General features: G+C 72.4%; 43 protein-coding genes (1 of these 43 running past the window's edge). 22 read left to right on the forward strand and 21 right to left on the reverse strand.

All coding sequences use genetic code 11. From position 1 onward, the window contains the following. On the reverse strand, positions 1–683 hold the 5' portion of the coding sequence (locus ACFU5F_RS15720; RefSeq protein WP_383887151.1) for a TetR/AcrR family transcriptional regulator. The gene continues 31 nt to the left of window position 1, outside the view; 683 of the gene's 714 nt are visible here — the first part of the coding sequence; it begins with the start codon at positions 681–683; its stop codon lies beyond the left edge, outside the window. Between the two features lie 241 nt (positions 684–924). Between ACFU5F_RS15720 and ACFU5F_RS15725 the strand changes: the two genes are divergently transcribed. Then, positions 925–1,377 (forward strand): nitroreductase family deazaflavin-dependent oxidoreductase, encoded by a 453-nt coding sequence (locus tag ACFU5F_RS15725; RefSeq protein WP_383887153.1) that lies wholly within the window; start codon positions 925–927, stop codon positions 1,375–1,377. A 51-nt stretch (positions 1,378–1,428) separates the two neighbouring features. Here ACFU5F_RS15725 and ACFU5F_RS15730 read toward each other — a convergent pair whose 3' ends face one another. After that, the gene (locus ACFU5F_RS15730) at positions 1,429–2,634 is read right to left on the reverse strand and encodes a geranylgeranyl reductase family protein (RefSeq protein ID WP_318810288.1); all 1,206 of its coding nucleotides are present in this window, start codon (positions 2,632–2,634) and stop codon (positions 1,429–1,431) included. A 182-nt stretch (positions 2,635–2,816) separates the two neighbouring features. Here ACFU5F_RS15730 and ACFU5F_RS15735 point away from each other — a divergent pair, with 182 nt between their 5' ends. Continuing rightward, on the forward strand, positions 2,817–4,172 hold the full coding sequence (locus ACFU5F_RS15735) for a dipeptidase (protein ID WP_383887155.1): 1,356 nt from the start codon (positions 2,817–2,819) through the stop codon (positions 4,170–4,172). Positions 4,173–4,308: 136 nt separating this feature from the next. Here the strand turns inward: ACFU5F_RS15735 and ACFU5F_RS15740 are convergent, their stop codons facing one another. The 3 genes from ACFU5F_RS15740 to ACFU5F_RS15750 form a co-directional block, all read right to left on the reverse strand. Continuing rightward, entirely contained in the window at positions 4,309–5,346 is a 1,038-nt protein-coding gene (locus ACFU5F_RS15740; RefSeq protein WP_383887157.1) for an NUDIX domain-containing protein, read from the reverse strand. 189 nt (positions 5,347–5,535) lie between these two features. Next, a complete protein-coding gene (locus ACFU5F_RS15745; RefSeq protein WP_383887159.1) occupies positions 5,536–5,781 on the reverse strand; it encodes a hypothetical protein in 246 nt (81 codons plus the stop codon). Positions 5,782–5,862: 81 nt separating this feature from the next. Then, positions 5,863–6,819, reverse strand: a complete 957-nt coding sequence (locus ACFU5F_RS15750) for an ROK family protein (RefSeq protein ID WP_383887227.1) — start codon at positions 6,817–6,819, stop codon at positions 5,863–5,865. Between the two features lie 252 nt (positions 6,820–7,071). On the opposite strand from ACFU5F_RS15750, the gene ACFU5F_RS15755 reads away from it, so the two are divergent. Further along, the gene (locus ACFU5F_RS15755; RefSeq protein ID WP_383887161.1) at positions 7,072–8,121 is read left to right on the forward strand and encodes a LacI family DNA-binding transcriptional regulator; all 1,050 of its coding nucleotides are present in this window, start codon (positions 7,072–7,074) and stop codon (positions 8,119–8,121) included. 3 nt (positions 8,122–8,124) lie between these two features. Continuing rightward, a complete protein-coding gene (locus tag ACFU5F_RS15760) occupies positions 8,125–8,892 on the forward strand; it encodes a hypothetical protein (RefSeq protein WP_383887163.1) in 768 nt (255 codons plus the stop codon). A 24-nt stretch (positions 8,893–8,916) separates the two neighbouring features. Here ACFU5F_RS15760 and ACFU5F_RS15765 read toward each other — a convergent pair whose 3' ends face one another. Next, positions 8,917–10,776, reverse strand: a complete 1,860-nt coding sequence (locus ACFU5F_RS15765; RefSeq protein ID WP_383887165.1) for a protein kinase — start codon at positions 10,774–10,776, stop codon at positions 8,917–8,919. 143 nt (positions 10,777–10,919) lie between these two features. Beyond that, positions 10,920–12,227, reverse strand: coding sequence for a DUF6986 family protein (locus tag ACFU5F_RS15770; protein ID WP_383887166.1), 1,308 nt, complete (start codon positions 12,225–12,227; stop codon positions 10,920–10,922). 191 nt (positions 12,228–12,418) lie between these two features. Between ACFU5F_RS15770 and ACFU5F_RS15775 the strand changes: the two genes are divergently transcribed. Continuing rightward, positions 12,419–13,324 carry an endonuclease/exonuclease/phosphatase family protein gene (locus ACFU5F_RS15775; protein WP_383887168.1) on the forward strand — a complete coding sequence of 302 codons (906 nt, stop codon included), beginning with the start codon at positions 12,419–12,421 and terminating at the stop codon, positions 13,322–13,324. A 52-nt stretch (positions 13,325–13,376) separates the two neighbouring features. Here ACFU5F_RS15775 and ACFU5F_RS15780 read toward each other — a convergent pair whose 3' ends face one another. The 4 genes from ACFU5F_RS15780 to ACFU5F_RS15795 form a co-directional block, all read right to left on the reverse strand. Next, positions 13,377–14,339, reverse strand: coding sequence for an electron transfer flavoprotein subunit alpha/FixB family protein (locus ACFU5F_RS15780; RefSeq protein WP_383887170.1), 963 nt, complete (start codon positions 14,337–14,339; stop codon positions 13,377–13,379). A 94-nt stretch (positions 14,340–14,433) separates the two neighbouring features. Further along, on the reverse strand, positions 14,434–15,219 hold the full coding sequence (locus tag ACFU5F_RS15785; protein ID WP_383887172.1) for an electron transfer flavoprotein subunit beta/FixA family protein: 786 nt from the start codon (positions 15,217–15,219) through the stop codon (positions 14,434–14,436). A gap of 204 nt (positions 15,220–15,423) precedes the next feature. Beyond that, positions 15,424–15,933: a flavin reductase family protein gene (locus tag ACFU5F_RS15790; RefSeq protein ID WP_383887174.1), complete on the reverse strand. Its 510-nt coding sequence runs from the start codon at positions 15,931–15,933 to the stop codon at positions 15,424–15,426. 181 nt (positions 15,934–16,114) lie between these two features. Then, positions 16,115–16,528 carry a thioredoxin family protein gene (locus ACFU5F_RS15795; RefSeq protein ID WP_383887175.1) on the reverse strand — a complete coding sequence of 138 codons (414 nt, stop codon included), beginning with the start codon at positions 16,526–16,528 and terminating at the stop codon, positions 16,115–16,117. A gap of 75 nt (positions 16,529–16,603) precedes the next feature. Here ACFU5F_RS15795 and ACFU5F_RS15800 point away from each other — a divergent pair, with 75 nt between their 5' ends. After that, positions 16,604–17,020: a DUF4395 domain-containing protein gene (locus ACFU5F_RS15800; RefSeq protein WP_383887177.1), complete on the forward strand. Its 417-nt coding sequence runs from the start codon at positions 16,604–16,606 to the stop codon at positions 17,018–17,020. A 185-nt stretch (positions 17,021–17,205) separates the two neighbouring features. Next, a complete protein-coding gene (locus tag ACFU5F_RS15805; protein ID WP_045561734.1) occupies positions 17,206–17,934 on the forward strand; it encodes a 1-acyl-sn-glycerol-3-phosphate acyltransferase in 729 nt (242 codons plus the stop codon). A 4-nt stretch (positions 17,935–17,938) separates the two neighbouring features. Here ACFU5F_RS15805 and ACFU5F_RS15810 read toward each other — a convergent pair whose 3' ends face one another. The 4 genes from ACFU5F_RS15810 to ACFU5F_RS15825 all read right to left on the reverse strand — a co-directional run bounded on the left by ACFU5F_RS15810 (position 17,939) and on the right by ACFU5F_RS15825 (position 21,889). Continuing rightward, positions 17,939–18,532: a transglutaminase domain-containing protein gene (locus ACFU5F_RS15810; protein ID WP_383887179.1), complete on the reverse strand. Its 594-nt coding sequence runs from the start codon at positions 18,530–18,532 to the stop codon at positions 17,939–17,941. A gap of 92 nt (positions 18,533–18,624) precedes the next feature. Next, positions 18,625–19,695, reverse strand: coding sequence for a threonine aldolase family protein (locus ACFU5F_RS15815; RefSeq protein ID WP_383887181.1), 1,071 nt, complete (start codon positions 19,693–19,695; stop codon positions 18,625–18,627). After that, positions 19,692–20,444 (reverse strand): SDR family NAD(P)-dependent oxidoreductase, encoded by a 753-nt coding sequence (locus tag ACFU5F_RS15820; protein ID WP_383887229.1) that lies wholly within the window; start codon positions 20,442–20,444, stop codon positions 19,692–19,694. The genes ACFU5F_RS15815 and ACFU5F_RS15820 overlap by 4 nt, the downstream gene beginning before the upstream one ends. Before the next feature lie 47 nt (positions 20,445–20,491). Further along, positions 20,492–21,889, reverse strand: a complete 1,398-nt coding sequence (locus ACFU5F_RS15825) for a DUF6421 family protein (protein ID WP_383887183.1) — start codon at positions 21,887–21,889, stop codon at positions 20,492–20,494. Positions 21,890–22,299: 410 nt separating this feature from the next. Between ACFU5F_RS15825 and ACFU5F_RS15830 the strand changes: the two genes are divergently transcribed. Next, positions 22,300–22,983, forward strand: coding sequence for a glycerophosphodiester phosphodiesterase family protein (locus ACFU5F_RS15830; protein ID WP_086750551.1), 684 nt, complete (start codon positions 22,300–22,302; stop codon positions 22,981–22,983). Between the two features lie 3 nt (positions 22,984–22,986). Here ACFU5F_RS15830 and ACFU5F_RS15835 read toward each other — a convergent pair whose 3' ends face one another. Continuing rightward, on the reverse strand, positions 22,987–23,526 hold the full coding sequence (locus ACFU5F_RS15835; protein WP_383887186.1) for a GNAT family N-acetyltransferase: 540 nt from the start codon (positions 23,524–23,526) through the stop codon (positions 22,987–22,989). 124 nt (positions 23,527–23,650) lie between these two features. On the opposite strand from ACFU5F_RS15835, the gene ACFU5F_RS15840 reads away from it, so the two are divergent. From ACFU5F_RS15840 to ACFU5F_RS15865, 6 genes are all read left to right on the forward strand, one after another. Then, positions 23,651–24,043, forward strand: coding sequence for a VOC family protein (locus ACFU5F_RS15840; protein ID WP_383887188.1), 393 nt, complete (start codon positions 23,651–23,653; stop codon positions 24,041–24,043). A gap of 113 nt (positions 24,044–24,156) precedes the next feature. Further along, positions 24,157–24,921, forward strand: a complete 765-nt coding sequence (locus ACFU5F_RS15845) for a VOC family protein (protein WP_383887190.1) — start codon at positions 24,157–24,159, stop codon at positions 24,919–24,921. Positions 24,922–25,134: 213 nt separating this feature from the next. Next, the gene (locus tag ACFU5F_RS15850) at positions 25,135–25,689 is read left to right on the forward strand and encodes a DUF5134 domain-containing protein (protein WP_383887231.1); all 555 of its coding nucleotides are present in this window, start codon (positions 25,135–25,137) and stop codon (positions 25,687–25,689) included. Positions 25,690–25,827: 138 nt separating this feature from the next. After that, positions 25,828–26,769, forward strand: a complete 942-nt coding sequence (locus ACFU5F_RS15855; protein WP_383887192.1) for a M56 family metallopeptidase — start codon at positions 25,828–25,830, stop codon at positions 26,767–26,769. 134 nt (positions 26,770–26,903) lie between these two features. Then, the gene (locus ACFU5F_RS15860; protein ID WP_383887194.1) at positions 26,904–27,587 is read left to right on the forward strand and encodes a phosphatase PAP2 family protein; all 684 of its coding nucleotides are present in this window, start codon (positions 26,904–26,906) and stop codon (positions 27,585–27,587) included. Positions 27,588–27,619: 32 nt separating this feature from the next. Continuing rightward, positions 27,620–28,318 (forward strand): HAD family hydrolase, encoded by a 699-nt coding sequence (locus ACFU5F_RS15865; protein ID WP_383887196.1) that lies wholly within the window; start codon positions 27,620–27,622, stop codon positions 28,316–28,318. A gap of 306 nt (positions 28,319–28,624) precedes the next feature. Here ACFU5F_RS15865 and ACFU5F_RS15870 read toward each other — a convergent pair whose 3' ends face one another. Continuing rightward, the gene (locus ACFU5F_RS15870; RefSeq protein ID WP_383887198.1) at positions 28,625–30,133 is read right to left on the reverse strand and encodes an LVIVD repeat-containing protein; all 1,509 of its coding nucleotides are present in this window, start codon (positions 30,131–30,133) and stop codon (positions 28,625–28,627) included. Between the two features lie 195 nt (positions 30,134–30,328). Between ACFU5F_RS15870 and ACFU5F_RS15875 the strand changes: the two genes are divergently transcribed. Then, positions 30,329–30,994 (forward strand): DUF305 domain-containing protein, encoded by a 666-nt coding sequence (locus ACFU5F_RS15875; RefSeq protein WP_383887199.1) that lies wholly within the window; start codon positions 30,329–30,331, stop codon positions 30,992–30,994. Positions 30,995–31,024: 30 nt separating this feature from the next. Here ACFU5F_RS15875 and ACFU5F_RS15880 read toward each other — a convergent pair whose 3' ends face one another. Further along, positions 31,025–31,555 carry a DUF6214 family protein gene (locus tag ACFU5F_RS15880; protein ID WP_383887201.1) on the reverse strand — a complete coding sequence of 177 codons (531 nt, stop codon included), beginning with the start codon at positions 31,553–31,555 and terminating at the stop codon, positions 31,025–31,027. 170 nt (positions 31,556–31,725) lie between these two features. On the opposite strand from ACFU5F_RS15880, the gene ACFU5F_RS15885 reads away from it, so the two are divergent. Further along, the gene (locus tag ACFU5F_RS15885; protein ID WP_383887203.1) at positions 31,726–33,078 is read left to right on the forward strand and encodes an FAD-dependent oxidoreductase; all 1,353 of its coding nucleotides are present in this window, start codon (positions 31,726–31,728) and stop codon (positions 33,076–33,078) included. 84 nt (positions 33,079–33,162) lie between these two features. Here ACFU5F_RS15885 and ACFU5F_RS15890 read toward each other — a convergent pair whose 3' ends face one another. Together ACFU5F_RS15890 and ACFU5F_RS15895 are read right to left on the reverse strand one after the other, a co-directional pair. After that, positions 33,163–34,527 (reverse strand): SGNH/GDSL hydrolase family protein, encoded by a 1,365-nt coding sequence (locus tag ACFU5F_RS15890; RefSeq protein WP_383887205.1) that lies wholly within the window; start codon positions 34,525–34,527, stop codon positions 33,163–33,165. A 122-nt stretch (positions 34,528–34,649) separates the two neighbouring features. Continuing rightward, a complete protein-coding gene (locus tag ACFU5F_RS15895; RefSeq protein WP_383887207.1) occupies positions 34,650–35,975 on the reverse strand; it encodes a PHB depolymerase family esterase in 1,326 nt (441 codons plus the stop codon). Between the two features lie 453 nt (positions 35,976–36,428). Between ACFU5F_RS15895 and ACFU5F_RS15900 the strand changes: the two genes are divergently transcribed. Then, positions 36,429–37,409, forward strand: coding sequence for a polysaccharide lyase family 1 protein (locus tag ACFU5F_RS15900; RefSeq protein WP_383887208.1), 981 nt, complete (start codon positions 36,429–36,431; stop codon positions 37,407–37,409). A 44-nt stretch (positions 37,410–37,453) separates the two neighbouring features. Then, positions 37,454–38,236 (forward strand): pectate lyase, encoded by a 783-nt coding sequence (locus ACFU5F_RS15905; protein WP_383887210.1) that lies wholly within the window; start codon positions 37,454–37,456, stop codon positions 38,234–38,236. A 122-nt stretch (positions 38,237–38,358) separates the two neighbouring features. On the opposite strand, the gene ACFU5F_RS15910 is transcribed toward ACFU5F_RS15905, so the two are convergent. Next, positions 38,359–38,940 carry a hypothetical protein gene (locus tag ACFU5F_RS15910; RefSeq protein ID WP_383887212.1) on the reverse strand — a complete coding sequence of 194 codons (582 nt, stop codon included), beginning with the start codon at positions 38,938–38,940 and terminating at the stop codon, positions 38,359–38,361. Positions 38,941–39,176: 236 nt separating this feature from the next. On the opposite strand from ACFU5F_RS15910, the gene ACFU5F_RS15915 reads away from it, so the two are divergent. The 4 genes from ACFU5F_RS15915 to ACFU5F_RS15930 all read left to right on the forward strand — a co-directional run bounded on the left by ACFU5F_RS15915 (position 39,177) and on the right by ACFU5F_RS15930 (position 43,202). Next, entirely contained in the window at positions 39,177–40,262 is a 1,086-nt protein-coding gene (locus tag ACFU5F_RS15915; protein WP_383887214.1) for a WD40/YVTN/BNR-like repeat-containing protein, read from the forward strand. Positions 40,263–40,433: 171 nt separating this feature from the next. Then, the gene (locus ACFU5F_RS15920; RefSeq protein WP_383887216.1) at positions 40,434–41,111 is read left to right on the forward strand and encodes a uracil-DNA glycosylase; all 678 of its coding nucleotides are present in this window, start codon (positions 40,434–40,436) and stop codon (positions 41,109–41,111) included. Further along, a complete protein-coding gene (locus tag ACFU5F_RS15925; RefSeq protein WP_383887218.1) occupies positions 41,108–42,157 on the forward strand; it encodes an N-acetylglucosamine kinase in 1,050 nt (349 codons plus the stop codon). The genes ACFU5F_RS15920 and ACFU5F_RS15925 overlap by 4 nt, the downstream gene beginning before the upstream one ends. A gap of 121 nt (positions 42,158–42,278) precedes the next feature. Then, positions 42,279–43,202, forward strand: a complete 924-nt coding sequence (locus ACFU5F_RS15930) for a sirohydrochlorin chelatase (RefSeq protein ID WP_383887220.1) — start codon at positions 42,279–42,281, stop codon at positions 43,200–43,202. The last annotated feature ends 64 nt before the right edge of the window (positions 43,203–43,266 follow it).

Consider the following 43,266-nt stretch of genomic DNA (forward strand, 5'->3'; position numbering starts at 1 on the left):
ACCAGACCCACGTGATGGGCGAGTTGGCCGGCCGCGTGCCGGAAGAACACGCCCCGGTCCTCGACCACCCGGTTGAACTGCCCGAACACCTCGAAGCTGATCAGGCCGAACAGCTGCGCCCAGGCCCCGACCAGCACCATGATCACCTCTGGCGGCAGGTCGGGCGCGAACTCCTCGGCGATCCGCCGTGCCTCGGGCCGCAGCTCGGCGGGCAGCTTCCACTGGGCCACGCCCTTGGCCCGAAAGGCGTCCCGCACGATACGGATCAGCAGCTGCCCGACCCGGGAGGCGGCCGGCAGGGTCGCGTCGGGTGCCTTGTAGCCGGGCACGGGCGAACCGAAGATCAACGCGTACTCGTGCGGCCGTGCCAGCGCCCACTCCCGCACCCCCTCGCACACGGCGACCCACTGCCCCGCCGGGCTCTCGGCCGCGGCCCGCGCGTGTGCGGCCTCGGCGGCCTCGCCCACGGAGTCGAACGCGTCGATGATCAGCGCGGTGAGCAGCTCGTCGCGGCTCGGGAAGTAGCGGTACAGCGCGGAGGAGACCATGCCGAGTTCGCGCGCGACCGCGCGCAGGGACAGCTTGGCGGCACCCTCGGCGGCGAGCTGTCTGCGGGCCTCGTCCTTGATGGCGGCGGTGACCTCGATCCGGGCGCGGGCGCGGGCTCCTCGTGCTGTGCTCATGTGAGGCAGTGTGCCACAGGGTAGAGCACTGCACACGTTTCAGAGCAGCGCTCTCGTAACGGATCAGCGCACATGAATGAGAGCGAGCACCACAAACGAGAGCACTGCTCTTGCATTGGAGCACCGATCTCGTGCACACTGCTCTCAAGCGAGAGCAGTGCTCTCCGAAACGCCCGTCCAGCCCACCTCAGCCCCACCAGCCCCCGACCACGCAGCCCGCCCCACCACCCAGGAGGACCCCGTGTCGTCGTCGACCCACTACATCAAGACCAACCCCTTCGACCGCGCACTGAACGGCTTCATCGGCTGGCTCGCCCGCCGCGGCGTCAGCCTCGTCGGGACGGCCGAACTCTCCGTGCGCGGTCGCAAGAGCGGCGAGTGGCGTCGGCTGCCGGTCAACCCGCTGCCGTACGAGGGCGGCCCGTACCTGGTCTCGGCACGCGGCCACTCCGAGTGGGTGCGCAACATGCGGGCGGCCGGCGGCGGGCGGCTCCAGGTGGGCCGCCGGGTGCAGGAGTTCACGGCGGTCGAGCTGACCGACGAGGAGAAGCCCGTCGTCCTGCGCACCTACCTCAGGAAGTGGGGCTGGGAGGTGGGCCGGTTCTTCGGCGACGTCAACGCCGACTCCACCGACGAGGAACTGCTCGCCGCCGCGCCGAAGCACCCCGTCTTCCGGATCACCGTCCAGCGGTGACCGGGCGGGGTGCCGGCGGGCCGGCGCGGCGTGCGTGCCCGAACGACGGCCCTACTTGTCGAACGCCGTCAGCGCACGCTGGGCGATCGGGCGGTTGCGGACGATCTCGCCCAGGGAGGTCGACCCGCGGGTGATGTCGACGAAGGCCCGCCAGGCGGGCCGGAACCCGGTCAGCGCCGCGTGGAAGAGACCCGGCCGCCGCTCGAAGGCGACCAGCAGCCGCTTGCCGACGCTCATCTCGACGCCGAGCCCCGCCTTCACGGCGAACGCGTAGTTGAGGGCCTGGCGGCGGGTGTCGACCGCGTCGTGCGCCTCGGCGATCCGTACCGCCCACTCACCGGCCAGCCGACCCGAGCGCAGCGCGAAGGAGATGCCCTCGCGCGTCCACGGCTCCAGCAGCCCGGCCGCGTCCCCGCAGACCAGCACCCGCCCCCGCGAGAGCGGCGAGTCGTCGGCACGGCACCGCGTCAAGTGGCCCGAGGAGACGCTCGGTTCGAAGCCGGCGAGGCCGAGCCGCCCGATGAAGTCCTCCAGGTACCGCTTCGTGGCGGCGCCTTCACCGCGGGCGGAGATCACGCCGACGGTCAGGGTGTCGCCCTTGGGGAAGACCCATCCGTAACTGCCGGGCATCGGGCCCCAGTCGATGAGGACGCGCCCCTTCCAGTCCTCGGCGACCGTCTCCGGCACGGGGATCTCCGCCTCCAGGCCGAGGTCGACCTGTTCGAGCTTGACCCCGACATGCGCCCCTATGCGGCTGGCGCTGCCGTCCGCCCCGACGACGGCCCGCGCGAACAGCGTCTCCCCGCCCTGCAGCACCACCGCGACCGTCCGCCGGTCCGGCACCGCCGAGCCGTGCTGCTCTACCCGGGTGACCGTGACACCCGTCCGTAGTTCGGCGCCCGCCTTCTGGGCGTGCTCGACGAGTTGCTGGTCGAACTCGGGCCGGTTGATCAGGCCGAACAGCATCTGCTTGGACTTGCGCGTCCGGGCGTAGCGCCCGTCGAGGGAGAAGGTGACCGCGTGCACCCGGTCCTTGAGGGGCAGTTCGAAGCCGGGCGGCAACGCGTCGCGCGAGGGGCCGATGATGCCGCCGCCGCACGTCTTGTACCGCGGCAGCTCCGCCTTCTCCAGCAACAGGACGCTGCGTCCCGCGACCGCCGCCGCGTAGGCGGCCGAAGCCCCTGCGGGGCCCGCGCCCACCACGACGACGTCCCACACCCGCTGCACGTCGTCCGCCGAAGAGTTCTCGCTGCTCACGATGGTCTACTGCTCCCGATCCAGCCGCCTGCCGCACCTGTCCCACGCATCCTACGGCGGGTGACACCGAGGACCGTTGTGGGAGGATCGGCAGCGCGTGCGCCCTACACCGACACCGCGGGCAAGCGCGTACGCAGCCACATGCCCACCAGGACAACGTCGCACCCACGAGGAGCGTGCCCATGCCGTCGAATCCGGTCGCCGAGACCGTCGCCTCGCTGATTCCCCGAGCGAAGGAGGAGCTCAGCGAACTGGTGGCCTTCACGTCGGTGGCGGACTTCGACCAGTACCCCCGCAGCGAGAGCGAGGGAGCCGCGCACTGGGTCGCCGACGCGCTGCGCGCCGAGGGTTTCCAGGACGTCGCCCTGCTGGACACCCCCGACGGCACCCAGTCCGTGTACGGCTTCCTGCCGGGGCCCGAGGGCGCGAAGACCGTGCTGCTCTACGCGCACTACGACGTGCAGCCGCCGCTGGACGAGGCCGCCTGGACGTCGCCGCCGTTCGAGCTGACCGAGCGCGACGGCCGCTGGTACGGGCGGGGTGCCGCCGACTGCAAGGGCGGTGTGATCATGCACCTGCTGGCGCTGCGGGCCCTGAAGGCGAACGGCGGGGTACCGGTCCACGTCAAGGTGATCGCCGAGGGCTCGGAGGAGATGGGCACGGGCGGACTCCAGCGGTACGCCGAGGCCCATCCCGAACTGCTCGCCGCCGACACCGTCGTCATCGGCGACGCGGGCAACTTCCGTGTCGGACTGCCGACCGTGACCACCTCCCTGCGCGGCATGGTCGCGATGCGCGTCCGGATCGACGCCCTCGAAGGCAACCTGCACTCGGGCCAGTTCGGCGGCGCGGCCCCCGACGCTCTCGCCGCGCTGATCCGCGTGCTCGACTCACTGCGCGCCGAGGACGGCACGACGACCGTCGACGGCCTGGCGAGCGAGGGGGTGTGGGACGGGCTGCAGTACCCCGACGCGCGGTTCCGCGAGGACGCCCGGGTGCTCGACGGCGTGCGGCTCGTCGGCGACGGCACGGTCGCCGACCGCATCTGGGCGCGCCCCTCCGCCACCGTGCTCGGCATCGACGCGCCGCCCGTGGTCGGCGCGACCCCGTCGATCCAGGCGAGCGCCCGCGCCCTGATCGGTCTGCGCGTCCCGCCGGGCGTGGACGTCCGGCACGCGATCAAGCTGCTCGAAGCGCACCTGGTGGCGCACACCCCGTGGGGTGCCCGCGTGGCATGCGAACCGATCGGCCACGGTGAGGCGTTCCGCGCGGACACCGCCAGCCCGGCGTACGAGGCGATGGCCTTGGCCATGGCGGTCGCCTATCCGGGCCAGGAGATGCAGTACGCGGGCCACGGCGGCTCGATCCCCCTGTGCAACACCCTCGCCGCCCTCTACCCCGACGCCGAGATCCTCCTCATCGGCCTCAGCGAACCCGAGGCCCGGATCCACGCGGTCGACGAGAGCGTGTCCCCGCAGGAGCTGGAGCGCATGGCCGTGACGGAGGCACTGTTCCTGCGCAACTACGCCGCGAGCTGAGCGCCCGGGACCCGGCACCGGTGCGGATCCGCGCCCTCCGGGGGCGTGGTGACCGCCGGCTCCTCGCAGACGCGCCACCGCGGCGAGCGAGTGGGCGAGGGTCCGCGGCCGCCCCTGGACGGGCGGCGGCGGGCCCTCACACCGGCACACCGGCCTCCAGGTACAGCGCGGCACCCCGCTCCCGTGCCCGCAGGGCCCACCGCAGCCGCTCGTAGCGCACCGGCGGCAGCAGTTCCGCGGCCTCCTCCTCGGTCACGAACCGCCAGCCCCGCAGCTCGGGACCGGGCAGCACCGGCCGCTGCGCCCCGCTGACGTCGAGGCGGCCCCCGTCGAACAGCAGGCGCAGTCCGCCGTAGCCGGGCGGGCGAGGTGCCTCCCAGTCCACCACCAGCAGCCGGGGCACCTCGTCCAGCCGTATCCCGGTCTCCTCCAGGACCTCACGCACACCGGCCCGCGCCGGCGCCTCCCCGGACTCCACGACGCCGCCGGGAAACTCCCAGCCGGCCTTGTAGGTCGGGTCGACCAGCAGGACCCGGTCGTCCTCGTCGAACAGCAGGACCCCCGCGGCGACCGTCTCGGCGGTCGGCTCGGGGGTCTGCACGATGTCGCAGGCGGGTACGTCGTCGCCGGCCACGGCGTCGGCGATGCGCCGCGCGGTCTCGTACGGGGTGAGGGCGCCGGTGTCGACGAGATGGGCGTCCGCGGTGAGCCAGCCGCCCAGTGCCGCGCGGTAGGGCGCGATGTGGTCGTACGCCCATTGACGCAGCCGCATCTCGCCGTCGGGGAGGTCGGGCGGTATCTCCCGCCTCGCTATTCGCTCGCGCAGTATCGTTTCGGCCGGGGCCAGGAGCAGATGCCGTACGACGATGCGGCGGGACGCGAGGCCGCCGAAGATCTCGTCGCGGTACTCCTGGCGGAGCAGCGTCATGGGGACCACGAGGGTGCCGCCCAGCTCGGCGAGGAGGGCGGCGGCGGTGTCGACCACAAGCCGTCGCCAGCTGGGCAGATCCTGGAAGTCGCCGACCTCGGCGAGGCGCTTGGCCGGCAGCAGGTGCGTCAGTGCGCCGCCGATGACCTCGGGGTCGAAGAGCGTGCTGTTCGGGATCAGTTCGATCAGTTCCCGTGCGGTGGTGGTCTTCCCCGCACCGAACGCACCGTTGATCCAGACGATCACGGTTCCCCCTCTTCTGTTGACCCCCTGAGGCTTGCCCTCCACCCCGCCACGGAAACCAGCCGCTGCCGAGGAGCCGAAAGTCGCGGAGCCGGAGACGACGACGGCGGGCCCCACCGAGTGGGGCCCGCCGACCGCGATGCGAGGGGAGAGACGGAGAACCGGCGGCTTCCGCCGCCCTCCGTACGGGCGTCAGCCCTGCTTGCCGCCCTTGCCCCCCTGGTCCGCCAGGCCTCCCAGGGCACCCTTGTCGACCGCCAGGCTCTCACCGGAGACCGTCTTGTTGACCTTGCCGAGCGTGCCCTCGACGTCCAGTTTGCTCAGACCGTCCGTCTTCCCGAGGGCGTCGGCGGCTTCGAGACCGTGCGACGGCGTGATGGCCGCGACGACGAAACCGGTGGCGAGGGAGGCGATGGCGAGCATGCTGCGCTTCTTCATGCCCTGCCCAACTGCGGAACGCCCCGCGGGGTCACGGGCGACTTTCAAAACCCGGCCCCGTCCGGACGACGACGGCGGCGGCTATCCCACCGGGGCCGCGCCCGCGCCGGGGCGCGCCGCCAGCGCCGCCGCGGCGGCTCCGACGAGGCCCGCGTCCGTGCCCATCACGGCGGGGACGACGGTGAGGTGCTGGACGAAGGAGAGCGTGGCGTAGTCCTTCACGGCGGCGCGCAGAGGCGCGAAGAGGACGTCGCCCGCGTTCGCGACGCCGCCGCCGATGACCGCGATGTCGATCTCGACGAGAGTGGCGGTGGCGGCGATGCCCGCGGCGAGGGCCCGCGCGGCGCGCTCGAAGGAGGCCACCGCGACCGGGTCGCCCGCCCGCGCGGCGGCGGCGACCGCCGCGGCCGAGGTGTCCCCGTCGGGGCCGGGCCGCCAGCCGTGGTCCAGGGCGCGGCGGGCGATGTTGGGGCCGCTCGCGATGCGCTCGACGCAGCCGTGGGAGCCGCACGGGCAGGCGTCGCCGTCGAGCTCGACGCTGATGTGTCCGATGTGGCCGGCGTTGCCGGTGGGGCCGGCGTGCAGCCTTCCGCCGAGGACCAGGCCGCCACCGACGCCGGTCGACACGACCATGCACAGCGCGTTGTCGTGGCCGCGCGCCGCGCCCTGCCAGTGCTCGGCCGCCGTGATGGCCACCCCGTCGCCGATCAGCTCGACGGGCAGACCGCCGGTCGCCGCCCGGACCCGCTCGACGAGGGGGAAGCCGCGCCAGCCGTGGATGTTCACGGGGCTCACCGTGCCGGCCGAGGCGTCCACCGGCCCCGCGCTGCCGATCCCGAGGGTCGTCACGCCGCCCCACTGCGGCGCGCCCCTCAGCTCGCCGAGCACGCCCTCGACGGCCCGCATGACGGTGTCGCCGTCCTCCCGTGCGGGCGTCGGGCGCTGGGCGCGGACCACTATCGAGCCCTGGCCGTCCACCAGCGCCCCGGCGATCTTGGTGCCGCCGATGTCGAGCGCGGCCACGAGGTCGGTCTGCATCAGTGTCGGTTCTCCCACTGCGAGTCTCCTGCCGGGCGCCCGGCAGAGCGGCGCCCGGATCTCCGGCCGGAAATCCGGCAGCACGACGCTCGCCTGGTGGGGGGCGCAGGCCGGAGAATGCGACAGACAGTCTCCCCCGGCCGTGACAACGTTGTCCAGGCTCTATGCTCGACGGCACATCCTCAACAGCCGCACCATTGCGACACGGCACCACCGACCACACCCGTGGACGACAGGACAGGACCGCGTACTGTGCCCGAGAGCGCCAACGGCATCGCCCGCCGCCCCGAGAACCGCTACGGCAACCGTCCCACGATGAAGGACGTCGCGGCCCGGGCCGGAGTGGGTCTGAAGACGGTCTCCCGGGTGGTGAACGGCGAACCGGGCGTCACCCCCGACACCGAGCGCCGTGTCCAGGAGGCGATCGAGGCACTCGGCTTCCGGCGCAACGACAGCGCCCGCGTGCTGCGCAAGGGCCGTACGGCCAGCATCGGCCTGGTCCTGGAGGATCTCGCCGACCCGTTCTACGGCCCCCTCAGCCGGGCGGTGGAGGAGGTGTCCCGCGCCCACGGCTCGCTGCTGATCAACGGGTCCAGCGCCGAGGACCCGGACCGCGAGCAGGAGCTGGCGCTGGCGCTGTGCGCCCGCCGCGTGGACGGGCTAGTGATCATTCCGGCCGGTGACGACCACCGGTATCTGGAACCCGAGATCAGGGCGGGTGTCGCCACGGTGTTCGTGGACCGTCCGGCCGGGCGCATCGACGCCGACGTCGTGCTGTCGGACAGCTTCGGCGGGGCCCGCGACGGCGTCGCCCACCTCCTCGCCCACGGCCACCGCCGTGTCGGTTTCATCGGCGACATGCCCCGGATCCACACCGCCGCCGAACGGCTGCGCGGGTACCGGGCGGCCATGGAGGACGCGGGCATACCGGTCGAGGACGCCTGGATGTCGCTGGGTGTCACCGATCCCGAGCGGGTCCGCAGGGCGGCCGAGGAGATGCTGTCCGGCCCGTCGCCCGTCACGGCCGTCTTCGCGGGCAACAACCGGGTGACGGTGACGGTCGTACGGGTCCTCGCCGAGCACCCCCGTCCGGTCGCCCTCGTCGGCTTCGACGACTTCGAGCTGGCCGATCTGCTCCGGCCGGGCATCACGGTCGTCGCCCAGGACCCCGCCCGGCTGGGCCGGACCGCGGCCGAGCGCCTGTTCCGGCAGCTCGACGGCTCCCTCGTGGTCCCGGAGCGCATCGAGCTGCCGACCAGGCTCATCGCCCGCGGTTCCGGCGAACTCCCGCCCGCGGACTGACCCTTGACCGCCTCCGACCCCCGCACGCTGGAAGCGCTCGGCCTCGCCGTGGCGCCGCGCGAGGACCCGCTGAGCTACCCGGGCGTGTGGCCCGCCGAGTCCGGACTGCTCGACGGCAACCGGATGCTGCCCCTGGACACCCTCGTCTTCGGGGACCGCGCGCCCGTCCTCTCGGTCGGCTCCAACGCCAGCCCCGCGCAGCTCGTCCACAAGATGGCGGAGCACGGCGTGCCGTGCCGTGTCCCGATGGTCAGAGCCCGGGTCACCGGCATCGGGATCGGTGTCTCCGCCCACGTCAGCCTGCTCGGCTACGTGTCCGCGTCACCGTTCCGCTCCCCCGACTCCACCACCGAGCTGTTCCTCACCTGGCTCGACGAGGCGCAGCTCGCCGTGGTCGACGCGAGCGAGGGGGCCGACTCGCCGACCGGCAACTTCCAGCGGGCCCTCCTGCCCGCCGCCGACTTCCGCGTCGAGCTGGAGTCGGGCGTGGTCCTCGACCACGCCTGGATCTACGTCAACCGGTGGGGCGTCCTGCGCGACGGCGGCCCCGGCCCGCGTCGCCACCCGGGCCGGCAGCGTCCGCTCATCGGCGAACTCCTCTCCGCGTCCGCCGAGTTGCGCGAGGTGTTCGGCACCACTCCGGACGAGTTCTGTGCCCGCGCGCGGGGCGACCGGGGCCGGTGCGCCCGGGGCAGGGAACTGTTCGCCGAACAGCGGTGGACGACGGTGTCGGGCCTGGAGCAGTACGTACGGCCGCACCCGGGAGCGTAGGGACGGCCGACCCCGACCCGGCTCTCAGCAGAGCGGGAGGCCCGGCACCGGGGCGTCGTTGTCGCCGCCCTGGATGTAGACGTCGCTGACGAAGACGTTCCTGTTGCCGCTGTCGTCGTCGGTCTTGGCCCACCACACGTTGGTCCACCTGCCGGAGGTCTCGCGACGGCCCAGGTTCTGCTGGCAGTAGAAGTAGTTGGTGCCCTGCTTCAGGATGCCGACCTCGGTGCCGGCGGCGTCGTAGGACTTGGCGGTGGTCCAGACGGTGCAGTTGTACTTGCCGCCGCCGATCGCGTGGCAGACCGGTGCCTCCTCGGTCGCCCCGCCGGTGGTCCCCCCGGTCGTGCTCCCGCCGGTGGAGCCGCCCGAGGTCTCCGCGCCGCCGGTGGTGCCGCCGCTCCCGTTCTTGGGCGGGGAGGCGGACGCCTCGGGGTCCTCGGCGTCCGTCTGCTCGTCCTTCCCGCCCGGGCTCGCGGTCGCCTCGCCGTCCTTGCCGCTCTTGTCCTTGTCCTTGTCCGTGTCCTTGGCGGTGTCGTCGTCGGAGAGGTCGACCGTGCCGCGGCTGCGGCCCGGGGAGGGGGTGTCGTCGCCCGGGGCGTCGGCCGAGGTGCGGGTGCCCTTCTTCTCGTCCTCGTCCCCGTCGAGCAGGGAGAGGGTGACGCCGGACGCGGCGAGTACGACGGTGACGGCCACGGCGGCGAGGAGGGCGCGTCCCTTGCCCTTGCGGGCGCTCCGGCCGCCGGCCGGGGACACGGTGGTGACGGGGCCCGAGGGCGGTGCGGGCGACTGCGGGGCGACCGCACCGGGTGTAGCGGCCTCCGCCGGTGATCCGGTGGCCGCTCCCTGCGCGACGGGCTGCGGGGGGCCGAAGCCCGGGGTCGGGCCCGTCGCACCGACCCCGGCACCCGCGCCGGCCGTCGGCGGACCGAAGCCCGGGGGCACCGAGGGCATGCTCCGCTGGGTCTCGGCCCTCGGCTGGGGTGCCGGGTCGCCGCCCGCCCCCGTGGCGACCGGGGCGTCGGGCGCGCCCCCGGCGGCCACGGCCTCCAGCAGGACGCGGGCGGCGTCGGCGTCCGGGCGCTCCTCCGGGCGCTTGTCCATCAGCCGGCGCAGGACGGACCCGAGCGGTCCGGACCGCCGGGGTTCGGGCAGTTCGTCGCTGACGATCGCGGTGAGCGTCGACCAGGTGGACGTACGCCGGAACGGGGAGGCACCCTCGACGGCCGCGTACAGGGTGGCGCCGAGTGCCCAGACGTCGGAGGCGGGGCCGGGGTCGTTGCCCTGGGCGCGCTCGGGGGCGAGGTAGTCGAGGGAGCCGACGAGTTCGCCGCTGCGGGTGAGGTGGGTGGCGGAGCCGTCGCCAGGGTCCTCCATGGTGGCGATGCCGAAGTCGGTGAGGACGACGCGGCCCGAGCGGTCCAGGAGGATGTTGCCGGGCTTGACGTCACGGTGCAGTACGCCGACCCGGTGGGCGGCGGCGAGGGCGTCCATGACCTTGGCGCCGATGGCGGCCGCCTCGCGCGGGTCGAGGAGCCCTCGGTCGCGCAGGACGTCGTCCAGGGACGGTCCGTCGACCAGCTCCATGACGATCAGCGGGCGTCCGTCGACCTCGGCCACGTCGTGCACGGCGACGACCCCGGGGTGCCGGACGCGGGCCGCTGCCCGGGCCTCGCGCTGCATCCGCAGCCCGAGGTCGGCCAGTTCGGGCGCGCCCGCGTCCGTGAAGGTGCGCAGTTCCTTGACGGCGACCTCGCGATGGAGGACCTCGTCCACGGCCCGCCAGACGACGCCCATGCCGCCGCGTCCGAGTTGCCCCACGATCCGGTACCGCCCGGCGAGAACCCGCCCGGCACCGTCCGTCTGTTCGTTCGCCCCCGAAGACACCCGCGCCTCGCTCCTGTGACACACCGATGAATGGCGTACAGCCTAAGCGGTGGACGGGGGCACTTCGGACCAGCGCCAACGGCTGTCACAGGACCGCTACTTGTCCGCCTCCCGGCCCGCCCCCGGGACGTACCGGAAAGGCCCTACCGGCCGGACGAGATCGTCAGGTCGGCCCGCCGGGGCGCGGCGAATCCTTCCAGGTCGGCGCGGGCCAGACCGGTCGCCCCGGACACCTCGTCGAGGTCGAGGGCACCGCAGTCCAGGCCGCGCAGCAGATAGCCGCTGAGAGCCTTGGCGGTCGCGGGCTCGTCCATCACGTCGCCGCCGGCCCGGCCGGCGTACCGGGCCAGGCGGGCGGCGGCCTGCTCGTAGCCCTCGCGGTAGAAGGCGAAGACGGCGGCGTAGCGGGTGGGGAGGTGGCCGGGGTGCATGTCCCAGCCCTGGTAGTAGGCGCGGGCCAGGGCGCGGCGGGTGAGTCCGTAGTGCAGGCGCCAGGCGTCGTGGACCTGCTCGGTGGGGCCGACGGGCAGGACGTTGGTGGAGCCGTCACAGACGCGTACGCCGGTGCCGGCGGCCGCGACCTGCATGATCGCCTTGGCGTGGTCGGCGGCGGGGTGGTCGCTGGCCTGGTGGGCGGCGGAGACGCCGAGGCAGGCGCTGTAGTCGAAGGTGCCGTAGTGCAGGCCGGTGGCGCGGCCCTCGGCGGCGTCGATCATGCGGGCGACGGTCGCGGTGCCGTCGGCGGCGAGGACGGCCTGGCTGGTTTCGATCTGGATCTCGAAGCCGATCCGGCCGGGGTCCAGGCCGCGCGCCTTCTCGAAGGCTTCGAGCAGGCGGACCATGGCCGTGACCTGCTCGGCGTAGGTCACCTTGGGCAAGGTGAGGACCAGCCCGTCGGGCAGGCCCCCGGCCGCGAGCAGACCGGTGAGGAAGATGTCGAGGGTGCGGATGCCCCGGTCGCGCACCGGCGCCTCCATGCACTTCATGCGGATGCCCGTGTACGGGGCGGCGGTGCCGGTGGCGTACGCCTCGGCGATCAGCCGGGCGGCGCGGGCGGCGGCCTCGTCCTCCTCGGCGTCCGGGCGGGGTCCGTAGCCGTCCTCGAAGTCCACGCGCAGGTCCTCGACCGGTTCGCGCTCCAGCTTGGCGCGGACGCGGTCGTACACGGGTCCGGCGAGGTCGCCACCGAGGCCGAGGACGGCGGCGAAGGAGGCGGCGTCGGGGGCATGCTCGTCGAGGGCGGTCAGGGCCCGGTCGCCCCAGGTGCGCAGGGTGTCGGCGGCGAAGACGTCACCGGGTACGTAGACGGTGTGCACGGGCTGGCGGGTGCCCGGGTCGCCCGGGTAGCGGCGCTCCAGCTCCGCGTCGACGGGGGCGAGGGAGGCGCTGATCTCCTCGCTGACGGCGCCCGCGAGACTCGTCGCCACGTTCTCCTGCCGGCCCTGCCCCATTCCAAACCCTCCATTTTCCGGACTGCGGAATCGGAAATCCGTATACCGAAGCTAACGGTCGATCTTCGCCCGGGTCAACAGCGTCTCGACGTGTGATTCCCCATGTCGTCCCCCTGGTCACTGCCGACCCGGCCGCTTCTTACGTATTCATCGGGCAAGGTTCATCCTGACCCCAAGGGGAGGAGATCGCGTTGCCGAAAGAGGTCGGAGTGACGCGCCGCCAAGGACTCAGGTCCGCGGCGGCCGCCGCCATCGCCGTGCCGCTGCTGACCACAGCGGGCTCGTCACTGCCGGCGTCCGCCGGCGAGTACGCGGGCGCCCTGAACGTCATGACGTTCAACGTGCGCTTCGCGACCGTCGTCGACAAGACGCCGCGCTGGACCGTGCGCCGCCCGGTGATGCGGGAGCTGCTGCGCCGCGAGCGACCGCACGTCATCGGCACCCAGGAGGGGCTGTACCAGCAGCTCCGCATGATCGAGAAGGATCTCGGCGGGCACTACGACTGGATCGGCACCGGCCGAGGGGGCGGCAGCAAGGACGAGTTCATGGCGATCTTCTACGACACCCGCAGACTCGACCCGATCGAGTTCGACCACTACTGGCTGTCCGACACCCCGTACACGATCGCCTCCAACACCTGGGGCGCGGACTGGCTGCGCATGGTGACCTGGGTGAAGTTCGCCGATCTCGCGGACGGGGGGCGGGAGTTCTACGTCCTCAACACCCATCTGGACAGCGTCAGCCAGTACGCCCGGGAGCGTTCCGCGAAGCTGGTCGGCGAGACGATCGCCGGATGGGACCGCTCGGCCCCGGTCGTCGTCACCGGCGACTTCAACGCGGCCGCCCACGGCAACCGGGTGTACGACCTGATGCTGGGCAACGGACTCGTGGACGCCTGGGACGCGGCGGCCGCGCGAAGCCCGGCCTACGGGACCTACCACGGCTACCGGGCGCTCAAGCCCGACGGCCGCCGCATCGACTGGATCCTGACCTCGCCCGGGGTGACCACGCACTGGGCCGCGATGAACACCTTCTCCGTCGACGGGCTGTACCCGAGCGACCATCTGCCGGTGCAGGCCTCCCTGACCCTGGGATGAGCCGAGGCCCCCGTGACCGTGTCTGCGGTCGCGGGGGCCTCGGCCGACGAGATCAGCCCTTGCGGGTGTTGATCTCCTCGGTGAGCTGGGGGACGACGTCGAAGAGGTCGCCGACGACGCCGTAGTCGACGAGGTCGAAGATGGGGGCTTCGGCGTCCTTGTTGACGGCGACGATGGTCTTGGAGGTCTGCATGCCGGCGCGGTGCTGGATGGCGCCGGAGATGCCGCTGGCGATGTACAGCTGCGGGGAGACACTCTTGCCGGTCTGGCCGACCTGGTTGGTGTGGGGGTACCAGCCGGCGTCGACGGCGGCGCGGGAGGCGCCCACGGCCGCGCCGAGGGAGTCGGCGAGGGCCTCGATGAGGGCGAAGTTCTCGGTGCCGTTGACGCCGCGGCCGCCGGAGACCACGATCGCGGCCTCGGTCAGCTCCGGACGCCCGGTCGACTCGCGCGGGGTACGGCCGGTGACCTTGGTCCCCGTGGCCAGCGCACCGAAGGTCACCTCCAGCGCCTCGACCGCACCGGCGGCCGGGGCGGCCTCGACGGCGGCCGAGTTCGGCTTGACCGTGATGACCGGAACACCCTTGGAGACACGGGACTTGGTGGTGAACGAGGCGGCGAACACCGACTGGGTGGCCACCGGTCCTTCGTCGGAGGCCTCCAGGTCGACGGCGTCGGTGATGATGCCGGAGCCGATGCGCAGCGCCAGGCGGGCGGCGATCTCCTTGCCCTCGGCGGAGGAGGGGACGAGCACGGCGGCCGGGGAGACGGCGGCGACGGCGGCCTGCAGCGCGTCGACCTTCGGCACGACCAGGTAGTCGGCGTACTCGGCGGCCTCGTGGGTGAGGACCTTCACCGCGCCGTGCTCGGCGAGGGCGGCGGCGGTGTCGGCGGCACCGGCACCGAGGGCGACGGCGACGGGCTCGCCGATGCGGCGGGCCAGCGTCAGCAGTTCGAGAGTGGGCTTGCGGACGGCACCGTCCACGTGGTCGACGTAGACGAGAACTTCAGCCATGACGATGCTCCTGCGGATTGCGAAGTCTTGAGGGCGGAGGGAAGAGTCGGGCCTCGGCCGTGACCGGCGACGGTCGCGGCGGGCCGCGGGGGCCTTAGATGAACTTCTGGCCCGCGAGGAACTCGGCGAGCTGCTTGCCGCCCTCGCCCTCGTCCTTGACGATCGTGCCGGCGGTGCGTGCCGGGCGGGCGGCCGCGGAGTCGACAGCGGTCCAGGCGCCCTCCAGACCGACTTCCTCGGCCTCGATGTCGAGGTCGGACAGGTCCCAGGACGCGACCGGCTTCTTCTTCGCGGCCATGATGCCCTTGAAGGAGGGGTAACGCGCCTCGCCCGACTGGTCGGTCACGGAGACGACGGCCGGCAGGGACGCCTGCAGCTGCTCGGAGGCGGCGTCGCCGTCCCGGCGGCCCGTGACGACCCCGTCCTCGACGGAGATCTCGGAGAGCAGCGTGACCTGCGGGACACCCAGCCGCTCGGCCAACAGCGCCGGAACGACACCCATCGTGCCGTCGGTGGATGCCATACCGGAGATCACCAGGTCGTAGCCGGCCTTCTCGATCGCCTTCGCCAGCACCAGCGAGGTACCGAGGGCATCGGTGCCGTGCAGGTCGTCGTCCTCGACGTGGATCGCCTTGTCCGCACCCATCGACAGCGCCTTGCGCAGCGCGTCCTTGGCGTCCTCGGGACCCACGGTCAGCACGGTGATCTCGGCGTCGTCGGCCTCGTCGGCGATCTGCAGCGCCTGCTCGACCGCGTACTCGTCCAGCTCGGAGAGCAGACCGTCCACGTCGTCACGGTCGACGGTCAGGTCATCGGCGAAGTGCCGGTCGCCAGTGGCGTCGGGCACGTACTTCACAGTGACAACGATCCTCAAGCTCACGCCGGCTCTCCTACTGCATCGTCATTTCTGGGCTGCCTTCTGCAAGGCAGCATAGGCGCCTGAAGCGGCCGATCCCGATCGGGGCGACCTGCGCTCCGAACAGAATATTACTCACCAGTACGACGCCTACGCTCCCGCATGTCGTGCCCGCTAAGCAAGCGCTTTGAACTGTGAGTTAGGCAACCCTGCGTAATCGCGCGGGGATCAGTCTCGCAGACCGCCGAAGCGGCCCTGGTGGTACAACAGCGGCCGGCCGGCGCCCGACGGGTCGCCCACGACCACCTCGGCGAGGACGATCCGGTGATCGCCCGCCGGGACCCGCGCCACCACCCGGCAGACCAGCCAGGCGAGCACGTCGTCGAGGACGGGAACTCCCTCCGGGCCGCTACGCCATCCGGTGGGCGCCCCGAAGCGGTCGGCGCCGCTGCGGGCGAAGGTGGCGGCCAGCTCCCGCTGGTGCTCCCCGAGTATGTGCACGCCGACGTGGGCGGCCTCGGAGATCACCGGCCAGCTGGACGCTCCCGTGCCGATGCCGAACGAGAGCAGCGGGGGCTCGGCGGAGACCGAGGTGAGAGAGGTGGCGGTGAAGCCGACCGGACCGCCGTCGCCCTGCGCGGTGATCACGGCGACGCCCGCGGCGTGCCGCCGGAAGACGGAGCGCAGGAGGTCGGGGGAGGCCAGACGGGGCGAACGGAGGCCGGAGGTGGCCGTCATGGAGGTGTCCTTCTGCCGGGTTCGACGGGATCGCGTGGGGCTGCTCACGGTCCCGGACAGCTCGAACTCGCCGTGCGGACCAGGTCCACGTGCACGCGCGCGAAGAGAAGGAGTTCTCGGGGCATTCCGCCAGGCTGACGACGGGGGAGGCCAACCGTCAAGTACGTCCCGGTGTGCGGCTTCACACGGCCTCACCGAGCGCGGCGATCACGTCAGCCCTGCGCGGCTGGCCCGTCGCCCTGCGCACGATCCGGCCGTCGGCGTCGAGGACGAGCACGGTCGGCGTCTTGAGGATGTCCAGCCGGCGTACGAGATCGAGGTGTTCCTCCGCGTCGATCTCCACATGGGCGACGCCGGGGACCATGGTGGCCACCTCGGCGAGCACCCGGCGGGTCGCCCGGCAGGGGGCGCAGAAGGCGCTGGAGAACTGGACGAGTGTGGCCCGTTCACCGAGCCCCTCCCCCAACTCCGCCGCGTCGAGCCGCTTGTCGCCGTCCCGCCCGCGCACTCTCACCCTCCCGCTCCGCCGCCGATGCAGCACTCCGTAGGCGCTCGCCAGCGCGAGCACCAGCCCACACACCACAAGTCCGGTCACAGCGTGCTTCAGCGTTCACGAGACTGCAAAGATTCCCTGCTCCCGGCCGAGAATGGCTTGAGGAATGCTTGACGCATGGACATCGATGCGAGGGGACCGCGCTTCGGGGCGGCCGTGACGACCGTGGTACTGGCGGTCGTGCTGATCACCGGGAACGCCTGGCTGCTGGCGTGGCAGACGCTCGCCTTCGCGCTGGGCGCGGCGGGCGGGGTGGGGCGTTCGCCGTACGGCTATGTGTTCCGCACGCTCGTACGGCCGCGGATCGGGCCGCCGACGGAGTTCGAGGCGCCGCAGCCGCCGCGGTTCGCCCAGGCGGTCGGGCTGGTCTTCGCCGCGGCGGGTCTGATCGGTCTCACGGCGGGGCCCGCCTGGCTGGGAGTGGCGGCGACCGGCGCGGCGCTCGCCGCCGCCTTCCTCAACTCGGCGTTCGGATACTGCCTCGGGTGCGAGATGTACCTGCTCGTCCGACGGGTGACGGTACGCGCGGGGTGAGGGCCGGGTGCGCATCCGGTGGTCGGTCATGTGTCCGACGTGACGAGAATCTCGCCGCGGCCGAGCGCCAAGACTGGCTACTCGTGCGTTCTTGGGGCACGATCTGCGGGATGCCGTAAACCTACGGCTGCGTAACTTCCCGCCGGGAGACCCCGTCCAGGCAGAGAGAAGGGTCCACTCCGCCCATGGCAGAGCTTGTCTACCGCCCCGCGATCGGTCTCGCCCAAACCCTGTTCAAGGTCTGGGACCTGAAGATCGACCTCAAGGGGACGGAGAACATTCCGCGCTCGGGCGGCGCGGTGCTGGTGAGCAATCACATCGGCTACCTGGACTTCATCTTCGACGGCCTGGCCGCGCTGCCGCAGAAGCGTCTGGTGCGTTTCATGGCCAAGGAGTCGGTGTTCCGGCACAAGGTCTCCGGTCCGCTGATGCGCAACATGCGGCACATCCCGGTGGACCGCAAGCAGGGCGAGGCGGCCTACGCGCACGCCCTGGACTCGCTGCGTTCCGGTGAGATCATCGGCGTCTTCCCCGAGGCCACCATCTCGCAGTCCTTCACGCTCAAGAGCTTCAAGTCGGGCGCCGCCCGGCTGGCCCAGGAGGCGGGTGTCCCGCTGATCCCGATGGCCGTGTGGGGCACCCAACGGCTGTGGACCAAGGGCCACCCGCGCAACTTCAAGCGCAGCCACATCCCGATCACCATCCGGGTGGGCGAGGCGATAGAGGCCTCCAAGGACAAGTACGCAGGCGCCATCACCCGCCAACTCCGCGAGCGCGTGCAGGAGTTGCTGGAGGCCGCCCAGCGCGCTTACCCCGTGCGCCCCAAGGGCCCGGACGACACCTGGTGGATGCCGGCCCACCTCGGCGGCACGGCCCCCACACCGGAGCAGGTCCGCGAGGCCGAGGCCCGCTGACCCGTCACAGCGCCTCGGGGAGCGTCCTCCACAGCCGGGCCCGGTCGGGGGCGGCCCGGAGGGCGCTGAGCACGGCGGGATGCGGGGCGGCGTACAGCGTCGGGTGGTCCGACTCGCCCGCCCCGGCGTCCGGGACGAAGGCCAGGTGCTCCCCGTCCAGCGAGAACCGGGCGTTCACGCCCGGCTTGTTGCCCCGGGGGTCCTGGCGGTGCCAGGCGCCGCGGAAGCGCACGGCGACCAGGCCGTGGATCACGTGCCCGGCGCCGTCGTCGTGCGCGAGTCGCTGATAGCAGAGGGCGGTGGGGATGTCCTCGGCGCGCAGCAGCGCGGCCAGGGCATGGGCCTTGGCATAGCAGATCCCGGTGCGCTGCTCGAGGACGTCGGACGCGCGCCAGGTGACGCGTGGATCGCCGGCGTCCTGGGAGTGCGTGATGGCGTCGCGGACGAACTCGAACGCCGCTCTCGCATAGCCATACGAGTCCTCCACGCCCCGGGCGAGCTGCGCGGCCATCCGCCGTACGGCGGGACGGTGGTGGTCGATGGCCTCGTCGGCGGCCAGATAGGCGGACAGGTCCGGGTTCTGCTGGATCAGTTCCATGCCCGTGGAGCATAGGAAAACGATCACCCGAGAGTCAATGACTTTTCGGGTGACCGTATATCTATGCAGTGTCCGATGGGTCTCGACGGACCTCAGCGGGCCATTTCCTCCTTGAGCGCCGCCACGAACCGGTCCACGTCCTCCTCGGTGGTGTCGTAGGAGCACATCCAGCGGACGTCACCCGCGGCCTCGTCCCAGAAGTAGAAGCGGAAGCGCTTCTGCAGGCGCTCGCTCACGTCGTGCGGGAGCCGGGCGAAGACGGCGTTGGCCTGCACCGGGTACAGGATCTCGACCCCGTGGACGGCGCGGACGCCCTCGGCCAGCCGCTGGGCCATCTCGTTGGAGTGGCGGGCGTTGCGCAGCCAGAGGTCCTTCGCCAGCAGGGCCTCCAGTTGCGCCGACACGAAACGCATCTTCGAGGCCAGCTGCATGGACAGCTTGCGCAGGTGCTTCATGTGACGGACGGCGTCCTGGTTGATCACGACGACCGCCTCGCCGAACATGGCGCCGTTCTTGGTGCCGCCCAGCGAGAGCAGGTCGACGCCGACCGCGTTGGTGAAGGTCCGCATCGGCACGTCCAGGGCGGCCGCGGCGTTGGCTATCCGGGAGCCGTCCAGGTGCACCTTCATCCCGCGGGCGTGGGCGTGCTCGCAGATCGCGCGGATCTCCTCGGGCGTGTAGAGGGTGCCGAGTTCGGTGCTCTGCGTGATCGAGACGACCTGCGGCATCGCCCGGTGCTCGTCGTCCCAGCCGTACGCCTGCCGGTCGATCAGCTCGGGGGTGAGCTTGCCGTCGGGTGTGGGCACGGTGAGGAGCTTCAGGCCCCCGACCCGCTCCGGCGCGCCGCACTCGTCGACGTTGATGTGCGCACTCTCGGCGCAGATCACCGCGCCCCAGCGGTCGGTGACCGCCTGGAGCGCGACGACGTTGGCGCCGGTGCCGTTGAAGACCGGGAACGCCTCGGCGGTGGCGCCGAAGTGGCTGCGGGCGATCCGCTGGAGGTTCTCGGTGTACTCGTCATCGCCGTACGCGACCTGGTGCCCGCCGTTGGCCAGGGCCAGGGCGGCGAGCACCTCGGGGTGGACCCCCGCGTAGTTGTCACTGGCGAAGCCGCGGATCTCCGGGTCGTGATGGCGCCGGGCGTCGGTCTTCGGAGGGTTCACGGCTTGTCGGTCAGCCACAGACGGTTTCCGTTCACTTCGGCGGCGGACTTGTCCCAGACGCCGGCGATGGCCTCGGCCAGTTCCTTGACGTCGGTGAAGCCCGCGAACTTCGCGTTGGGGCGGTCGGCGCGCATCGCGTCGTGCACCAGTGCCTTCACCACCAGGATCGCAGCCGCCGAGGTCGGCCCGTCCGGCCCGCCCGCCTTGCGGAAGTAGTCGGCGGTGGCGAGCGTCCACGCCTCGGCGGCGGCCTTGGCGGCGGCGTAGGCGGCGTTGCCCGCGGTGGGCCTGCTGGCGCCGGCGGCGCTGATCAGGACGTACCGGCCGCGCTCGCTGCGCTGCAGGGCCTCGTGGAAGGCGAGGGAGGTGTGCTGCACGGTTCGGATCAGCAGCATCTCCAGGAAGTCCCAGTCGTCGAGGCTGGTCCGGGTGAAGGTCTCGCTGCCGCGCCAGCCGCCGACGAGGTGGACGAGGCCGTCGACCCGACCGAAGTCCCTCTCGATGCGGGTGGCCCAGTCACGGGTCGACTGGAGGTCCAGCAGGTCGACCGTGTCGCCGACGACGGTGGCGCCGCCGTGGGCGTAGCGGGCCGCGTCGACGGCCTCGGAGAGCCGCTCGGGGTCGTTGTCGGAGCCGACGACGATCGCTCCCGCGTCGGCCAGCCGCAGCAGGGCCGCCCGGCCGGCGGGTCCGCCCGCGCCGGCCACCGCGATCACCGCGCCACTCAGTGCACCGTTGCCGTTCTGCATGGTCCTCGCCTCCTGAGCGGCGTCCGAGACGCCCGCGGATCCGGCGCTCACGCGGCGATCCGCTCGGCGTTCGCCGCGGTGATGCCCTTGGTGGAGGCGATCACGGACTTCAGCTTCTTGGCGAGCGCCTCATAGAACATGCTGAGCGGAAACTCGTCCGGAAGCACGTCGTCGACGAGTTTCCGCGGCGGCTGCGTCAGATCCAGGGCGTCGGGGCCCTTGGCCCAGCGGGAGCCCGGGTGGGGGGCGAGGTACTCGGCGACCAGCTCGTACCCGGCGAACCAGTGGACGAGCTTCGGACGGTCGATGCCGTCGCGGTAGAGCTGCTCGATGTCGGCGCAGAGCTGGTTGGTGACCTGCGGGGCGCGCTGCCAGTCGATGTGCAGCTTGTTGTCGGTCCAGCGGACCACGTCGTGCTTGTGCAGGTAGGCGAAGAGGAGCTGTCCGCCGAGCCCGTCGTAGTTGCGGACCCGCTCGCCGGTGACCGGGAAGCGGAACATGCGGTCGAAGAGCACGGCGTACTGCACGTCACGGGCCTGCGGGACGCCGTCGGCCTCCAGCTTCACGGCCTCCTTGAAGGCGGTGAGGTCGCAGCGCAGCTCCTCCAGGCCGTACATCCAGAACGGCTGGCGCTGCTTGATCATGAAGGGATCGAAGGGCAGGTCGCCATGGCTGTGGGTGCGGTCGTGGACCATGTCCCACAGGACGAAGGCCTCCTCGCAGCGCTTCTGGTCGTGGACCATCGCGGCGACGTCCTCGGGCAGCTCCAGGCCGAGGATGTCGACGGCGGCGTCGGTGACCCGGCGGAAGCGGGCGGCCTCGCGGTCGCAGAAGATGCCGCCCCAGGAGAAGCGGGCCGGGGCCTCGCGCACGGCGATGGTCTCCGGGAAGAGGACGGCCGAGTTGGTGTCGTAGCCGGCGGTGAAGTCCTCGAAGGTGATGCCGCAGAACAGCGGGTTGTCGTAGCGGGTGCGCTCCAGCTCGGCCAGCCAGTCGGGCCAGACCATGCGCAGCACGACCGCTTCGAGGTTGCGGTCGGGGTTGCCGTTCTGCGTGTACATCGGGAACACCACGAGGTGCTGGAGGCCGTCCGCGCGGTTGGCGGCGGGCTGGAAGGCCAGCAGCGAGTCCAGGAAGTCGGGGACCCGGAAGCCGTTCTCGGCCCAGCGGCGCAGGTCCTTGACGAGCGCCTCGTGGTAGGCGGCGTCGTGCGGCAGCAGCGGGGACAGCGCCTCCACGGCTCCGACGACCTCCTGGACCGTCTTCTCGACGTCGTCGGCGGCGGGGGCGTGCCCGGCGTCGAAGTCGATCGAGCCGTCCTTGGACTGCCAGGGCCGGATGCGCTCCACGGCATCCTTGAGCACGGGCCAGGCCGGGTGCTCCACCACCCTACCGACCGAAGGAACAACGCCCTCCGCAGCCGTCTGCGCAAGAATTTCCGTCATGACCCATCCTTCACGGGAGAACCTTTCGTAGTGACACCGTACGTAGCGAGGGTTCCTCACCGCAAGACCGATCTTGAGCGGCCAGCCGGAAATCTTCCCGCCACTCCCGGCTCCTAACCGCTGAATCTCCTGTCACACGAGGCATGGATCACAGTTCGTGCGTCACGCTCTCCGGACGGAGGCACTCGGGGTCAACGCGCGCCGGACTCGCCCACTCAGGGATGACCCGATCGGTGCGCAGCAGCTGCGGAAACGGTCCTGTTCCCGGGCGTGACACGGGGTGACACGGCCCGAAAGGGCTCGTGCACATGCGGATGCATCGCACGGCCGGAGGACTACGCTGCGCCCAGCCGCGTGCCGCCCCTCCCGGTCACGCGGGCCGAGCCGCCGTCGACGGAAGCGAGTCCACCTTGAACTTCCTCACCATCGGTCACCGCGGTGTCATGGGTGTCGAACCCGAGAACACCCTCCGTTCCTTCGTGGCCGCCGATCGCGCGGGCCTCGACGTCATCGAACTCGATCTGCATCTGAGCAAGGACGGCGCGCTCGTCGTCATGCACGACGCGGACGTGGACCGGACGACGGACGGCACGGGCCCGATCGCCGACAAGACCCTCGCCGAACTGCGCGCCCTCGACGCCGGCCGCGGCGAGCGCGTCCCCACCTTCGAGGAGGTCCTGGACGCGGTGCGGGCACCGCTGCAGGCCGAGATCAAGGACACGGCGGCGGCCCGCGCCCTCGCCGAGGTCATGCACCGGCGCGACCTGGTGGGGCGGGTCGAGGTGCTGTCCTTCCACGACGAGGCGGTCGCCGAGATCGCCCGCCTCGTGCCCGGGGTGCGCACGGCGCTGGTCGCCAGCCGCTACGGCCCCGACGTGGTGGACCGGGCGGTGGCCGTGGGCGCCGCCACCCTCGTGCTGAACATCCGGCGGCTGACCCTGGAGGTCGTCGAGAAGGCCCGCAAGGCGAACCTGCGGATCATCGGCTGGGTGGTGAACACCCAGGACCATCTGCGCCTGGTCCGCGCGCTCCAGCTGGACGGGGCGACGACCGACTACCCGGACATCAAACGCACGGGCCGCTTCACGGCCTGACGCTCACCCGAGCCGCTTGACCAGCAGCTCGAACTGCAGGTCCGTGCGCAGCGGCACACCGAACCGCTCGTCGCCGTACGGGAACGGGGTCATCCGTCCCGTACGGCGGTAGCCGCGCCGCTCGTACCAGGCGATGAGGTCGTCCCGTACGGAGATCACGGTCATGTGCATCTCCCGGGCACCCCAGGTCTCGCGGGCGATGCGCTCGGCCTCGGCGATGATCACCTTGCCGAGGCCGCCGCCCTGCAGGGCCGGGCTCACCGCGAACATCCCGAAGTAGGCGTGGGGGCCGCGGTGTTCGAGCTGGCAGCAGGCGACGACGGTGCCGTCCCGCTCCACGGTGAGCAGCCGACTGTCGGGCGACTTGATGACCTGCAGCACGCCCTCGGGGTCGGTCCGCTGCCCGTCGAGGATGTCCGCCTCCGTGGTCCACCCGGTCCGGCTGGAGTCTCCCCGGTACGCCGACTCGATCAGCGCGACGAGGGCGTCCACGTCGCCGTCGGTGGCGTCGCGGAAGGTCAGACCGGTGGCGGCGGTGTCCATGGGCTGCTCCAGGCGGATGTCTGCGGGCGAACACGCACGAGGGTATCGGCAGCCGCCTCCCGCCCGAGGCGCGGGGAAGCGCCACGAGACCCGTGCGCAGCGCCCGGCACCTACCCTCGATCGCATGATCCACGTACTCAGCAGCCGCACCCTCCTGCGCCCCACCGACCCCGAGCGGTCCCGCGCCTTCTACGGTGAACAGCTCGGGCTCCCCGTGTACCGCGAGTTCGGCACGGGCGACCGCCGGGGCGTCGTGTACTTCCTCGGCGGCGGTTTCCTGGAGGTCGCGGGCCGCTCCGAGACCCCGCCCTCGCCCGCGCTGAAGCTGTGGCTGCAGGTGGCGGACGTGACCGCGGCGCACGACGAGCTGCGGGCGGCCGGGGTGGAGGTGCGGCGGCCGCCGCTGAAGGAGCCGTGGGGCCTGATCGAGATGTGGATCGCCGACCCGGACGGTACGGAGATCGTGCTGGTGGAGATCCCGGCGGATCACCCGCTGCGGTACCGGCCGGGCATCTGACGCCTCGCCCACCGGTGGCCGGGGCCGGGACTGCGCGCCGCCCGCCGGTGGCCGGGGCCGGGGCTCGGGCATAGCGTGCCGGCAGGGGACGGATCCCTCGCGGGAGGAACGCCATGAAGCTCGACGTGCCCGTCATCGGTGGACCTTGCTGGACCGAGCTGGGGACCGGCGACCTGGACGCGGCGAAGCGGTTCTACTCCGAGCTGTTCGGCTGGCGTCCGCGGACCGATCCGCACCGGGAGGCCGGCGGCTACAGCGTCGCGCACCTCGGTGACGCGGCGGTGGCCGCCCTCGCCCCGCTGTACCAGGAGGCGCAGCCGGTGGCATGGAACGTGTCGTTCGCGGTGAGCGACGCGGACGCGGCGGTCCGGGCCGTGCGGGCGGCGGGCGGGACCGTGGTGCTGGAGCCCATGGACGTCCTCGACCTCGGGCGGTTCGCGGTGGTGTTCGACCCGGGCGGCGCGGCCTTCCAGCTGTGGCAGGCGCGTTCCTTCCCCGGTGCCGGGCTGTTCAACGCGCCCGGCACGCTCGGCTGGGTCGAACTGCTGACCCGTGCGCCGGAGCGGGCCGGGTCCTTCTGCACGACGGTGTTCGGCTGGAGCGTGCGCGCCGGCGAGCACTGCACGCAATGGGGCCTCGACGGCGCCGACTTCGGCGGCATGGTCACGATGGACGACAAGTTCCCGCCCGAGGTGCCCGCGCACTGGCTGCCGTACTTCGCCGTGGAGGACATCGACGACATGGCCCGTACCGCCGTCGAGGCGGGCGGCACCCTCCTCATGGAGCCCAGGACCGTGCCGGACGGGCCCAGCATCGCGGTCCTGCGGGACCCGCAGGGGGCCGCCTTCGGCGTGTATCCGGCCGGTCTGGAGGGCTGACCGGAGAGTCCCCCGGCGCACGGCGGGCCGTGCTCGGTGCTCGCGCGCCGGATCATCGCCCGACGGGCCGTGGCCCCGGGCGGCGCACCCCCACGCGCTCCCCCGCGTACACCCTTGCGCTCGTATGCGCGCCATCGCGTCCGGGCATGCCCTGACCGACTGTCCGACCTCGCTCTCAGCGCTGACCGACGTCGTCGAACGGGGAGGTGCGTGGTGCACGGACCGGTGTGGTCCGGCTGGCTGCTGGTCGCGCTGTGCGCGGTGACCGGCGGGTACTGCCTGCTGCGGATGCGCAGTGCCGTCGAGGAGCAGCGTCGGGCCGCGGGCGGCGAGGCGCTGATGGGGTTCGGCATGGCCGCGATGGCCGTGCCCGCCGCGGCTGTGGCACCACCGCGCTGGGCCTGGCTGGCCTATGCGGTCGTGTTCGGCACGGCGGCGGTGCGCGCGCTGTGGTCGGCCCGTACGAGCGCGCACCATCTGCACCATCTGGTGGGCGCGTTGGCGATGGTCCACATGGCCGCGGCGATGGCCGCCGCACCGGGCGGGGGCCACGGCGGCGCGGGCCCGCCCCTGGTGACCGGGGTGCTGCTGGCGTACTTCGCCGGCTACGTCCTGTGGGCGGGGCTCCGGCTCATGCCCGTCCCGGTGGCGGCGGGCGCGCGGGGCGGAGGTGCGGGGGTGATGGGCTGGGGCGACCGGCCGGAACTGGCGCGGGCCTGCCGGCTCTCCATGGGCATCGGGATGTTCGCGATGCTGTTGCCGGTCTGAGCGGAGTCGAGGCCCGCGCCGCCGGCCGTGGCGGGGAAGCGGTTCGTCCGGTCGTGGGCCGTATCCGGCCGTGGGCTGCGTCACTTCGGCGGCGCCGCCCGTGTCGCCGCGCACCGGCCCGCTCATAGGCTGCGCCCCATGATGGTCCCCGCGGCGTTGTTGCTGCTCGGCGCCCTGACCGCCGTCGTCGCCCCGCGGCTGCTGGCCCGCGCCGACTGGCCGGACCGTGAACCGGTGGTCGCCCTGTGGGTGTGGCAGTGCGTGGTGGCGGCCGTGCTGCTGTGCTGCGTGCTGTCGATGGCCCTGAGCGCGGCGGCCGCCTGGACCGTGGTGCGCGGACCGGTGTTCGCGCCCGCGCCGGACGGGGTCGTGGAGGCGTACGCGCTGGGCGGCGGGGGTTCCTGGGCCGTGGCCACGGCCGTGGCGCTCGCCTGCGGCGGGCTGTGGACCGGGGCGATGCTGGCCCGCGAGATCGTCCGGGCCCGGCGGCTGCGGCAGCGGCGCCATGCCGAACTGCGCCTGCGCGCACCGTTGTTGCCCGGCGAGGAGCCGGACGGCGACCGGCTCGTGGTGGTGGAGGGCGAGCGGCCGGACGCCTGGTGGCTGCCCGGTCCCGCGCCCCGACTGGTCATCACCACGGCCGCGTTGCGCCGGCTGGAGGCACGGCAGGTGGACGCGGTGGTGGCCCATGAGCAGGGGCACGCGCGGGCGCGGCACCACTGGTTGCTGCACTGTTCGGCCGCGCTCGCGGGCGGCTTCCCTCGGGTGCCGGTGTTCGCGGCGTTCCGGGACGAGATGCACCGGCTGGTCGAACTCGCCGCCGACGACACCGCCTCCCGCCGCCACGGCCGCCTCACGATCGCCCTCGCGCTCGTCGGCCTCAACGAGGACCGGGGCGTGTTCGGCCCCTGCCCGACCCCGGAGGACCATGTGCCCCAGCGGGTCGACCGGCTGCTCGCTCCCCCGGAACGTCTCAGTCCGGCGCGTCGGCTGCGGCTGACGGCGTACGCCGCCCTGGTGCCGGTCGTCCCGGTCCTGGTGGCTTTCGTTCCCGCTTTGCGGGCACTCGGCAGGTCGTGACATGGCAAAGAGGGGACAAAGGGCAGCCCAAGAACAACGAGCGGCGCGGCGGCTTCGCTCCGGTCGCGCCGCGTGACAGTGATCTCACGCCCCGGCGTTGGCATGAGACCCCACGAGTCGGTCAGGATCGCTGTATGCACACCCCCACCGTCGACGCGCCGCCCCACCGGCCGCCGGCCACCCGCACCGTCCGCGCCGCCGTGGCCTTCGCGGCCCCCTCCGTCCTGCTGCTGGTCCTGGTCGCGCTCTCCTGGGCACCGCTCATGTCGCTGGACCGGAGCATCGCGGACACCACCCATCGCTGGGCCGTCGCCGACCCCGGACTCACCCACGCCTTCCGCATCCTCACGGACTGGGTCTGGGACCCGGTGACGATGCGTCTGCTGGCCGCGGCCGCCGCGGTCTGGCTGGTGTGGCGCCACCGGGACTGGTGGGCCGCCCTCTGGCTGGGCGTCACCTGCGCGGTGGGGACGGCGGTGCAGCAGGGGCTCAAGGCGGCCGTCGGACGGGAGCGGCCCGCGTGGCCCGACCCCGTGGACTCCGCCCACTACGCGTCGTACCCCTCGGGCCACGCCATGACGGCCACGGTCGTCCTCGGGCTGCTGGTGTGGCTCCTGCACCGGTACGGCGCCGGCCGCGGCGTCGTGCGGGCCGCTCTGGCGGTGTCCGTCGTCTCCGTCCTCGGCGTGGGACTGACCCGGATCTGGCTGGGCGTGCACTGGGCGTCGGACGTGCTGGGCGGCTGGCTGCTCGGCGGACTGACGATCGCGCTGGCGGTGCTGACGTACGAGAAGTGGCGTTCCCCGGGGCGTACTTGACCGGCCGGAATCGGGCACGAAAGATCGACGGCATGACGGTCGAAGGAGTGTTGTTCGACTTCTCCGGAACTCTCTTCCGCGTGGAGTCCACCGAGTCCTGGCTCCGTGCGGTCCTGAGGGACGCCGGTCTCGTCCTGCCCGAGCCGGAGTCGCTCCGGGCGGCCGAGGCCCTGGAGCGGGCCGGCGCGCTGCCCGGCGGGGCGTATCCGGCCGAGCCGCCGACGGGCGCGCCGGGTGAGCTGTGGGCGACGCGGGACCGCAGCGCCGACTCACACCGGGCCGCCTTCACGGCCCTGTCCCGCCGGGTGAGCCTGCCCGACCCCGCGCTCCACGACGCGCTGTACGACCGTCATATGACGCCGGGGGCATGGAGCCCCTACCCGGACGCCGTCGAGGTGCTCGCCGCGCTGCGGGAACGCGGGGTGGCCGTCGGGGTGGTGAGCAACATCGGCTGGGACCTTCGGCCGGTCTTCCGGGCGCACGGCCTCGACGCGTACGTCGGCGCGTACGTGCTGTCGTACGAGCACGGCATCCAGAAGCCGGACCCGCGGCTGTTCGCCCTCGCCTGCGAGGCGCTGGGTGTCGAGGCGCGCAGGACGCTGATGGTGGGCGACGACCGGCGGGCCGACGGCGGAGCGGCGGCGCTGGGGTGCGCGGTGCACTTCGTCGACCATCTGCCCGCCGCCGAGCGGCCGGACGGGCTGCGGCCGGTGCTGGATCTGGTGGGCTGAGACGCCGTCGGACCCTCACCATGGGCCGGGCGGCCGGGTTCGCGTACACCGTCACGCCGTTCAGCACCGCCTGACGTCCGTCCCGGACCGTCCCCCGTGCGGCCCGGGACGCACGACGGCCGGGCGGCGGCACGCCGGGCCTCCACCCGGAGGCGCCGAGTATAGTTCGCCGCCGCCGAGCCGAGGCGGGAGTCGCGGGATGTCCCCGCACCGCGCCCCGGTCGACCGGAACCCTGGCGCGACGCACGGTCCCGCCGGACCCCGAAGGGCCCGGCGGGACGAGTGACGCGGATCTGCTCGATGCCTCTAATCGAGGTCGAAGTAGTCCGGCTGCGTCTGCACGTTGAGCTCGGACATGCCGACCTGCTGGGCGGGGTTCGTCCGCGGGTCGTCGAGTTTCAGGACGTCGAAGCCCTTCACCATGTCGTTCGAGTAGATGTAACCGTTGTAGTAGTACGCCGACCAGGAGCCGCCGCCCACCAGCGTGCTGGTGGAGATCGGGCCGCGCTCGAAGTAGGCGATCTCCTCGGGCTTGGTGGAGTCGGTGAAGTCCCAGACGGAGACACCGCCTTGGTACCACGCCTGGACCATGATGTCCTTGCCCTTGACCGGGATCAGCGAGCCGTTGTGGGCGACGCAGTTCTCGGTGTCGGCCTGGTGGCGGGGGATCTTGAAGTAGCTCTTGAAGACGAGCTTGCGCTCGTCGCCCTTGCCGGTGATCTCGTAGATGCCGTCGGCGCCGCGGTTCGGTCCGATCGCGGCGTTGCAGGTGGCCGCGCCGCCGCCGCCCAGCTCGTCGGTGAAGACGACCTTGTCGGCGTCCTGGTTGAAGGTGGCGGAGTGCCAGAACGCGAAGTTCACGTTGTCCTGGACACGGTCGATGACCTTCGGCTTCTTCGGGTTCTTGATGGAGAACAGGATGCCGTCACCCATGCACGCTCCGGCCGCCAGGTCCTTCGACGGCAGCACCGTGATGTCGTGGCAGCCGGTGGTCTTGGAGACACCCGGGTTCGTGGGCGAGCCGGGGTTGCCGCCGCCGTCCGCGCCCTCACCGGGGAACAGGACCGGGAAGCCCACGACCTTCGCCCGCTCCGGGTGCTTGCGGGACACCTTGATGACCGAGATGCCGTCGTGCGGCGGCTTGCAGTCGGGGAACGAGGCGCTCGGCGAGTACGAGGAGACGTAGACGTAGACGTTCTTGCCGTCCGGCACCAGCGTGTGGGTGTGCGAGCCGCAGGCGGTCTCGACGGCGGCGACGTACTTCGGGTGCGCCTTGTCGCTGATGTCGAAGATCTTCATGCCCTCCCACGACGACTTCTCGGTCGCGGGCTGCGTGGTGCTGTTGCAGGAGTTGTCGCTGCGCGAGGAGTCGGTGGACAGGAACAGCAGGTCGCCGGAGACGGAGATGTCGTTCTGCGAGCCCGGGCAGAGCACCTGGGCGACGGTCTTCGGCGCCTTCGGGTCGCTGATGTCGAAGATCCGGAAGCCGTCGTAGTTGCCGGCGAAGGCGTACTTGCCCTGGAAGGCGAGGTCCGAGTTGGTGCCCGGCAGCGCCTCCTTGGGGATGTTGGTCAGGTGCTGCATGTTGGCGGAGTGGACGATCTCGTCCTGGCCGGGTATCTCGCCGGCGGCTATCGCCGCCCGCGCCTCGGCGGCGTCGCTCTTGGAGACCTTCTCCCGCACGGCGGGCGCGTCCCCGGGGTCAGGAGTCGCGGCCGCCGGTCCGGCGGTCAGCAAGGCGGCCAGGAGACCGGCCGCCGTCGCGGCGACCCCCAGACGTCTGCGCCGCGTCCGAAGGTTGTTCAACAGGGTCACTGTGTCCTCCCGTGTAGCCGTTCGCGGTCGAACGGTTCAGGCTCCTCCGAAGTATCGTCTTCATCATGCACAGATCAACAGACGGCAATGTACTTGTAACGAACAAATTTGATCACCGATCAGTGAATGCGTGTTAGGAAAGTTCGTCAACACCCACAAGGTGTCCGCCCGTTGCCGTGTCCCCAGGAGGTCACTGTGCTCGTTCGCCGCACCACCCGCGCGCCGCTGGTCACGGCCTCACTGACGGCCGTCCTCCTGGCGCTCGCGGGCTGCGACTCGGGGTCCGGAGCGGACCCCGACGGCGGTTCCGCCAAGTCGGGCGGACCGGCGGTGATCGCCCCCGGAAAACCGGGTGAGGCGGCTCAAACCCTTTCGCCGGAAGAAGTCGAGAAACAGCGCGCGGAGGACGACGCTCCGAACTCCGCGGACTACGACTACGCCCGCATGATGATCGTGCACCACACCCAGGCGCTGGAGATGACCGAACTCGCCCCCGCCCACGCGAAGTCGACCCAGGTCAAGCGGATCGCCGAGCGCATCTCGGCCGCCCAGAAGCCCGAGATCGAGGCCATGGAGGGCTGGCTGAAGGTCAACGACGGTGACGAGCACGGCACTTCGCACGACCACGAGGCGATGCCGGGCATGGCGACCGAGGCCCAGATGAAGGAACTGGGGTCGCTCGACGGCGCGAAGTTCGACCGGCTCTTCCTGAAGCTGATGATCACCCACCACGAGGGGGCGATCACCATGGCCACGGACGTGAAGGCACAGGGCAACAACATCCTGGTCGAGGAGATGGCCGACGACGTGATCGCCCAGCAGGCGACCGAGATCAGCCGGATGCGCGACCTGACGACCTGACGGACGCCCCTCCCCCGGCCCTCCGGGGACTCAGCGCCGGGCGTGCCGGGGGCCGAGCAGGCCCTCGTCGCGCGCCCCGGCGATGAGCCGGAGCGACTTGCGGCGGCTGTGCCCGGTCGCGCACATCACGGCGAGGACCGGGTCGTGGCCGGACCGCTGCGCCGCGAGGTACTCCTCGGCCACCAGCCGCCGCCCCTCCACCCCGCGCGGCCACGCGGGCCTGGCGCGGCGCCCCGGTCCGTACGGGGCCTGCGGCCGCTCCTCGTCGAGGTACGCGGGCGCGGTCCCGCACGCCTCGAACAGCGGGCCCTCGATCCAGTCGGCCAGCTCCGTCAGGTCCTCCAGGGACAGGGGCGGCTGGGCGCGCACGTCCTCCAGGGACAGCCGGCCCTCGCAGACCACGGCGAGCACCTCGACCGCGGCGCCGTCCGGGAAGGCCAGCCGCGCGGTGAACCAGGCCGTCGCGCCGTCGTGCTCCTGCACCTCCCAGGCGGGGCGCACGCTCACCACACCGTCCCGCCAGTGGCGATCGGACAGGTTCAGAAAGGAGGCTTCCAGCACCTACGCAACGTAAACGCATGATCACATTCACTGCGGAGAGCCACGCGAACCGGGGACGCACGGCACCCCGACGGCGCAGCCCCCCGCCTCGCCTCCGCGCCCCTCCCCCGACGGGCCCGGCGGTGCCATCCTGGAGACATCAGCGATCTCCTCGCGTAAGGAGTTCCGCCGTGCTGCGAGTCGCCGTCGTCGGTTCGGGGCCGAGCGGGTGCTACACCGCCCAGAGCCTCGTCCAGCAGGACCCGGACGTGCTCGTCGACGTACTGGACCGGCTGCCCTGCCCCTACGGTCTGGTGCGCTACGGGGTCGCGCCCGACCACGAGAAGATCAAGTCGCTGCAGAACAGCCTGCGTGCCGTGCTGGAGCACGAGCGGGTGCGCTTCCTCGGCGGTGTCCGGGTGGGCCCGGACGGGGTCCCTGCCGCCCGGCTGCGGGAGCTGTACCACGCGGTCGTGTACTGCGTGGGCGCCGCCGCCGACCGCCGGCTCGGCATCCCCGGCGAGGACCTGCGCGGCAGCTGGTCGGCGACCGAGTTCGTGTCCTGGTACAGCGCCCACCCGGACGCGACGGGCCGTGCCTTCGGCGGGCCCGCTCCCGGCGCGCGGACGGCGGTGGTCGTCGGCGTCGGGAACGTCGCGGTGGACGTCACCCGCATGCTCGCGCGCGGCGCGAGCGAGCTGAGCCCCACCGACATGCCCCAGGCCGCGCTCGCCTCCCTCGCCGCGAGCGAGGTCACCCATATCCACATGGTGGGCCGCAGGGGCCCCTCGCAGGCCCGCTTCACCACCAAGGAGCTGCGCGAGCTGGGGACCCTCCCGGACACCCGGGTCGGCGTCAACCCGGCCGAGCTGGAGCTGGACCCGGACTACGTCGACCCCTCGTCCCTGCCCGCCGCACGGCGCCGCAACGTGGAGGTCCTGCGCGGCTGGGCCGGCGCGCCGGCGCGGTCCGGTCGGCGCCGCATCCGGCTGCGCTTCTTCCTGCGCCCCGTCGAGATCCTCGCCGACGGCGACCGGGTCTGCGGCGTGCGCCTGGAACGGACCGCACCCGACACGCACGGCGGGGTGACCGGCACCGGCCGCTACGAGGAGATCGAGGCCCAGCTCGTCCTGCGCTCCGTCGGCTACCGGGGCGTCCCCCTGGACGGCCTCCCGTTCGACCTGGTGCACGGCACGGTCCCGCACGACGCCGGGCGCGTGCTGCGCGACGGCGCGCCCTCGCTCGGCGAGTACGTGGCGGGCTGGATCAAGCGCGGCCCGACGGGAGTGATCGGCACCAACCGCCCCTGTGCCAAGGAGACGGCGGCCTCGCTGTTGGAGGACGCGCCGGTCCTGGCGGCCCGGGAGGTGTCGGCGGAGCCGGTGGCGGCCCTGCGGGCCGAGGGGTGCGAGCCGGTCGAGTGGCGGGGCTGGCAGGCGATAGAGCGGGCCGAGGCGGCCCTGGGGGCCTCGCTGGGCAGAGGCGTGGTCAAGCTCCCCGACTGGGAGTCGCTCATGGCCGCGGCCCGCACCGGCGCGCGCTGAGACGGGGGCGGCCTCCGGGAGCCCCCGGACGAGACCGCCGGGGCCGCCGTGCCCCTCGGGAGCCCGGCGGCCCGGTCGTGCCGTTCACCCCCGCTGGAGCAGGCGGGCCGGAACCGCCCCGGCGAGGATCCGGTAACCCTCCGGGTTGAGGTGCAGCCAGTCGCCGTCGTGGAGGCCCGGCTGGAGGCGGCCGGGGTTCTCCGGGTCACGGACCGCGCGGTCGAAGTCGAGGACGGCGTCGAAGCGGCCGCTCGTGCGGATCCAGGTGTTGACCGCCTGCCGCGCCGCCTCACGGTGTCCGGCGGCGTCGTCGTACGGGGTGTTGCCGCCGAAGGGCAGGAGGGTGGCGCCGTAGACACGGATGCCCTGGGCGTGGGCGCGGACGATGATCTGCTCGTAGGCCGCGACGAGGTCGGCGGTGACACGCTGCTGGGCGGCGGGGGTGGGCTCGGCGGTGCCGAGGTCGTTGACGCCCTCGAAGACGATCAACTGCTCGACGGCACTGTGCGCCAGGATGTCGCGGTCCAGGCGGGCGAGGGCGTTGGGGCCGAGGCCGTCGTTGAGGACGCGGTTGCCGCCGGCGGCCAGGTTCACCACGGCGAGGTGCCGGGTGCCGGGACGCTGCTGGAGGCGGTCGAAGAGCTGGTCGGGCCAGCGGTTGTTGCCGTTGGTGGTGGAGCCCCGGCCGTCGGTGAGCGAGTCGCCGAGGACCGCGACCGAGGTCGTGGCGCGCCGGGACAGGACTTCGATGTCGCTGAGCAGGTACCAGTGGTTGGTCGGTGTCGCGCCGGGGAGGTCCGTGTCCTCCGTGCGGTCGCCGTGCCGGAGGTAGGAGGTGGTGCGCGAACCCGGGTGCGAGGTGAGGGCGAGCGAGGCCTGGCCCTCGGCCAGGTACGCGGTCACGGCCAGGACGGCGGCCGGCGGCAGCGTGAAGTCCAGGGGGTCCGAGACCACCTGGGCACCGACCGGTACGGTCGTGGACCTCCGGCCGCTGAACGTCACGGTTCGGGAGGAGCCGGGTTCGATGGCCGCGACGCCGGCCCGCCCGTCCAGCGGGAGGGCGACCGTCACGGCGGTCAGCGGCAGCGCGCTGCCGCCGAATGCGTTGGAGAAGCGCAGGCGGATGCGGTCACCGCCGGTGGTGACACGTACGGTCTGCCGCAGGGTGGTGTCGACCAGCACGGCCCGCTCCCCGGTGAACGGCGCCGGGGGCATGTTGCCCGGTTCGGTCAGCTGCGGCATGGCGGACCAGGTGTTCACCCAGTGCCGGGCGGACGAGGCCGTGGCGCCCGTACCGGCCCCGTTCGTCGGCCGCGGGCTCCCGACCAGGGCGACCACCGCGGACGACGCCACCACCAGGGCCAACGCGAGGACGCAGGTGGTGACGACGGTCGCGAGCGTCGACCGGTCCGACGGCCTGACGGGCTGTGGGCTGCTGAGCGGTCGCAAGGGCGATGCCTTTCTGGGAGTCGGGCAGGACGGACCGTCGCCGGACCGGGTCCGGGCGCTCACCGTGTCGGCGCGCGCACGGACAGGGCCGGTCGGAGCAGAAGCGGGGGGTTCAGAGCACGTCAACCACGCGTGCAGGACGTCCCGTTGAGCGTGTACGCCGAGGGCGCGGCGCTGTTGCCGGTGTGGTTGGCCTGGTAGCCGATGCTGACGCTCGCGCCGGGGGCGATGGCGGCGTTGTACGCGGCGTTGGTCGCGGTCACGGCGCCGCTCGCCGGGGTGTACGTGGCGCCCCAGCCGCCGGTGACGGTCTGTCCGGCGGGCAGGGTGAAGCCGAGCTTCCAGCCGTCGACGGCCGTCGTGCCGGTGTTGGTGAGGGTCACGGACGCGGTCAGACCGGTGCTCCAGGCCTGGGTGGTGACGGTCACCTTGCAGGGCCCGGCCGGGGGCTGGGGCGCGGGGCCGGAGCCGTCGAGGCCGAAGAAGGTGAGGACACGCGCCCCCATGCCCCAGGCGTAGACGTTGTGGCCGGTGCCCTGGAGGCTGATGGCCTCGACGGGGGCACGGTCACCGGTGCCGCCGTAGCGCGTGCGGGTCCAGCCGGACTGGGGCGAGTCGGTGGCCGCCGGTGTCTGGGCGACACCGTGCACATTGGTCCACTGCTTGATCTCCTCGCCGAAGTTCGGATAGCGCAGCACGTCGTCGGTGGTGCCGTGCCACAGCTGCATGCGCGGGCGGGGTCCGGTGTAGCCGGGGTGGGCGCCGCGGACGAGGTCGCCCCAGGCCTTCGGGGTGCGGATGACGGTGCCGTTGGCGCAGTCGCTGTTCCACTCGGAGCCGTTGGTGGTGGCGAAGCAGGCGAAGGGCACGCCCGCGAAGGCGGCGCCGGCGGCGAACACGTCGGGGTAGTCGCCGAGGAGGACGTTGGTCATCATCGCGCCGGAGGAGATGCCGGTGGCGAAGATCCTGCCGGTGTCGGCGCCGTAGGTGCGGACGGTCCAGTCGACCATGGACTTGATGCCCACCGGGTCGCTGCCGCCGCCGCGGGTCAGCGCCTGCGGGGAGGCGACGTCGAAGCACTTGCTGCTGCGGGTGACGGACGGGTACACGACGATGAACCCGTAGCGGTCGGCCAGCGAGGCGTACTCGGTGCCGTTGTACATCGCCGGTCCCGAGCCGGTGCAGTAGTGCACGGCCACCACGATCGCCGGCTTCGCGGTCACGTTCTGCGGCACGTACAGGTACATCTGCAGGTTGCTGGGGTTGGTGCCGAAGCCGGTGATCTCGGTGAGCGCCGCCCGGGGAGCGGCCTCGGCCGCGGTGTCCGACGCGGCCGCCGGGGGCGCGGCGAGAAGCGTGGCCGCGAGCAGCGACACCAGGGCCGCCAGCAGCGTGAGGAACGCCGAGCGCAGCGGTCCGCGCGCCCGGTCGTGGGGGGTGGGGGTCACGTCGTCGTGCCTTCCTGTGACGGGATCGGCGGGTGCGACAGTGCGGGGGACGTCGTTCGGGGTCGGCGACGGGAGCAGCATCGTGACATGGGCATGGCGGCCATGGAAGCGCTCCCACACATCGAAAGAATTCGCTCGCGCCACTCCGGCCGGGGCGCCGGGTCACCCTCGCCGGACACCGCCGACGCCGCCACCAGGGCCGGACCGATGTCTTTTGCGCAAAGCGTTGACCAGAAAGCGCTTGCCCCTTACGTTCCGTTCAGCAGTGTGAACCGGCGGCCGCCACCCCACCCCAGGCCCAGGCCTGCCGGGACCAGACCTTCCCCGGGAAATCGCTCCACCTGCACCATCGAGGCCCCTGCCGCAGCCGTACCGCCTCCGCACATCGATCAGAAGAGTGACCTCAATTCATCTACATAGACCGTCAGCTTCTTCCTGAAGGGACGCACCCGCATGCGTACCGTCCCCCCACGTACACGGCCGCAAAGATCGGCCGCCCTGGTGGCCGCGGCGGCGGCCCTGGCGACGACCGCCGTCCTCGTCCTGCCGCACACGGCGACAGCGGCGGAGACCTCCCCGGTGGGCTTCGGCGCCGGGACCACCGGCGGCGGCAGCGCCGCCCCCGTCACCGTCTCGACGCTCGCCGCCTTCAGGGCCGCCGTCGCCGGCAACACCGCCAAGGTCGTGCGGGTGAGCGGCCTGATCACGCTGAGCGGCCAGGTGGACATCGGCTCCCACACGACGGTGCTCGGCGTGGGTTCGGCGTCCGGGTTCACCGGCGGCGGCCTGCGGATCAAGGAAAGGACCGACGTCGTCGTCCGCAACCTGAACATCAGCAAACCGGTCGCGCCCGCCGACGGGATCACGGTCCAGGAGTCCACGAAGGTGTGGATCGACCACAATTCCTTCTCCGCGGACCGTACGCACGACAAGGACCATTACGACGGCCTGCTGGACGTCAACCACGGCTCGGACCACGTGACGGTGTCCTGGAACACCTTCAAGGAGCACTTCAAGGGCTCCCTCGTCGGCCACAGCGACAACAACGCCTCCGAGGACACCGGGCACCTGAAGGTGACGTACCACCACAACCACTTCAGCAACGTGTACTCGCGCATCCCCAGCCTGCGCTTCGGCACCGGGCACTTCTACAACAACTACGTGGACGGCGCGGAGACCGCCTGCCACTCGCGCATGGGCGCCCAGATGCTCGTGGAGAACAACGTCTTCCGCAACACGGGAGTCGCCGTCACCACGAACCGCAGCAGTGACGTGGACGGCTTCGCGAACCTGCGCGGCAACGACCTCGGTGGGGCCGTCACCGAGATCTCCCGGGTGGGCACCTTCACCGCCCCGCCCTACGGCTACACCGCCGAGTCCGCCTCCTCCGTCGTCGCCTCGGTGACGTCGGGCGCGGGCGCCGGAAAGCTCTGAGAACCACCACCCCCATCCGCTCGGACGACAGAAGGAACCGGGACATGACTTCCGCAGCACGTCCGCGTGTCCGTACACGCGCGCTGACCGGCACGCTCGCCGCGTTCAGCCTCTCGTTTGGCATGATCATGACTAGCGGGGCCTCTCCGGCGAGCGCCGCCACCTGGCCGTCCGCCAACGGCAGCCAGCCGGTGTCCTCCACCCTCTCGGTGTCCGGCACCCGGGACGGCGGCATGGTCCGCTACTACGGCAGCGGCGCGCTGGCCGGCGACGGCCAGGAGGAGGGCCAGGACCCGATCTTCAAGCTCGCGGCCGGCGCGACACTGAAGAACGTCATCATCGGCGCGCCCGGCGCCGACGGCATCCACTGCGAGGGCAACTGCACCCTGCAGAACGTCTGGTGGGAGGACGTCGGCGAGGACGCGGCGACCTTCCGCGGCGGCTCCACCTACACGGTGACCGGCGGCGGCGCCCGGAAGGCGGCGGACAAGGTCTTCCAGCACAACGGGCCCGGCACCCTGAACATCTCCAACTTCGCGGTCAGCGAGTTCAAGACGCTGTACCGCTCGTGCGGCGACTGCTCGACGCAGTACACCCGCAAGGTGAACCTCAACAACATCGAGGTGACGGGGACGGGCTCCACCGCGCGGCTCGTCGGCATCAACGTCAACCGGGGCGACGTGGCGACCCTGCGGAGGATCACGATCCTCAACGACAGCGGCCGCAAGGTCGTCCCGTGCCAGAAGTACAACAACAACAGCGCCGTCGGTACGGGCCCCGACAGCACCAACTGCCTGTACTCCTCCTCGGACATCACCTACAGGTGAGCCCGCTCCTCACCCACCGGTGAGTCCTCCGGCGGCCGGACGAGGCCTCCCCCCACGGGCATCGTCCGGCCGTCGGCCGTGCACGGGGCGGTCGCGCCCTCATGCGCCCACCCCGACGGCACTCACCAGATCTTGCGCTCCCAGAGCGGGCCGATCCGTGCCCACTCCTCGTCCCACAGGTCCATCCGCCGCCGTTCCATCCGGCTCCGGACGAGCCGGCCGCCCACCAGGGGCACGGCGGCCGCGAACACACCCGCGAGACCGCCGACGAGCGTGGCCCGCAGCCGGGCCTGGGCCTCACTGGCGGGCTTGGTGACCAGCAGGCCCTCGGCGTCCGTCCAGACGGTGACCTCGGCGCCCGTCGGGACGGCGGGCTCGACCCGCGCCTGTCCCGCGTGGGCGGAGCCGTCCGGGCCCGTCCAGCGGACCTTCGCCCACACCTTCGCCGCTCCCGTGCCGTCGGGGGCGGAGGGCTCCGGGGCGTCCTCGGTGAGCACCGCCTCGACCGGACGCCACTCCGCGCGCTGCCGGGCGAGACCGGACTCCACGGAGCCCGCGGCCACGAGTCCCATGGCCACCCCGCCGCACAGTGTCAGGGCCCAGGTGATCAGCACGACCCAGGACTCCAGGCGGTCGGCGCGTCTTCTGAGCGGGTTGCGCCGCCATCGCCACAGCCACACCTTCGGACCACGGAATGCCACCATCGGAGGCACCCTCCCTCGCACGTGCAGGACTGCCGGACCGCTCTCCCATACGGCGGTGGCCCGGCCTCTGCTCATGCGACGTGGGTCACCCCGCCCCCGCAGGACGGCCACCGGACCGCCCGGCACGCCCCTCCACGCCCGCCGACCTGCGGCGAAGCCGTCTCGGGGGGTGACTGTCAGTGCCTGGGTGCAGACTGACCCATGGCTGAGACGACGATGTCCAGGAGGTGGCCGACATGGCAGAGGTACTGCTCACCGTAGGTACACGCAAGGGGCTGTTCATCGGGCGGCGGCGCGGTGACGCCTGGGAGTTCGACGAGGCTCCGTACTTCAACGCGCAGGCCGTCTACGCGGTCGCCATCGACACCCGTACGGACACGCCCCGGCTGCTCGTCGGCGGCGACAGCTCCCACTGGGGCCCCTCCGTCTTCCACTCCGACGACCTCGGCCTCACCTGGACCGAACCCACCCGGCCGGCCGTCAAGTTCCCCCAGGACACCGGGGCCTCGCTGGAGCGCGTGTGGCAGCTGCACCCGTCGGCCGCGGAGCCGGACGTGGTGTACGCGGGCACGGAACCGGCCGCGCTCTACCGCTCCGAGGACCGCGGGGTGAGCTTCGAACTGGTGCGGCCGCTGTGGGAGCACCCGACGCGCGACCGGTGGGTGCCGGGCGGCGGCGGCGAGGGGCTGCACACGATCCTGACGGACCGGCGCGACGCACGTGCGCTGACCGTGGCCGTCTCCACCGCCGGGGTGTTCCGCACCGAGGACGGCGGCGCGAGCTGGTCGCCCGCCAACTCCGGCGTCTCCGCGGTGTTCCTGCCGGACCCGAACCCGGAGTTCGGCCAGTGCGTGCACAAGGTCACCCGGGACGCGGCGAACCCCGACCGGCTGTACCTGCAGAACCACTGGGGGGTGTACCGCAGCGACGACGGGGGCGGGCACTGGGAGGACATCGGCGCGGGTCTGCCCTCCACGTTCGGGTTCGCGGCCGTCGCCCATCCGCGCCGCGGGGACACGGCCTACGTCTTCCCGATCACCGCCGACGCCGACCGCGTCCCGGCCGACCGCCGCTGCCGGGTCTACCGCACCACGGACGCGGGCAAGAGCTGGGAGCCGCTCTCGGCGGGGCTGCCGGCCGGGAACCACTACGGCACGGTCCTGCGCGACGCGATGTGCACGGACGACGCGGACCCGGCGGGCGTGTACTTCGGCAACCGCAACGGCGAGGTGTACGCGTCGGCCGACGACGGCGACAGCTGGCACCAGTTGATGGCGCACCTGCCGGACGTGCTGTGCGTGCGCGCGGCGGTCGTCGGCTGAGCCGGGGACCGGAGCAGACACAGAAGAAGAGGGAAGAAGGGGGAGGCCGGTTGTCCACGCCGTCACCAAGTCGGGCCGCGGTCAGTCGCGTTCGGGAGGTGAACGGTCGTCATCGATCAGCCGTCGGCCACCGGTTGATCGTCATGGCCGTCACGGCAGTAGGGTGACGCCGTGGCACCACGACCGTTGCATGAGATCGTCGAATCCGGCTGGGCGAAGGCCCTCGAACCCGTGGCCGGGAGGATCGCCGAGATGGGCGACTTCCTGCGCGGCGAGATCGCCGCGGGGCGCACCTACCTCCCCGCCGGATCCCACGTCCTGCGGGCCTTCCAGCAGCCCTTCGACGACGTCCGCGTCCTCATCGTCGGGCAGGACCCCTACCCGACCCCGGGGCACGCGGTGGGGCTGTCCTTCTCGGTCGCGCCGGAGGTACGGCCGCTGCCGGGCAGCCTGCTCAACATCTACCGGGAGCTGAACACCGACCTCGGGCTGTCCCAGCCGTCCAACGGTGACCTGACGCCGTGGACGCGCCAGGGGGTGCTGCTGCTCAACCGGGCGCTCACCACGGCCCCCCGCAAGCCGGCCGCACACCGGGGCAAGGGCTGGGAAGAGGTCACCGAGCAGGCGATACGGGCACTGGCCGGGCGGGGGAAGCCGCTGGTGTCCATCCTGTGGGGCCGTGACGCCCGCAACCTCCGCCCGCTGCTCGGCGACCTGCCGTCCATCGAGTCCGCCCACCCCTCCCCCATGTCGGCCGACCGGGGCTTCTTCGGCTCCCGCCCCTTCAGCCGGGCGAACGACCTGCTGGCCCGTCAGGGCGGCGCTGCCGTGGACTGGCGTCTGCCGTGACCGGCCGCGAGCCCCCCGTCGTACTCGCCGTGGACTCGGGCGGCTCCGGGCTCCGCGCGGTGCTGGCCCGGGGCACGGAGCCGCTGGGCGAGCCGGTGTCCTCCGGAGAGCCGGTGCGGACCGGGGCGCGCGGTATCGACGCCGGGCAGCTGCTGGAGCGGTTGCTGCCCCTGGTGCGGCAGCTGATCGACGACGCCGGGTGCGGAGGTCCGGTGGCCGTGGCCGTCGGGGCCGCCGGTTTCGCGACGCTCGGCGAACAGCTGCGTGCCGAGCTGCCGTCGGCACTGACCCGCGAACTGGGCGTACGGCGGGTCGCGCTGGCCGCCGACGCGGTCGCCGCGTACACCGGCGCCCTCGGCCTGCGCCCGGGGGCGGTGGTCGCGGCCGGTACGGGGCTGATCGCGGTCGGCACGGACCTGGAGCGCTGGCGTCGGGCGGACGGCTGGGGTCATCTGCTCGGGGACTGCGGCGGCGGGGCGTGGATCGGGCGGGCCGGACTGGAGGCGGCGCTGCGGGCGTACGACGGGCGGAGCGGCGGTTCGGCCCGGCTGCTGCAGCGCGCCGAGGCGTTGTTCGGCCCGATGGACGGGCTGCCCGGCCTGCTCTACCCGCGGCACGACCGCCCGGCGGTCCTGGCGTCCTTCGCGCCCGAGGTGGGCGCCTGCGCCGTGCACGACCCGGTGGCGGCGGAGATCCTGCGCGCCGCGGCCCGGCACATGGCCGACGCGGCGGCCACCGTCTGCCCCGCCGCGGGCCAGCCCCGAGTCGCCCTGACCGGCGGCCTGTTCAAGCTGGGCGCGCCCCTGCTCGTCCCGCTGGAGGCGGAGTTGGCGAAGCTGCTGCCGCACGCGCGGCTGGTGCCGGCCGAGGGGGATCCGCTGGCCGGTGCCGTGCGTATCGCGGCCGCGCTGGCCGGCGGCGGTCCCGGGTTGCCGTACGACGAGCGGATGTTGTACGCGGTGGCCGAAAAGCAGCCCCCACAAAAGGGAGCAATCGACCCTGTCCGACAAGACCCACCGTTCACCCCCAAGAACACCTCTCCGTAGATATATGCGGGAGTGATCGACCCTGATCGTCCCGTAACTCATCAGACAAATCAGGACGGATACCGCTCACCTGCACCCTCCCCGAACAGGGGAGCCCAGGAAGCCAGTAACATGCGGCGCCATGAGCTCCCCCACTGGGCCCGCGTCCGGCCTGCCAGTACGAATGCCGCGACCCCGCCAGCCCGGGCGGCACCGCCGCCCGGAGCCCCTGGCGGCTCCCGAGGGCGCGCCCGCGCTCGTCCTCGCGGTGCCCGGCACGCCCAGCGCCGCCACGCGCGGCCTCGCCGAGGAGGTCGTGAGCATCGCGCGCTCCGAGCTGCCCGGCCTCGACGCCCGCATCGGTTATGTCGACGGCGGCGCCGACGAGTTCCCCACGCTGCAGTCTGTGCTCGCGCGCGCCGCCGAGGAGCGCACCGCCCGCTACGAGCAGGCGCGCGCCGCCGGCCTGGACGTCAAGGAGCCGGAGGGCCTCGTCGCCGTCGTCGTGCCCCTGCTCGCCGGCCCGGACAGCGCCACGCTGCGGCAGGTGCGCCAGGCCGTCATGGAGAGCCGTATCGCGGCCGAGCTGACCGATGTGCTGGGCCCGCACCCCCTGCTGGCCGAGGCACTGCACGTCCGTCTGTCCGAGGCCGGTCTGGCACGTGCCGACCGGGCGCGGCTGTTCACCGTGGCCACCGCCGCGGACGGCATCGTCCTCGCCACCGTGGGCGGCGAGGAGGCCGTGCAGGCCGCCGGGATCACGGGCATGCTGCTGGCCGCGCGTCTCGCGGTGCCGGTGATGGCCGCCGCCCTCGACCAGGAGGGCTCGATCACCTCCGTGGCCGAGCAGCTGCGCTCCTCGGGCTCCCAGCAACTGGCGCTCGCCCCGTACCTGATCGGGCCGGAGATCGACGCCGGTCTGATCGAGGCCGCCGCGAAGGAGGCGGGCTGCTCCGCCGCCGAGGCGCTCGGCGCCTACCCGGCGATCGGCAAGCTGGCGCTCGGCAAGTACACCACCGCGCTCGGCATCGCGCCGCAGCAGCCGCAGGGCCTGCCGGTCCGCTGAGCCCGGTTCTCCGATCCGGACCGCGACCCGTACGGCCGAGGGCCCGCTACTCTCGGAGTAGCGG

This window comes from Streptomyces sp. NPDC057438, assembly GCF_042802995.1.
Taxonomy (GTDB): domain Bacteria; phylum Actinomycetota; class Actinomycetes; order Streptomycetales; family Streptomycetaceae; genus Streptomyces.

What these genes read in the sequence shown, in the direction of transcription:
- ACFU5F_RS15845 (WP_383887190.1), top strand. Translation starts at nt 24,157, where the DNA reads ATGAAGCTCGACGTGCCCGTCATCGGTGGACCTTGCTGGACCGAGCTG.
- ACFU5F_RS15805 (WP_045561734.1), top strand. Translation starts at nt 17,206, where the DNA reads ATGGCAGAGCTTGTCTACCGCCCCGCGATCGGTCTCGCCCAAACCCTG.
- ACFU5F_RS15840 (WP_383887188.1), top strand. Translation starts at nt 23,651, where the DNA reads ATGATCCACGTACTCAGCAGCCGCACCCTCCTGCGCCCCACCGACCCC.
- ACFU5F_RS15750 (WP_383887227.1), bottom strand. Translation starts at nt 6,819, where the DNA reads ATGCAGACCGACCTCGTGGCCGCGCTCGACATCGGCGGCACCAAGATC.
- ACFU5F_RS15820 (WP_383887229.1), bottom strand. Translation starts at nt 20,444, where the DNA reads ATGCAGAACGGCAACGGTGCACTGAGTGGCGCGGTGATCGCGGTGGCC.
- ACFU5F_RS15745 (WP_383887159.1), bottom strand. Translation starts at nt 5,781, where the DNA reads ATGAAGAAGCGCAGCATGCTCGCCATCGCCTCCCTCGCCACCGGTTTC.
- ACFU5F_RS15800 (WP_383887177.1), top strand. Translation starts at nt 16,604, where the DNA reads ATGGACATCGATGCGAGGGGACCGCGCTTCGGGGCGGCCGTGACGACC.
- ACFU5F_RS15780 (WP_383887170.1), bottom strand. Translation starts at nt 14,339, where the DNA reads ATGGCTGAAGTTCTCGTCTACGTCGACCACGTGGACGGTGCCGTCCGC.
- ACFU5F_RS15825 (WP_383887183.1), bottom strand. Translation starts at nt 21,889, where the DNA reads ATGACGGAAATTCTTGCGCAGACGGCTGCGGAGGGCGTTGTTCCTTCG.
- ACFU5F_RS15835 (WP_383887186.1), bottom strand. Translation starts at nt 23,526, where the DNA reads ATGGACACCGCCGCCACCGGTCTGACCTTCCGCGACGCCACCGACGGC.
- ACFU5F_RS15855 (WP_383887192.1), top strand. Translation starts at nt 25,828, where the DNA reads ATGATGGTCCCCGCGGCGTTGTTGCTGCTCGGCGCCCTGACCGCCGTC.
- ACFU5F_RS15865 (WP_383887196.1), top strand. Translation starts at nt 27,620, where the DNA reads ATGACGGTCGAAGGAGTGTTGTTCGACTTCTCCGGAACTCTCTTCCGC.
- ACFU5F_RS15910 (WP_383887212.1), bottom strand. Translation starts at nt 38,940, where the DNA reads ATGGTGGCATTCCGTGGTCCGAAGGTGTGGCTGTGGCGATGGCGGCGC.
- ACFU5F_RS15915 (WP_383887214.1), top strand. Translation starts at nt 39,177, where the DNA reads ATGGCAGAGGTACTGCTCACCGTAGGTACACGCAAGGGGCTGTTCATC.
- ACFU5F_RS15790 (WP_383887174.1), bottom strand. Translation starts at nt 15,933, where the DNA reads ATGACGGCCACCTCCGGCCTCCGTTCGCCCCGTCTGGCCTCCCCCGAC.
- ACFU5F_RS15900 (WP_383887208.1), top strand. Translation starts at nt 36,429, where the DNA reads ATGCGTACCGTCCCCCCACGTACACGGCCGCAAAGATCGGCCGCCCTG.
- ACFU5F_RS15930 (WP_383887220.1), top strand. Translation starts at nt 42,279, where the DNA reads ATGAGCTCCCCCACTGGGCCCGCGTCCGGCCTGCCAGTACGAATGCCG.
- ACFU5F_RS15735 (WP_383887155.1), top strand. Translation starts at nt 2,817, where the DNA reads ATGCCGTCGAATCCGGTCGCCGAGACCGTCGCCTCGCTGATTCCCCGA.
- ACFU5F_RS15905 (WP_383887210.1), top strand. Translation starts at nt 37,454, where the DNA reads ATGACTTCCGCAGCACGTCCGCGTGTCCGTACACGCGCGCTGACCGGC.
- ACFU5F_RS15770 (WP_383887166.1), bottom strand. Translation starts at nt 12,227, where the DNA reads ATGGGGCAGGGCCGGCAGGAGAACGTGGCGACGAGTCTCGCGGGCGCC.
- ACFU5F_RS15860 (WP_383887194.1), top strand. Translation starts at nt 26,904, where the DNA reads ATGCACACCCCCACCGTCGACGCGCCGCCCCACCGGCCGCCGGCCACC.
- ACFU5F_RS15810 (WP_383887179.1), bottom strand. Translation starts at nt 18,532, where the DNA reads ATGGAACTGATCCAGCAGAACCCGGACCTGTCCGCCTATCTGGCCGCC.